Genomic DNA, 56,478 nt, shown 5'->3' with positions numbered 1-56,478 from the left:
ACCGTTCCAGTTTATTCTGCCCTTTAATCCGGCAGACATTAAGCCAGACGCGCGCATTCTGCTGAGCGCAGCCATCACTATGGATGGCAAACTGGCGTTTGTTACGGACACGGTAAAGCCAGTGATCAATCAGGGCGGCACCAAAGCTGAACTGCTGCTGGTGCCGGTTGCCAATCGCGCAATGCCGACGCAGCCGGGTGCCGCTACCACGGTTCCGTCGACGTCGCCTACTCAGGTAACGCCATCGGCTTCAGTACCGGCGCCGACCAGCCTGTAATCTGCAGCATCAGCAGGCCCGTTGCGGGCCTGCTGATTAAATTTCCCAGCGATAGCGTGCCATATCAATCCCGCCTTCCTCACTGACAACGACGCCTTCAGCCTCCAGCGCATCGCGCTGACGCAGCAGATCGTCACCCTGCAGGGAAATCTGTCCGTAACGGTTAACAACGCGATGCCAGGGCAGCGTGCTTTCCGGCGGCAGGCGACGCAGTACACCGCCGACCTGACGCGCAGCGCGCGGTGAACCGGCGAGTAAGGCGATATCACCGTAGGTGGTTACCTGACCGCGCGGTATTGCGGCCACAATGTGCCACACGCGTGCGGCAAAATTCAGAGAATCATTCATTATCGGGAGTAAGAAACAGAGGGAAACCAGAAGCAGGGTAGCTGACAGAGTACGCCTGTTCAAGAAAACAACGGTTGTCTGGCTCACCCTTGCAATTGCACAGGCGTTCGCTGATAATGCCCCCGCTCTCCGAAAAGAGAGCACTCAATGGAGGCCCTGTTGGTTCTCCCGCAACGCTAACTTGTGAACTCGGTCAGGTCCGGAAGGAAGCAGCCGCAGCAGGCGACGCGTGTGCCGGGATGTAGCTGGCAGGGCCTCCACCCATTTCGGGCCAGCAAATAGCCGCGCCTCTCCAGGATTTTACGGCACTCCCTTGCCTTATTCCGCTTCAGTCACTCAACAGCACTGCACGCTTTATCAGCGAACATATTTCCACACAGAGCCTGGCACTTTATCGTAAAGCTTGTTCATGGTCAGTTCAGCAAGGCGATGATCTGCTGCTGAATAGAATACTGCCAGTTCGCTATCCGGTAATTCATACTTATTTTTTTCGATGACCCGTTCAAGGGTATCAATTGAACGACAACGACGCAGACGCATCAAATAGTCGGTCTTGGTCAGGGTTTGATTGCTCATGAAAAAAATCTTCTCACTCTGATGCTAAAAGGAATGGCTCGGTTGCTGAAGATAAGCACACTCTTCGGCGAAAATATTAAATAAGCGTTTAGCGGATCGCTGCCAGCGCTGAAGATCCTTTGCATTGATACTGTAACTGCTAAAAAGCATAAAGGTATCATCAAGATATTCATCGATTTGAGAAATCAGCGACTCGTCTTCGGTATGCTTAATTTTGTAATTCATTGTGAAAGAGGCGATATGCTCAATAAAATCGTTGAGCTGTAAATTAGCTGAGGAGGCAGGGTCGTTAACCCAGTCGCGATGATTTTCACTCAGGGTAGCCATACTCTCGTCATACAGGTTTTCACATAAGAATTTAAGCTGGGCAATATCATGCCGTTTCGGTGAGTATTCGTCCATCTTTTTCCCTCCATAGCGAGCACAGGAGCCGCAACGCGGCGAGATTTAAAAGAGCTACCAGGGAGCGATCACGAATAAAAATAATTCAGCGACCTATTAAATGTAATCCACAATCATTAGTTTTGCTCACCTCAATTACCAAATATTACAATTCATCAGCAGGGGAGAGGCGCGTATTGTCAATCACATCAAACACCAGCGCACCGGGCTTTATGTGGAACATAACTTCTTCATGTCGGGTAAAGGTTTCGTTCAAATCGAGGCAGGGATTAAATAAATCCCAGGAAAATTCATAAAGCATTTTAAAACTATCTGGATTAATGGTTTTAATAGATAGCACCTGAAAACTTTCAGGAACTAATTGAGCACTTTGCGAATACCAGTCTAACTCTCCGGCCAGCGCTTCAGCTATTTTAAGAATATTCCCCTGGATGACGCTGCGAAGTTTGTCACAGTCATGTTCATCTGCCGCAACGTCCACATTAATAATAGCCTGCATAGCGTATTCCGTAAAAAAAGATCGTACCGCTATCATTGAGTCTTGCTGGTTGTAATGCAAGCAGGCGATTAACGCTACCAGCGATTATTGCGATGGGTGATGCCACTGGCGATCTGCCCGGGGCACGGACGATCAATTTTTGAAACACTTCTCTGCACGCGCGTCACCGCTAAATCCAGTAGCATATTGTTATGTTATAACATAATGGTGGGCGCGATGCGCAACAGCGGTCTGTTACTTTCCGTCGGCAGTCGTCTGATGGTTGTCATGATACTTATTACTCTGCTAATGCTCTGCGTCTTCTGGGGCACCACGGCATGATCCACTTTAATCAGCTCCAGGTTGGCTATCGCGGGCAGGCGATAACCGCGATCCCCGACGGAAAACTGGCTGCCGGCAGTATGACCGCGCTGACCGGCGCAAACGGCAGCGGCAAGTCAACCCTGCTGAAAACGCTGGCTGGCGTAATTGCACCGGTCTCCGGCTCCTGCCCGATCGGCGTGCCCGCCAGCGCTATTGGCTGGCTGCCACAGCGTAGCGAACTGGAGATGCGTTTTCCGCTTACGGTGTATGAACTGGTTGCCACCGGCTGCTGGCCGCGCTGCGGCTGGTTTGGCGGCATTAACCGGGCGCTGCGCAGAGAGATCGACGCCGCGCTGGACGCCGTACAGATGCGGGCGTTTGCTGATGCGCAGCCTGCCACGCTCTCTGGCGGCCAGCTGCAGCGGGTCCTTTTTGCCCGGCTTCTGATGCAGCAGAGCCGGGTCTGGCTGCTGGATGAACCTTTCAGCGCTATCGATGCATCCACCACTACTCTGCTGATGGCGCTGCTCCGGCAGCAGCAGCAGCAGGGCACGACGCTGCTGGTGGTCCTGCACGACAGGCCGCTGGTCAGCCGCTACTTCAGCGCAGAATTGTCGCTGGACCACTCGCCAGAGAGAGTGCAGGTGACGTCATGACGCTGCTGCAGCCTTTTATCGAATTTGGCTTTATGCGTCGCGCGCTGGTGGCCTGTGTTGCGCTGGCGCTGAGCGCCACTCCGCTGGGCGTATTTCTGTCACTGCGCCGGATGAGCCTGATAGGCGATGCGCTATCGCATGCGATCTTGCCGGGTGCAGCGGTTGGCTACCTGCTCTCAGGTCTGTCGCTGGTGGCAATGGGCGCAGGCGGACTGCTGGCGGGGCTGGTGGTGGCGCTGCTCTCCGGTGCCGTCAGTCGTTACACCCCGTTAAAAGAGGATGCCAGCTTTTCCGGATTTTATCTTGGCTCGCTGGCGCTGGGGGTCACGCTGGTTTCGCTGCGCGGCTCCAGTGTGGATCTGCTGCACGTGCTGTTTGGTTCACTGCTGGCAGTCGACACTCGTGCGCTGGTTCTGGTTGCCGCTATCGCCGCGTTCACGCTGCTGACGCTGGCGCTGATTTTCCGCCCGCTGGTCATTGACGCCTTCGATCCCGACTTTTTGCGGGTGCAGAACCGCTGGAGCGCACCGCTGGTACAGGGGCTTTTTCTGCTGCTGGTCGTACTGAACCTGGTTGCTGGCTTTCAGATTCTGGGAACGCTGATGTCCGTCGGGCTGATGATGCTGCCCGCTACCAGCGCCCGCTTCTGGAGCCGTCGGCTCACCCCATTGCTGTTTATCGCTATGCTGCTGGCAATCGCTGCTGCGCTAAGCGGGCTGATGCTCTCCTGGTACTACTCACTGCCTGCCGGACCAGCCGTGGTGCTGAGTGCCGCCGGGCTGTTTCTGCTCTCTGTTCTGACAGGGCCATGCGGCGGCGTGCTGCGTCGTCGTTAATATACTGATAAGGGGATACAAATGAAGTTTATTGCACTGAGCCTGATAACCAGCGCGATGCTGGTCAGCCCGTTTACGCAGGCCGGTACTATCAACACGGTAGCCAGTTTTACCGTGCTGGCCGATATCGTAAAACAGGTTGGCGGCGATCATGTGCGTGTCACCTCGCTGGTCGGGCCGGATGGCGATCCGCATACCTTTGAGCCTTCGCCACAGGATAGCCAGGCGCTGGCGCAGGCCAGCGTGGTGTTTGTCAGCGGTCTCGGTCTGGAAGGGTGGATGGATCGGCTGATAACGGCTTCAGGCTATCGCGGCGATGTGGTGGTGGCATCGAGCGGCATCAGCACGCGTACCATGGAAGAGGAGGGCAGTACCGTTACCGATCCGCACGCCTGGAACAATCTGCAGAACGGTGAAATTTATGCGCGTAACGTAATGCAGGCGTTGATAAAAGCCGATCCGCAGGACGCCGCCGACATCCGGCGCAGCGGCGAGCGCTACATTCAGCAGCTGCAGCAGCTCGACAGCTGGGCTAAATCTGCATTTGACGCCGTGCCGCGCAGCGCGCGCAAAGTGCTGACCAGCCACGACGCCTTTGGCTACTTCGGACAGCGTTATGGCGTTACCTTCCTGGCACCGGTCGGCTTTTCCACGGAAGCAGAAGCCAGCGCCAGCGACGTTGCGCAGATTATTAAGCAGCTCAGGCGTGAGCATATTCACCGCTACTTTATTGAAAATCAGACCGACCCGCGCCTGGTTAAACAGATAGCCAGTGAATCGGGGGCGCAGCCCGGCGGCGAACTCTATCCGGAGGCGCTCTCCGCTGCTGGCGGTCCGGCTGCGACCTATACGGCAGCATTTCGGCATAACGCGGAAGCGATGCTGAAAAGCATGCAATAAAAAAGGCCGGGGAGCATCCCGGCCAAACTCTCACAACGCATTAACGCTTTTTCTTTCTTCCCTGAACCGCTTTGAAACGTGGATTGGATTTGCAAATCACATAAATACGGCCTTTACGTCGTACCACTTTGCAATCCCGGTGGCGGGTTTTAGCCGACCGAAGTGAACTCACGACCTGCATCGTACTGCTCCTTTATTTGGTGCGCGTCAGGAAGCTGCCAAAGCGCTTGTTGAAGCGCGCCGCGCTGCCCTCTTTGGCGAACTCTTTTTGTTTGCCGGTATAATAAACGTGCGATTTGGAGGAGACATCCAGCGTCACGTAGGGCAGAACCTCGCCTTCAAACTCGATGGTGCGTTCAGTTTTAATGGTTGATCCCACTTTAAAATACTCATCAGCGGTAGTGTCATGGAACAGAACCGGACGATAGTGCGGGTGGATATCAGGCTTCATATGACGATTCCTATGTAATGTTATAATATAACAATATTATGCGCCCGTTATGGCGCGATTGCAACCGTCATCAGGCACCATAAAAAAAGGCCGCATCTGCGGCCTTTTTCATTAAGGAGTCAATCAGTGTTTCGCGTGTTCAGCCGGATGGCTGCCTTCAAGGTCCGCTTTATGCTTACTGAAGCGGCGACGCACCACGACGAAGAAGACCGGTACAAAGAAGATTGCCAGCGCGGTAGCGGTGACCATTCCACCCATTACGCCGGTACCTACTGCGTTCTGAGCGCCGGAACCGGCACCGCTGCTGATCGCCAGCGGCAGTACACCGAGGATAAACGCCAGTGAGGTCATCAGAATCGGGCGCAGACGCATACGTACCGCTTCCAGCGTCGCTTCCACCAGGCCTTTGCCCTCTTTATCCATCAAATCTTTCGCAAATTCGACGATCAGAATGGCGTTCTTAGCGGAAAGACCAATCGTGGTCAGCAGTCCGACTACAAAGTAGACGTCGTTACTGAGCCCGCGCAGGGTAGTGAAGATCAGCGCGCCAATCACGCCGAGCGGCACGACCAGCATCACCGAGAACGGAATAGACCAGCTCTCATAGAGTGCCGCCAGGCAGAGGAAGACGACAATCAGCGAGATCGCGTAGAGCGCCGGGGCCTGGTTACCTGACAGACGTTCCTGATAGGACATGCCGGTCCAGTCGTAGCCAATACCGGTTGGCAGTTTCGACGCCAGCTCCTCCATCATATCCATCGCGTCACCCGAGCTCTTGCCCGGCGCAGCCTGACCGAGGATCTCCATGGAAGGCAGACCGTTGTAACGCTCCAGTCGTGGTGAGCCATACTGCCATTTCGCCGAGGAGAAGGCAGAGAAGGGCACCATATTGCCGGCGCTGTTACGCACATACCATTTGCCTATGTCATCCGGCAGCATGCGCGCATCCGCTTTACCCATAACGTACACTTTCTTCACGCGACCGCGATCGATAAAGTCGTTGACGTAGGATCCACCCCAAGCGGCGCCCAGAGTAGTGTTGATATCAGAGAGCGATACCCCCAGCGCCTGCGCTTTTTCCTGATCGATAATCAGTTTGTACTGCGGCGTATCTTCCAGGCCGTTCGGACGTACGCCAACCAGCGTATCTGAATGCTGGGCGATCATGCCAAACAGCTGATTTCGCGCTTCGGTCAGCTTTTCATGGCCCAGGTTGCCCTGATCAATCAGCTGGAAGTCAAAACCGGTGGCGTTACCCAGTTCGATAATGGCCGGCAGGTTGAACGGGAAGACCATGGCATCTTTAATCTGACCCAGTGCGCCCATGGCGCGTCCGGCGATAGCCGGTACTTTCAGATCGGCGCTGCCACGCTCATCCCACGGCTTCAGGCTGACAAACGCGATACCGGTGTTCTGACCACGGCCGGCAAAGCCAAAGCCGTTAACGGTGAACACGGAATTGACGCTATCTTTCTCTTTGGTCAGGAAGTAGTCCGTTACCTGATCCAGCACTTTCTGAGTACGCTCCTGGGTTGCACCGGCTGGCAGCTGCGCCTGCGCCAGTAACAGCCCCTGATCTTCTTCCGGCAGGAAGGAGGTCGGCAGCTTCAGGAACAGCCACGCCATGCCAAGAACAATGACCAGATAGATCACCAGATAGCGGCCGGTACTGCGGATAATATGGCTGACGCTGTCGACATAGTGATTGGTGCTTTTGTCGAACATGCGGTTGAACCAGCCAAAGAAGCCGGTGGTTTTACCATGCTCACCTTTTTTAATCGGTTTGAGCATGGTGGCACAGAGGGCAGGGGTGAGGATCAGCGCGACCAGCACCGACAGCGCCATCGCTGAAACGATGGTGATCGAGAACTGACGGTAGATAACCCCGGTCGAACCGCCAAAGAACGCCATGGGAATAAATACCGCAGAGAGCACCAGCGCAATACCGACCAGCGCGCCCTGAATCTGCTCCATGGAGCGTTTGGTCGCCTCTTTCGGCGGCAGTCCTTCTTCTGCCATAACGCGCTCAACGTTCTCGACGACCACGATGGCGTCATCAACCAGCAGGCCGATGGCGAGCACCATACCAAACATCGTAAGCGTGTTAATGGAGTAGCCAAAACCATTGATGATAGCGAAGGTACCCAGCAGCACCACCGGTACGGCGATGGTGGGGATCAGCGTGGCGCGGAAGTTCTGCAGGAACAGATACATAACCAGGAACACCAGCACAATCGCTTCAAACAGGGTTTTAACCACTTCGAAAATGGAGATTTTTACAAACGGGGTCGTGTCATACGGGTAGACGGTCTTCATGCCTGACGGGAAGAACGGCTCCAGTTTACCCAGCTCTGCTTTAACCGCTTCTGCGGTATCCAGTGCGTTAGCCCCGGTCGCCAGCTTGATACCGATACCGGATGCGGGCTTGCCGTTGTAACGGGCAATAACTTCGTAGTTTTCACCACCCAGTTCAATTTTTGCCACGTCGCGCAGACGCACCTGCGAACCATCCTGGTTCACCTTGAGCATGATGTTGCCAAACTCATCGGTTGAGGTCAGGCGGGTCTGAGCAATAATCGAGGCGTTAAGCTGCTGGCCCGGCACCGGCGGTGTACCGCCCAGCTGACCGGCAGCGACCTGGGTATTCTGCGTCTGCAGCGCGCTGATGACGTCAACCGGCGTCAGCTGATAGTTGTTCAGCTTGTGCGGATCGAGCCAGATACGCATCGCATACTGTGCACCAAACACCTGGGTATCACCTACGCCTGTGGTACGGCTGATAGGATCTTTGATATTAGAGGCGACATAGTCCGCAATGTCGTTCTGCGTCATGCTGCCATCGTCACTGACAAAACCGGCTACCATCAGGAAGCTGCTGGAGGATTTTTTAACCTGAATCCCCTGTTGCTGTACTTCCTGCGGCAGCAGCGGCATCGCCAGCTGCAGCTTGTTCTGCACCTGTACCTGCGCGATATCCGCGTCGGTACCGGATTGGAAGGTCAGCGTCAGCGTCAGCGTACCGGATGAGTCACTGCTCGAGGACATATACATCAGCCCGTCGATGCCGTTCATATTCTGTTCAATAACCTGCGTAACAGAATCCTGCAGCGTTTTTGCATCCGCACCCGGATAAGATGCCTGGATCTCAACCGCCGGTGGCGCAACATTGGGATATTGCTCAATCGGCAGGCTGATGATCGACAGCGCACCCGCCATCATAATGATGATGGCAAGCACCCATGCAAAAATGGGGCGATCGATAAAGAACTTAGCCATGTATCAACGGCTCCTGTTATGACGATGATTTAGCAGACTGAGATTCCTGGGCTGCTTTAGCATCATCTGAGACCTCTTTTGGCGTAACCTGCGCACCCGCTTTCGCGCGCTGAATACCGACGGTAATCACGCGGTCGCCCTCTTTCAGACCATCGGTAACCAGCCATTTGTCACCAAACGCCTGATTTGCAGTGATCTTACGTACTTCTACTTTGTTATCTGCGCCAACAACCATCGCGCTGGCATCACCGGTTGGCGTACGGGTCACGCCGGTTTGCGGTACCAGCAGCGCGGTTGGGTTCACGCCTTCATCCAGACGCGCGCGCACAAACATACCCGGCAGCAGACGGTTATCCGGGTTCGGGAAGATAGCGCGCAGCGTAATCGAACCGGTGGTTTCATCGACGGTGACATCGGAAAATTCCAGTGTTCCCGACTGCTTGTAAGGGCTACCATCCTGCATCAGCAGCGTTACGTTAGCTTTACCATCGGTCTGTTTCAGCTGGCCCGCTTCGAGCTCGGCGCGCAGGCGCAGAAAATCGTCACTGGACTGCGTTACATCGACATACATAGGATCCAGCTGCTGCACGGTCGCGAGCGCGTTAGTCTGACCATTGGAGACCAGGGCACCTTCCGTCACAGAGGATTTGCCGATACGGCCGCTGATAGGCGACGTGACTTTGGTGTAGGCGAGGTTGATACGGGCAGTTTCAACGTTAGCCTGGGCAGCCTGTACGGCAGCCGCAGTCTGAGCCGCAGTGGCCGCTGCGTTGTCGTAATCCTGCTGACTGATATATTTGGTGCCGAGCAGTGGCTTATAACGTTTGATGGTGAGCTGCGCTACGCGGGCATTAGCCTGCGCCTGCGCTAAATCCCCTTTAGCACTGTCGTAAGCTGCCTGATAGGTGGCAGGATCGATCTGATAAAGCGACTGGCCCGCTTTAATATCACTGCCTTCAACAAAATTACGCTTCAGAATGATACCCGACACCTGAGGGCGGACTTCTGCTACGCGAAACGCGGAAGTGCGACCAGGCAGTTCAGTCGTGACCTTCAGGGGTTCAGCTTTTAATGTGACCACCCCGACTTCCGGCGGCTGTTGCTGCTGCTGGCCGGCTTGCTGAGATTTATCATCATCACATCCTGTTAACAAAAAGCTGCCTGAAAGCATCACGGCGGCCGCCAGAGGCACTAACCCTCTGTTTTTATTCATAAATAAAACCTCTAGTGTCCGATATCAAATGATCAATGGATCACAAACCGATAAACCCATTGCTGCGTTAAAACACGGGTCATGCTATGGTACATACATTCACAAATGTATGTAAACTTGCCAGTTTGTAAAAACAGCTCCCTATGGCACGAAAAACCAAAGCGCAAGCACTTGAAACGCGTAATCAAATTCTTGATGCCGCATTAGCACACTTTTCTGAACAGGGTGTGGCCGCCACGTCGCTGGCTGATATCGCCGCAGCGGCTGGCGTCACGCGCGGTGCCATTTACTGGCACTTTAAAAATAAAGCCGATCTGTTACAGGAAATCTGGCTGCGCTGCGACGCCGGGCTGGACGATGTGGAACTTGAGTATCAGACAAAATATCCGGACGATCCACTTTCTGTAATGCGTTCGATGCTGATCTATATCCTTGACGCCACGGCAAAGGATGCGCAAAGACGCGCACTTATGGAGATTATCTTCCATAAATGTGAGTTTGTGGGCGAAATGTCAACGCTGGTTGCGATGCAGCAGGGCTTACTGCAGGCGTGTTATGACCGCATTGAAACCGTGCTGCGCAGCTGCATTGAAGCGGGACAGCTGCCCGGTGCGCTGAATACCCGTCAGGCGGCACTGCTGATGCGCGGCTATATCAATGGCATGATGGAGAGCTGGCTGTTTAATCCGCACAGTTTTGACCTGGCCGCGGAAGCGCCGCAGATCGTTGATGCGTTTCTCGATATGCTGCGGCTGAGCCCGACCCTGAGCGGGCGTTAATCTGCATGCGCGGCGGCCAGCTTCTGTTCATAGTCGCGCCGGACGATCGCCAGCGCGGCCAGCACCGTCGCGGGCGGCACCTGGTTCTCCTCCAGCAGCTGAATCAAATCGACCGCCAGCTTAATCTCATCCGGTGCGCTCTCAAGCGACATACTCTCTCCTAAATTCGTAGTTTTATTGCAACCAGCAGCATCAGCACTGCGCCCGCCAAAGCGGCAGCTACGCCGGCGATATGCAGCGTGCCGATTTCGCCATTCATAAAGTAGGTGGCAATATAGCCGCCAATCAGCGCGCCAATTGCGGCCAGTACCAGCCCGGGGATCATCCCGCCGGGCCTGCCGGGCAGCAGCAGGCGCCTGAGCCAGCCAGCGGCCAGGCCCGTTACTATCCAGATAATCAGCGTCACCGGTTCCTCCTTCTGCCTTATGCGTTGAGTATAGAAGTGCAGCGCTACGGCTGCGCGGCGGGCAGATCGAGCTGATAAAGCGCAGCGCGACAGCGGCTTAATCGCGCCTGCAGCTGCTCCACTTCCCGCATCAGCTGCTGCTGCACGCTCAGCGTTTCTGCCCGGGCAAGATGCGCCTCGCGCTGGCGCAGCATGGCGAGTAGCCGCGTCTCATACCCCTGATACTCAACACGCTTCTGCTGGCGGGTATCCCGCCGCGGCTGCTCCCGCCACGGCCGCAGCTGCTGGCTTTCGCATTCGCGCTGAAGTGCCGCCAGCTGATCCAGCACCCGCTGCGCCAGCCACTGCTGCTGCACGGCGCTGTGCTGTTTTTGCTGCAGATGGTGCAGATTTCGCTCCAGCTCCTGCAGATAGTCGCTCAGGCGGGTGCCTTTAGTATGAAACAGTGCGACATCAAAGCGCGGCACTCTGCAGACGCCGTCCGGCTGCTGTGCTATGCGCTGGCGCAGCGTTTCAACGATTTTTTGCAGCCGCTCAGGCGCGGAAAGGAGAGGCATCACTTCGGTTCCATGTTAACGTAAGAGCATATTCAGTATTCAGGCATCTGGCATGCAGCGTTTTCTACTGTTGAGCCTTGGCTGGCTGGCGATAGTGCTGGGCACGCTGGGCATTGTATTACCTTTACTCCCGACAACGCCATTTGTGTTGCTGGCCGCCTGGTGTTTTGCCCGTTCATCGCCGCGCTTTCACCACTGGCTGCTGTGGCGCTCGCCTTTTGGCCGCTATCTGCGTCACTGGCAGCGTCATCGTGCCATGCCGCCAGGCGCTAAGGGGCGGGCAATAGTGCTGATTATCATCACCTTTGCGTTCTCGCTCTGGCTGGTAAAGCTGTTCTGGCTGCGTCTGCTGCTGCTGGTGTTATTAGCGATACTGCTGCTCTTTATGTGGCGTATCCCGGTAGTAGCAGAAGAGACAACGCAACATTAACCGCGTCAGGGTTGCATTTAGGCCGCTGTTTGCTTAGATTTGGGCATCTTCGTGCGTGGCTTCCCTCTGTGAAACGACTTCGCTTAACCCGGTCTCCGGGTATTGGCGCTGTTGAAGCTGCGCGTTTTAGATATTTTTCCAGGCGTAACCTTTATGACCGCAACTGCGCAGCAGCTTGAACTGATCAAAAACAGCATCAAAAGTATTCACGACTATCCGAAGCCGGGCATTCTGTTCCGCGACGTGACCAGCCTTATGGAAGATCCGCAGGCCTATGCGGCGGCGATTTCCATTCTGGTTGAGCGTTATCGCGACAAAGGCATCACCAAAGTGGTGGGTACAGAAGCGCGCGGCTTCCTGTTTGGTGCACCCGTAGCGCTGGGGCTGGGCGTAGGCTTTATACCGGTGCGTAAACCGGGCAAGCTGCCGCGTGAAACCTGGCAGGAGCGCTATGAGCTGGAGTACGGTACGGATGCGCTGGAGCTGCACAAAGACGCGATTAAACCCGGCGATATCGTGCTGGTCATCGACGATCTGCTGGCAACCGGCGGCACCATTGAGGCGACGGTAAAACTGATCCGCCGCGCGGGTGGCGAAGTCAACGATGCCGCTTTTGTCATTAATCTGTTCGATCTTAGCGGCGAAGCGCGCCTGACCGCGCTGGGCGTTAACTGCTACAGCCTCGTCAGCTTCCCCGGCCACTAAGGCCTGCTGCGCTCTGCCGTTTTGCGGAGCGCAGTGCTTATCCCATAGGTTACTCTGCCTGCGCCTGCCCGAGACGGGTATAGGCATATTTCGCTGTGGCTGGTAAACTACTGCCCAAATACACAGGGTTTGCGAAGCTGCATTTTTTCCCTTTTTCTGACGGTGGCTGCCGGCTGATTGCCGCGCTGCTGTGCCAACTCAATACAATCCAGTGACCACATCCACATGAGCTATCAGGTACTTGCGCGAAAATGGCGTCCCCAGGCCTTCGCAGACGTAGTGGGTCAGGAACATGTGCTGACTGCGCTCGCCAACGGGTTATCACTGGGACGTATTCATCATGCCTATCTTTTCTCCGGCACCCGCGGCGTAGGGAAAACTTCTATTGCCCGCCTGCTGGCGAAAGGGTTGAACTGCGAAACCGGTATTACCGCTACGCCCTGTGGCAAGTGCGACAACTGCCGGGAAATTGAGCAGGGCCGCTTTGTTGACTTAATCGAGATCGATGCGGCTTCCCGTACCAAAGTGGAAGATACGCGCGATCTGCTGGATAACGTGCAGTACGCGCCAGCGCGCGGTCGCTTCAAGGTCTATCTGATTGATGAAGTACATATGCTGTCGCGCCACAGCTTTAATGCCCTGCTGAAAACGCTGGAAGAGCCGCCGTCCCACGTTAAGTTTTTGCTGGCCACCACCGATCCGCAGAAGCTGCCGATCACTATCCTGTCGCGCTGCCTGCAGTTCCACCTGAAAGCGCTGGACGTTGAACAGATTCAGCAGCAGCTGAGCTATGTGCTGGAGCAGGAGCAGATTGCCGCGGAGCCACGTGCACTGCATCTGCTGGCGCGTGCTGCCGACGGCAGTATGCGTGATGCGCTGAGCCTGACCGATCAGGCGATCGCCAGCGGGCAGGGCAGCGTCACGCGCGATACCGTCGCGCAGATGCTCGGCACGCTGGATGATGAACAGCCGCTGGCGCTGATTGAAGCGCTGGTGGAGGGCAGCGGCGAACGGGTAATGGCGCGCCTGAACCAGGCCGCTTCGCGCGGAGTAGAGTGGGAAGCGCTGCTGGTTGAGATGCTGCGGCTGCTGCATCGCATCGCAATGGTGCAGCTGCTGCCTGGCTCTCTCAATGATGAAGAGTTTAGTGAAGCGCAGCGCCTGCGTGAGCTGGCGCGTACTCTGCCGCCCGCTGACGTGCAGCTCTACTATCAGACGCTGCTGATGGGACGCAAAGATCTGCCGCTGGCGCCCGATCGGCGCCTGGGTGTGGAAATGACGCTGCTGCGCGCGCTGGCTTTCCATCCACAGGCTACACTTGCTGAACCGGTGGCGCGTCCGTCGCTGGCACCGCAGGCGGCACCGCAGGTACCTGCCGCCGCCCCGGCTGAGCAGCCCGCTGCGGCTACACAACCGCAGATGGCACCGGCTACGCAACCGCAGATGGCGCCGCCCGCTGCGCCGGCTCCGGCAGAACCGCAGGCTCCGCCTGCCGGCAATCTGCCGGACACCACCAGTCAGCTGCTGCAGGCGCGTACGCAACTGCTGCGTCAGGGGGCAGGTAAAGTAAAAAAGAGTGAGCCGGCAGCGCGTCCCGCGCGGCCGGCAAATCAGGCGCTGGAGCGTCTGGCTACGGTGACGGAGCGCGTTCAGCAGCGCGCACCCGAAACCGCAAGCGCGCCGGTAAAACCGGAGGCGTACCGCTGGAAAGCACAGCAGCAGAGTGAGGAGAAAGCGGAGCCGGTCGCAACGCCAAAAGCCTTGCGTTCAGCGCTGGAGCATGAGAAAACGCCGGAGCTGGCTGCGCGGCTGGCCGAGGAAGCACAGCTGCGTGATGCATGGACCGCTGAAATTGCCCGGCTGACGCTGCCAAAGCTGGTGCAGCAGGTGGCGCTCAACGCGTGGAAAGAGCAGCATGAACAGAGCGTGACGCTGCATCTGCGCAGCAGCCAGCGACACCTCAATTCTGCGACAGCCCGGCAGGCCATTCAGGCTGCGCTAAGCCAGGCGGCGGGTCAGGAAGTTGAACTGACCATCGTGGAAGATGATAATCCGGCGGTGCTGACGCCGCTGGAGTGGCGACAGGCCATCTATGAAGAGAAGCTGGCGCAGGCGCGCCAGTCGCTCGCAAGTGATACCCACATTCAGATGCTGCAGCAGTTCTTTGATGCCGATCTGGATGAAGAGAGTATCCGACCCGTATGATCACGCTGTCGCGCAGAGGTTGCGCGCAGCCCCAGCAGAGAGAGAAAACTATGTTTGGTAAAGGCGGATTGGGCAACCTGATGAAACAGGCCCAGCAGATGCAGGATAAAATGGCCAAGGTTCAGGAAGAGATCGCCGCGCTGGAAGTTACGGGCGAATCGGGTGCGGGTCTGGTTAAAGTAACCATCAACGGCGCGCACAACTGCCGTCGCGTGGAAGTCGATCCCAGCCTGCTGGAAGATGACAAAGATATGCTGGAAGATTTGATTGCTGCAGCCTTTAACGATGCGGCGCGTCGCATCGATGAGACGCAGAAAGAGAAGATGGCTTCTGTCTCTTCCGGTATGCAGCTGCCGCCTGGCTTCAAGATGCCGTTCTGATGCAGACCAGTCCACTGCTTGAAACCTTAATGGAGTCACTGCGCTGTCTGCCGGGTGTAGGCCCGAAGTCAGCGCAGCGCATGGCGTTTCACCTGTTGCAACGCGATCGCAGCGGTGGCATGCGTCTGGCTCAGGCGCTGACGCGCGCGATGTCGGAAATCGGCCACTGTGCCGATTGCCGCACCTTCACCGAACAGGAGATCTGCACCATCTGCGCTAACGCCCGTCGGCAGCAGAACGGGCAGATTTGCGTGGTGGAAAGCCCGGCAGATATTCACGCCATTGAGCAGACCGGCCAGTTTGGCGGACGCTACTTTGTGCTGATGGGACATCTGTCGCCGCTGGATGGGATTGGTCCGCAGGATATCGGGCTCGATCGCCTGGAGCAGCGTCTGGAACATGAGACGCTGCAGGAGGTGATCCTGGCGACCAACCCCACGGTAGAGGGTGAAGCGACCGCCAACTATATCGCTGAGCTGTGCGGTCAGTATGGCGTTGACGCCAGCCGTATTGCACACGGTGTGCCGGTAGGTGGTGAGCTGGAGATGGTTGATGGCACCACGCTGTCGCACTCTCTTGCCGGGCGTCATAAGATTAAATTCTAAGCACTCGCCGGTTTCATTCACTGAAACCGGCTTGAAAATTTTCCCGCCATCCCCATCTCTTCCTCAACGTTCGATCAACCCCGATTCTGTTGAGGTAGCAATGACCATGAAAGGACAAGAGACGCGTGGCTTCCAGTCAGAGGTAAAACAACTTCTGCACCTGATGATCCATTCCCTCTATTCAAACAAAGAGATTTTCCTGCGTGAACTGATCTCCAACGCCTCTGATGCCGCTGATAAGCTGCGCTTCCGCGCGCTTTCCACTCCGGATCTCTATGAAGGCGACGGCGAGCTGCGCGTGCGTATCTCGGTCGACAAGGAGAAACGGACGCTGACGCTGAGCGACAACGGTATCGGTATGCGTCGCGATGAGGTAATTGAAAACCTCGGTACTATCGCTAAATCAGGCACCAAAGCGTTCCTGGAGTCTATGGGCTCTGACCAGGCGAAAGACAGCCAGCTGATTGGCCAGTTTGGTGTGGGTTTCTACTCCGCCTTTATCGTTGCTGACAAAGTGACCGTGCGCACCCGCGCTGCCGGCGCACAGGCCAGCGAGGGCGTGTTCTGGGAGTCAGAAGGCGAGGGCGAATATACCCTGGCAGAAATCGAAAAAGCCGATCGCGGCACCGAGATCACGCTGCATTTCCGCGCAGGGGAAGATGATTTCCTTGACGCCTGGCGCGTGCGTAACGTCATCAGCAAATATTCCGATCACATCGCACTGCCGGTAGAGATCGAAACCAAAGATGAAGAGAACGACACCGTAACCTGGGAGAAGGTCAACAAAGCCCAGGCGCTGTGGACGCGTAATAAAGCGGAGATCAGCGACGACGAGTACAACGAGTTCTACAAGCACATTGCACATGACTTCAGCGATCCGGCTATCTGGAGCCATAATCGCGTGGAAGGCAAGCAGGAGTACACCAGCCTGCTCTACATCCCGCAGCGTGCTCCGTTCGATATGTGGAACCGCGACAGCAAGCATGGCCTCAAGCTTTATGTACAGCGCGTGTTTATTATGGATGACGCTGAGCAATTCATGCCGAACTACCTGCGCTTTGTGCGCGGTCTGATTGACTCTAACGATCTGCCGCTTAACGTCTCACGTGAAATTCTGCAGGACAGCCGTGTCACCCAGAGCCTGCGCGCCGCGCTGACTAAGCGCAGCCTGCAGATGCTGGAAAAACTGGCAAAAGATGATGCAGAGAAGTATCAGCAGTTCTGGAAAGAGTTTGGTCTGGTACTGAAAGAGGGACCGGCAGAAGATAGCGCCAATCAGCAGGCGATTGCTAAACTGCTGCGTTTTGCCACCACGCAGAGCGAAGGCAGCGAGCAGAGCGTATCGCTGGATGACTACCTGAGCCGCATGGTTGAAGGTCAGGAGAAGATCTATTACATCACGGCGGACAGCTATGCCGCGGCGAAAAGCAGCCCGCATCTGGAGCTGTTCCGCAAAAAAGGCATTGAGGTACTGCTGCTCTCCGATCGTATCGATGAGTGGATGATGAGTTATCTCACCGAGTTCGAAGGTAAAACGTTCCAGTCAGTAAGCAAAGCTGATGAGTCGCTGAGCAAGCTGGCAGATGAAGAGACCGAAGAGCAGAAAGAAGCGGAAAAAGCGCTGGAGCCGTTTGTTGAGCGCGTGAAAACGCTGCTGGGCGAGCGCGTTAAAGAGGTGCGACTGACGCATCGTCTGACCGATACGCCTGCTATCGTCACCACTGATGCTAACGAAATGACCACCCAGATGGCGAAGCTGTTTGCCGCCGCCGGTCAGGATGTTCCGGAAGTGAAATATATCTTTGAGATCAATCCGGAGCATGGCCTGGTGAAACGCGTAGCGGATACCCAGGATGAGGCGCGCTTTGCCGAATGGGTTGAACTGCTGCTGGATCAGGCGCTGCTGGCTGAGCGCGGTACGCTGGACGATCCTAACCAGTTTATCCGCCGCATGAACCAGCTGCTGACGGCGTAACGCCGCACAGCGCGAAGCGAATAAAACAGCTAAGGGCGCCATTAATGGCGCCCTTTTTTATGGCGTCAGCACTGCGCCTGCTCGCTGAGCCATGCGCGAAACAGACGGATCTCTGCATTCTGCTCGCGCGAGCGTTTGGCCATCATCCAGGTCGCGCGATCGATGCGCACAAAGCCCAGCGGCGCAATCAGCGCGCCCGCTTCCAGCTCCTGCTGCACCAGCAGTCGCGGGGCCATAATGATCCCCAGACCGCTTCTGGCGGCCTGAATAGCCAGCATCAGATTATCAAAGTGTTTGCCACGCCAGAAATCACCGCGTGCGCCGCTGTTTTTTGCCCACTCAGCCCAGGCGTGCAGCCGGGTATCCGCATGCAGCAGCGGCAGCGTTTGCAGATCGCGCGCGCTCTGCAGGCGTTCGGCGTAGTGGGGCGCACAGAGCGGCCCAATCGCGTCATCGCTGATAAGCGTGGCTTCAATATCATCATCGGGCTGCTGCTCATAACTCAGGATCAGCACATCGGTGTGTTCACTGCGCAGCTGATCGATCTCAACCAGTGACTGAAACTGCACGTCGATATCCGGGTAGCGCTGATAGAAACTGCTGATACGCGGGATCAGCCACTGAGAGAGAAAGCTGGGCGCACAGGAAACAGAGAGGTGATGCCGCATACCGGTACGTATGCTTTCGCAGCTGGTGGCGAGTTCGCTGAACGCTTTCTGACAGCTGACCAGCAGGCGTTCGCCATGCGAGGTGAGTTTGACGCGTCCGTTAGTGCGTACAAACAGCGGTTTGCCCATCCAGCTCTCCAGCTGGCGCACCTGATGGCTGACGGCGCTGTGGGTGACATGCAGGGTTTCCGCTGCCGTACTGAAACTGCTGTGCAGCGCTGCCTGATGAAAATAGCGCAGCGCCCGTAGTGACGGAAGCGCGGTCATACTCGTCCCTTGTGTAAAAACCTAACAGGGATTGTCAGTTTATATCATTTTAATGTCCAGCCGCATTGCCCTAACCTCTGCTCCAGATTCTGGCAGGTTGACGGGACGGGCTGGCTATGTATCAGCCACGCGTTTTATCTGCCGGAAAGCACCACTTCGCAGCTAATACAGGGAAACGTTACGCGATGGCCTCACAAAACGCCTCTGCCAGGGCGGCGATATGCGATCGGCTGCGCAGCCAGCTATCCCGCTACTACCGGCTGGAAAATTACGATCTCTTCTTTGCGCCCACGCTGCATATTGCGCGGGTGGTGCTCTCTCAGCTTTTTTTACGCCAGGAGCAGGCGCGTAATCAGACACGCTACGCCTCGCACCATCCGGTCAGCGAGCTGAGCGTACTGCCCGCCGTCCCGATGATGGCGGGAAATATCGCCCTGATAGAGCATGTGGATCTGGCGGAAGGGCGGGTGCGCTCGCTCGACGCCTGCCAGAGTCAGGGCGTGACCGACGCTTCCGGGTCGTTTGCCAGCGCGCTGCACAAAACGCTGATTGCCGGCTCCCATCTGTTTGTCGCACACCTGAACCACCATGCAGCGCTGAGCGACGATCTGGTACTGATTGCGCTGCGCACGACAAAATTCAGCACGCTGGTGCGCAGCGAACTGCGGCTGATAGAGCAGGGGCTGGCGCTGGGAAGCGCGCCGCAGCAGGCGCTGACGATGATGGAGAGCGCTGAGTGGAAGCCGTTTAATATCGCCATGGTTGACCGGTTTGCGCTCGAAACGCCGCTACCGCTCGCCTCACTGCAGCAGCCCGGTTTGCCATTTGCCCTGATTGATCTGCCGCCGGCGCTGCATAATGTTACCCTGCCGCCGGAGATCCGGCGGCTGCCCGGACGTTTGCTGATCCCGGCCAGCCTGCGCGGCAGCGGCAGCAAACATACAAACGTCACCGCGACGCTGAAAAAGCAGCTGAAAGCGTTGTTGCTGCGTAGCCTGAATTCCTAAAATCAATCCCTCAGCTGGCGCTTCATCCCAAAGCAGGTCACAGTAGGCGGGCCAGTGATAGCGTGCCCGTTGCCTTGTGGCTGGCGGGTCATAATGGTATGTTCTTGGCCTTCATAGATTGATCAATGCGATTCGCAAGGGGAATTACGCAATGCGTATTATTCTGCTCGGGGCACCGGGCGCAGGTAAAGGCACTCAGGCTCAGTATATTATGGAGAACTACGGTATTCCGCAGATCTCTACCGGTGACATGCTGCGCGCCGCAGTAAAAGCAGGCACCGAACTGGGCCAGCAGGCGAAAGCCATCATGGATGCCGGTAAACTGGTGACTGATGAACTGGTGATTGCGCTGGTTAAAGAGCGTATCGCGCAGGAAGACTGCAAAAACGGCTTCCTGCTCGATGGCTTCCCACGCACCATCCCGCAGGCTGACGCCATGAAAGAAGCGGGCATCAAAGTCGATTACGTGCTGGAATTTGCCGTGCCGGACGAGCTGATCGTCGATCGCATTGTGGGCCGTCGCGTGCACGCGCCTTCTGGCCGCGTGTACCACATCAAAAACAAGCCACCAAAAGTGGAAGGTAAAGATGATGTGACCGGTGAAGAGCTGACCACGCGTAAAGACGATCAGGAAGAGACCGTGCGTAAGCGCCTGGTTGAGTATCATGAGCTGACAGCGCCCCTGATCGCTTACTACAGCAAAGAAGCGGAAGCGGGTAATACCGCCTATCACAAAATTGACGGCACCCGCCCGGTGGCTGACGTCAGTGAAGAACTGCGCCGTATCCTCGGCTAAGTACCAAAAGGGCCGGATGCCTGGCCCTTTTACAGCAATTGCTTTTCCCGCCCGTGATTTCCGCTACAATTTCCCCCGATTCACCACTCTTCGTTGCGATATCAAGGAAACAGAATGAGGCAAGATAAGCCCGGTGTTCTGCTGGTTAACTTAGGCACACCTGAAGCACCTACCACCCCGGCGGTGAAACGCTATCTGAAGCAGTTCCTCGGCGATCCGCGCGTGGTTGATACGCCGCGCTGGCTATGGTGGCCCATCCTTAATTTTATTATTCTGCCGTTTCGTTCGCCGCGCGTGTCGAAACTCTACGCCTCCGTCTGGATGGAAGAGGGATCGCCGCTGATGGTATTCAGCAAGCGGCAGCGTGCCGCGCTGGCGCAGCGCGTGGACATGCCGGTCGAGCTGGGCATGAGCTATGGTCAGCCGAGCCTGGACGGAGCGGTACATCGCCTGCTGGATCAGGGCGTCACGCACCTGATTGTGCTGCCGCTCTATCCGCAGTTCTCCTGCTCTACCGTTGCCGCCGTGTGGGATGGCCTGGCCAGCAGCTTTAAACCGCTGCGCTCGCTGCCGCAGGTCTCCTTTATTCGCGACTATGCTGAGCATCCGGCTTACATTGCCGCGCTGAAAGCCTCCGTTGAGCGCTCATTTGCCCGCCACGGCGAGCCGGATCTGCTGGTGCTCTCTTACCACGGCATTCCGCAGCGTTTCGCCAATGAAGGCGATGATTATCCGCAGCGCTGTAAAGATACCACCGCCGCACTGGCGGCGGCGCTGAACATTGCTCCTGAAAAAATCATGATGACCTTCCAGTCGCGCTTTGGGCGTGAACCGTGGCTGATGCCCTACACCGATGAGACCATGAAAAGTCTGCCGGCCAAAGGCATTAAGCATGTGCAGGTCATGAGCCCCGGCTTTGCGGCGGACTGTCTGGAAACGCTGGAGGAGATCAGCGGTGAAAACTGCGAAATTTTCCTGCATGCAGGCGGCGAAAAATTTGAATATATTCCCGCGCTTAACGCCGATGACGAGCACATTGAGATGATGGTACAGCTGGTCAACGCGCGCCGCTAAGCGCATCAGGCAGAGAGTATGATATGCTTCTCTGCCTGATTTTCCCTGATGACTGCTTTTCATGAAATTTCCCGGCAAACGTAAATCCAAACACTATTTTCCCGTCAACGCGCGCGATCCGCTGCTGCAGGCTATTCAGCAGGAGCAGGAGGAGGGCAGCTGGGTGGTGGGTATCGACCAGACGCTGGTGGATATCGAAGCCAAAGTTGATGACGCGTTCCTGCAGCGCTACGGCCTGAGTGCCGGGCATTCGCTGGTGATTGACGACGCGACGGCGGAAGCGCTCTATAACGAGCTGATGCGCGAGCAGCTGATCAGCCACCAGTTTGCCGGCGGCACCATTGGCAACACGTTGCACAACTACTCGGTGCTGGCTGACGATCGTTCCGTGCTGCTGGGCGTCATGTGCAATAACATCCAGATTGGCGGCTACGCCTATCGCTATCTCTGCAACACCTCCAGCCGTATGGATCTGAACTTCCTGCAGGGCGTGGACGGCGCGATTGGCCGCTGCTTTACCCTGATTGGCGAGCACGGTGAACGGACCTTCGCGATCAGTCCGGGGCTGATGAACCGGCTGCAGGCGGAGAGTATCCCGGAAGAGGTGATTGCCGGGGCGTCAGCGCTGGTGCTGACCTCCTATCTGGTACGCTGCCAGCCTGGTGAACCGATGCCGGACGCCACGCTGCGCGCCATTGCGTATGCGAAAAAGCATAATGTGCCGGTGGTGTTAACGCTGGGTACAAAATATGTCATTCAGGATAACCCGCAGTTCTGGCGTGATTTCCTGCGCGATCACGTCTCTATTGTCGCGATGAACGAAGAAGAAGCGTTTGCGCTGACCGGTGAACAGGATCCGCTGCTGGCAGCTGATATGGCGCTGGAGTGGGTCGATCTGGTGCTCTGCACCGCCGGTCCGACCGGGCTCTACATGGCGGGCTTCACTGAAGATGAATTTAAGCGCAAAACGAATCACCCGCTGCTGCCGGGCGCGATTGCGGAATTCAACCAGTATGAGTTCAGCCGGGCGATGCGCCAGCAGGATTGTCAGCAGCCGCTGCGCATCTTCTCGCATATCGCGCCTTACATGGGCGGACCGGAAAAGATCATGAATACCAACGGGGCAGGGGACGGGGCGCTGGCAGCGCTGCTGCACGATATCACGGCGAACAACTTCCATCGCCTCAAAGTCCCCAACTCCAGCAAACATGCGCGTGAATATCTGACCTACTCCTCGCTGGCGCAGGTGTGCAAATATGCTAACCGCGTGAGTTATCAGGTGCTGAACCAGCATTCACCGCGCCTGACGCGCGGCCTGCCGGAGCGGGAAGATAGCCTGGAAGAGTCTTACTGGGACAGATAAGCGCGCAGTAAAAAGGGGCGCATCAGTGCGCCCCTGCAGTCAGCGATCCCCGATCAAATCGGGCATTCGCGGGAGATCGGCTCAACGGCGATCTCCTTTTTCAGCACATTGAGCATGCTGCTGGCAATTTCACGCTCGCCCATCACGACCTGATTAGCGCCGCGATCCATAATATAGGCGACTTCGTCGTCATAGTGCGCACGGGCGATAATCTCAATATCCTTGCGCTTCTCACGTGCGGCCACCACCACTTCACCCGCTTCATAGCCATTCGGAATGGTCAGCAGCAGCCAGCGGGCGCAGTCAAGCCGTGCCAGCTCCATGGTCTCTGCGCGTGCTGCATTGCCCAGCACCGCTCTGATACCCTGTTCACGCAGCGCTTCAACGCGCGGGCGGGAGTTTTCCACCACCACCAGCGGGATATCTGCTTCCAGCAGCTGCTGCCCCAGCAGGCTGCCGACGCGTCCATAACCCACAATCACCGCGTGATTACAGATATCTACCGGGATCTGTTTCTCTTCCGCCATCGCCTCTTCCAGCGTCTGCTCCTCAGCGGTTTCAGTTTTATCCAGATAGCGCTCCAGCAGCGAGAAGAGGATAGGATTCAGCATAATGGAGAGAATAGCCGCCGCCAGCACCAGGTTGCGCCCCTCTTCGCTGAGCAGATCGAGTGAAATGCCGAGGCCGGCGAGAATAAAGGCAAACTCACCAATCTGCGCCAGACTGACCGAAATGGTCAGGGCGGTACGGCGTGAGTGCCCCAGCAGAGTGACCAGCGCCCAGGCGGCGATTGATTTACCCAGCACCACGATGGCGAGCGCGCCCAGTACCGCCAGCGGCTGTTCAATCAGGATCATCGGGTTAAACAGCATGCCGACCGATACAAAGAACAGTACGGCAAAGGCGTCGCGCAGTGGGAGCGTGTCGCGCGCCGCGCGGTGGCTCAGCTCAGATTCGTTCAGCACCATGCCGGCGAAGAAGGCGCCAAGGGCAAAGGAGACATCAAAGAACTCTACGGCACCAAAGGCGATACCGAGCGCCAGCGCCAGCACCGATAGAGTAAAGAGTTCACGCGAGCCGGTAGCCGCGCTTTTTGCCAGGATCCACGGGATAACGCGGCGGCCTACCACCATCATCAGCACCATAAAGGCGGCCACTTTACCGATGGTCAGCAGCAGATCCCATGCCAGCAGGGTCGGACTGGCGTTACCCTGTTCCAGCATGCCGGCGATGGCAGGCAGCAGCACCAGCGTCAGCACCATCACCAGGTCTTCCACAATCAGCCAGCCGATCGCAATCTGGCCGCGCTGGCTGTCAATCAGCTGTCGCTCCTCCAGCGCCCGCAGCAGCACTACGGTACTGGCCGTAGAGAGGCACAGGCCAAACACCAGGCCAGTCATCCATGACCAGCCCATGGTCCAGGAGAGCCCCATTCCCAGCAGCGTCGCCACCGCGATTTGCGCCACGGCGCCGGGAATGGCGATCGACTTTACCGCCATCAGATCTTTCAGTGAGAAGTGCAGTCCGACGCCAAACATCAGCAGAATGACGCCCAGCTCTGCCAGTTCAGGTGCCAGATTCGTATCCGCAACAAAGCCTGGCGTAAAAGGGCCCGCAACCACGCCGGCAACCAGATAGCCCACCAGCGGAGAGATGCGCAGGCGATTGGCCAGCATGCCAAGGAGAAACGCGAGGACCAGGCCCCCGACAATAGTGGTGATCAACGGTGTGGTGTGATGCATGCCTGTCTCCTTGTGTGCAAATGTGTCCGCTTGTAACAATCAAGTGTAATGCAAATCCTGCTGCAGCGTTTAGACATTTGCGGGATGAAAGCTGAATAAACTGAAAAAATGCGATAAAAAACGTGCCGAAGCGCTATTTTCAGCAGTTATCCTGGCGTGCAGGTAGTGATAATGCATTACAGCAGCGTTAAAAAGCGCAGCATCCCCCGACGGGCCCAGCCGGCGAGAGCAGATGAAAATAGCAGCGGGTACTGCCTTTCAGCTTGAGTTAAGCAGGGAACTGTGCGACACAGAGGGCAGAAATCTGTCAGGTCCACGATGCAGTGGAAAAAAACGAACAAGGAGAGCGTTGTGTTGTTACTTACCCCGAAAAAGCGCTGGCTGGCGCTGCTGGTTTTGCTGGTGCCGATGCTGGCGCAGGCGTGGCAAACCGATCGCAGCTATCGCTTCAGCATCCTGCATACCAACGATCATCATGGCCATTTCTGGAGTAACGCGCAGGGTGAGTATGGGCTGGCAGCACAAAAGAGCCTGATGGACCAGCAGCGTTATGATGTCCAGGCGCGCGGAGGGGGTGCGCTCATCCTCTCCGCCGGGGATATCAATACCGGCGTGCCGGAGTCAGATGTGCTGAACGCAGAGCCTGACATTCGCGGCATGAATCTGGTGGGTTATGACGCTATGGCGCTGGGAAACCACGAATTTGACAAGCCTCTGAGCGTGCTGGAACAGCAGAAAAAGTGGGCGCGTTTTCCCTTTCTCGCGGCGAATATCTATCAAAAAGGCAGCGATCGGCGGCTGTTTTCGCCCTGGGCCATATTTAACCGTATGGGCCTGAAAATAGCGGTTATCGGGCTGACCACTACGGATACGCTGCGTATTACCAACCCGGAAAATGTCGCAGAGCTTGAGATCCGCGATCCGGTCAAAGAGACGCTGAAAGCGGTAGCGGAGCTGCGCGCCACGGAAAAGCCTGATGTGATCATCGCGCTGACGCATATGGGACATTATGACGACGGTCAGCACGGCAGTAACGCACCGGGCGACGTTGAGCTGGCGCGCAGCCTGCCGCCCGGCACCCTGAGTGTTATCGTGGGCGGTCACTCGCACGATGCCGTCTGTATGGCGCAGGCTAACCGCAGCGTGCCGGATTATCAGCCAGGCCAGCCCTGCCAGCCCGATCGGCAGAATGGCGTCTGGATCATGCAGGCTAAAGAGTGGGGCAAATATGTGGGTCGCGGCGATTTTACCTTTCGCAATGGTGAGCTGACGCTGGAAAATTATCAGCTCATCCCGGTTAACCTGAAGCATAAAGTCACCAACCAGGATGGCAGCGAAACCTGGCTGCCTTATCAGGAGCCGATTGTACCCAATACCGCGATGATGAAGCTGCTGACCCCTTTCCAGCTGCGCGCCGGTAAACAGCTGGATGTCGCCGTTGGCCGCAGTGACGGGCTGTTTGTCGGCGAGCGCAATAAAGTCCGCTTTGAGCAGACCAATCTGGCGCAGCTGATCCTGCGAGCGCAGATGGCCGCGACCAAAGCGGATGTGGCGGTGATCAGCGGCGGCGGCATCCGCACATCGCTTTCGGCAGGCGAGCTGCGCCTGCGCGATCTGCTGCAGGTGCAGCCGTTTGGCAATCAGGTGGTGTCGGTCACGCTGAGCGGTGAGGAACTGCAGGACTATCTTGCCCGCGTGGCGAATATCAAAACTAACTCCGGCGGCTTTGCTCAGTTAGCCGGCGTCAGCCTGGTGGCCGATGGTAAATCAGTCAGTGATGTCAAAATCAACGGGAAGCCGCTGGAGAAGAAGAAGACCTATCGCCTCGCCACTAACAGCTTTAACGCCAGCGGCGGCGACGGCTATCCGCCGCTGACGGCGCGCGCGGGCTACCGCAACAGCGGTCTGCGCGATGCTGACGTGCTGCGCGACTATATTACTCAGCATTCACCGCTAAAAATCGCTGATTTTGTGCCGCCAGCCGTCGTGCATCTGACCGACGAGCAGGTACGCGAGCGTGACAAGGCGCTGGAAAAGCAGCGCAAGCGCAGCTATCCGCGTATGTTCCTGGCATGGATCTGGCCGCGCGCGGCGCAGGATTAAGCGTAACCGGCGCGCTGCTTCTGGCCGGAGGCAGCGCGCGCCCGGCATCAGGCGCGGCAGGATGGCTGCGCAAACCAGCGCAGGCGCAGCTTATCCCAGACCCAGTTGTAAACCATGGTGTAGGGCAGGAAAAACAGAAAGAATCCCACCTCCACTAAAAAGGCGTTAAGCAGCGAAATATGCAACATGCCGGCGGCGATCGGCAGGCCAATCAGGATAAATCCCCCTTCAAAACAGAGCGCATGCAGGGCACGCAGCCCCAGCCCGCGCTTCTGATGCGGCGGCCAGATGCGATCGAACAGGGTGTTATAGATCATGTTCCACAGCATCGCGACGGTAGAAAGGGCAATCGCCAGCGTGCCCATCTGGAACAGCGGCTTGTCCATAATCCATGCTGCCAGCGGCGCGATAGTCACAATAGCCAGGCCCTCAAAGCCCACGGCGTGCAGAATGCGTTCTTTCAGCGAACGGGTACGCATAAATACCTCCGGTTACGTAATAACGCGCATTTTCGCACTGCATGCATCTGAGATAAAATGAGTGTCTATCGAAAAAAACGATGGTAAACCATGAAATACTCTCCGGAATCCCTTGAGGCATTTGTCCAGACTGTTGCGAGCGGCTCTTTCTCTGCTGCTGCCCGCGCGCTGGCAAAAAGCCAGTCCACCATCAGTGCTGCCATCGCTAACCTTGAAATCGATCTAGGCTTTGCGCTGTTTGACCGTCGCGGCCGCCAGCCGGTGCTGACACCGCAGGGTGAACGCGCGCTGGCTCAGGTGCAGCAGATCCTGGCCGCCAGTCAGCGGCTGGATGAACTGGCGCTGCGCCTGTCGCAGGGTGTGGAGCCGCGCCTGAGTCTGGCCATTTCCGATTTCTGGCAGGCCGATCATCATGAACATCTGCTGACGCGGTTTGATGCCCGCTACCCCGATATCGACTTTGAATGCATGATTGCAGAGGATGAGGATGTACTGGATCTGCTGCAGGCGGGGCGGGTGCACCTGGGCGTGGTCCGCACTCAGCCTGCGCTGCCGCCCGATCTGGCGGTCGCCCGGCTGCAGGTGGAGGCGCAGATGGCGATCTTTCTGCATCAGGATCACGCGCTGTCGCAGCTGGCTCAGGTGAGTGAGGCGCAGCTCAGCGAGCTGCGGCAGCTGCGGCTGAACACCTGGGTACAGACGCGCGGACCACTGCCAGCCGCCGGACGAACCTGGTCAGCGCCGACGTATCTGCTGCTGCTGGAGATGGCGGAGCAGGGGTTTGGCTGGAGCGTACTGCCGCGCTGGCTGGTGGATCAGTTTGGTCATCAGGTCCTGAAAGAGCTATGCGTTCCCGGCTGGCCGCAGCATATTGCGGTAGATGTGGTCTGGTCGCGACGTAATCCGCCCGGCCCGGCCGGGCGCTGGATGATCGATCAGCTTTGCGCGCAGCAGCCCGATTAATCGCAGCGTGCCACGTCGGCCAGTGTGGCATTCAGCAGCCGCGCCAGATCCTCTGCAGCCAGTTCAATGTCGAGGCCGCGTTTACCGCCAGAGATAAATATGGTGGCAAACTCTGCGGCCTGCCGATCGATCACCGTTGGCAGGCGCTTTTTCTGACCCAGCGGACTGATGCCGCCCAGCAGGTAGCCGGTAACGCGCTGCGCCAGCTGCGGATCGGCCATTTCTGCTCGCCTGGCGCCCAGCGCTTTCGCCACTTTTTTCAGGTCGAGCTGGGATGCAACCGGCGTAACCGCCACCGCCAGCGCTTTCGCATCGCCGTTCAGCGCGACCAGCAGCGTTTTAAAGACCTGGCGCGCATCAAGGTTGAGCTTGCGCACCGCTTCATCGCCAAAATGCGTTTCATGGCTGTCATGCTCATAGGGGTGCAGCGTAAACGCCACGCCGTTTTTTTCCAGAAGTTTGACTGCAGGGGTCATCATTAATCCTTACGACAAAAATTCTTCTCAAAGATTGCGCTAATAACAGTGGCGAAAATCTGAACTTTGCGCGAGAATTGTCCCGCGCCACTCACCCTGGCGATAACCAAAATCATAAACAAATTCCTCTTTGACAGGTCGATAGTGATATCGGCCTTCTTTTTTTGTCTTATCCTTCGGCCACTCCTGAGCAGCGCAGGTGTCGCGTTACGGCTGCTTCTGTTTCAGCAGGCCGGGCAGATTATCATCGCCATAGAGATGCAGCGCGCCGACGGCCACCAGATAGCGACCCGATGGCAGCGCCAGCAGCTGTTCGCGCCATTGCTGATTGCGGTTACGCATCAGCGTGTCGCTCAGCTCACTGCCAAAGGTCGCGGGCAGCGCTACCGGCTGCTGCGCGGGCGGCGCTTCAAGCCACCAGCTGATCATCGTCTGCAGCAGCCGCGCATTGGTATGCCAGTGCTCAAGCGTATCCACCAGCAGCGCCCGACCCTCCTGCGGCAGGGATTTCAGCAGCGCGATCTGCGTCTCCGGCCCTTCCAGCTCAATGATCGGCTTGCCCGCTGCCTTTGCGGCCTGCAGCAGCTGATAATCGATACCATACTCCGGACGCAGTCCGAGCCGCTGCGCCTGGTGCGCCTGCAGCATCAGCGCTATCTGCCAGCAGGGCAGGGTATCAAAGAGGTCACTCTCCAGCCCCAGATCCTTACAGAGCGCCTGCAGCCGCGTCAGCGTGGCGCTCTCCAGCCGGGTGTGCAGCGGCGGCAAATCTGCGGTATCCGCAAAAGGAGAGCCGCCGCGCGTGATGTCCGCTTCAACAATCAGCGCATCCGCTTTCTGCAGCTGACGCAGCAGGCCGGCTGGCAGAGGCTGCATGTTGCGTGTGCCCATATGGATACTACCGGTCAGATGCAGCAGCCGGTCGCCCAGACGCATATCCATTGCCGGCCAGCGGTAGGCAGACGGAAAAAGCGCGGCGATCCGCTGCCAGAGACGTTGCCAGATAGGGCTGTTCATGTCCGCTCCTGTTACGGTTAAACCGTCATGCTAACGATTTATTTCGGCTAAAAACAGCGCGCTGGCTGCTATTACCGGTCGGGCGGAGTGAAACGCAGCAGGCGGTTTGCATTGCTGACGACGGTGATGGAAGAGAGGGCCATTGCTGCCCCCGCGACAATCGGGCTCAGCAGCAGGCCGGTAAAGGGATAGAGCACGCCCGCCGCAATCGGAATACCCAGGCTGTTATACACAAATGCGCCCAGCAGATTCTGGCGCATATTGCGCAGCGTGGCCTGCGAAATCGCCAGGGCATCCGCTACCCCATGCAGGTCGTTACGCATCAGCGTAAGCGGCGCCGTTTCGACCGCGACATCGCTGCCGCTGCCCATCGCAATACCGGTATCCGCCTGCGCTAACGCTGGCGCATCGTTAATGCCATCTCCTATCATCATCACCCGGCGCCCCTGCTGCTGCAGGCGGCTTATGGCTTCTGCTTTACCCTCTGGCAGCACGCCGGCGATCACTTCATCAATTCCCGCTTCAGCAGCGATAGCGCGGGCTGTGGCCTGATGATCGCCCGTCAGCATCACCAGCCGGTAGCCAGCCTGATGCAGCCGCTGCAGTGCCGCTTTACTCTCCGGCCGCAGATTATCGCGCAGCGCAATCAGGCCCAGCAGCTGGTGCGCGTCGGCCAGCAGCACTGGCGTAGCACCGCTTGCCGCGATGCGTTCGATATCTGCCCGGGCGGCGTCATAGTTAATCTGCTGCTCATCAAGCAGGGCCGTGTTGCCCAGCAGCAGGGTCTGACCTGCCACCTGCGCGCTCACGCCCCTGCCGCGCAGCGTCCGGAAGCGGGTGATCTCTGCTGCCGGCGGCTGCGGCGCGGCAGCGAGGATCGCGCTGGCAAGCGGATGCGTGGATCCCTGCTCCAGCTCCGCTGCGGCCTGCAGGATCTGCTGTTGATCCCGGTCAGCATAGCAGCAGATCTCGCCGATCTGCGGCGATCCCTGCGTCAGCGTACCGGTTTTATCAAACACCAGCGTGTCAGTTTCGCTGGCGTGCTGCAGCGCGTCGGCATCGCGCACCAGGATACCCAGCTCTGCCGCACGGCCGGTGCCGGCGATGATCGACATCGGCGTGGCCAGCCCCAGCGCACAGGGACAGGCGATGATCAGGACGGTAGTGATGATCACCAGCGCATAGGCGAGCTGCGGCTGTGGCCCAATCAGATACCAGGTGAGGCCGCTCAGCAGCGCAATCGCTACCACAACCGGTACGAAAACGGCAGAGATGCGATCGGCGAGGCGGCCAATCTCCGGCTTGCTGCTTTGCGCCTGACGCACCAGATTAATAATACGTGCCAGCGTGGTGTGGCTGCCGGTGGCGCTGGCGATAAAGCGCAGCGTGCCATCCTGCACCACCGTGCCGGCATAGACTTTGCTGCCAGGCGCTTTTTCCTGCGGCACGGCTTCGCCGGTCAGCATCGCTTCATCGCACCACGCCTCTCCCTGCGTGACGTCGCCATCCACCGGTACCCGATCGCCGGTGACCAGCTTCAGAGTCATACCGGCGGTGACGGCGCTCAGCGGCAGCTGCTGCTCACCCTGTTCGGTGACCACGCACGCCTGCGCCGGCGTCAGATCCAGCAGCCGCTCCAGCGCGCGCGAGGCGCGCTGACGGGCACGCTGTTCCAGCGCGTGCCCGAGGTTAATCAGGCCGATGATCATGACGCTGGCTTCAAAGTAGAGGTGGCGTGCCTGCAGCGGAAAAAATTCCGGCCACAGCGCCACGCTTATCGAATAGAGCCAGGCAGCGCCGGTGCCGAGCGCCACCAGCGTATCCATGGTGGCGGTGGCTAATCGCAGGCTGCGCCAGGCGCTGCGGTAAAAGTGGCCGCCGGCAATGATCATGACCAGCAGCGTGGCAACGCCCAGCGTACGCCACAGCGTCTGATTCTCCGGCGTCAGCATCATATGATCGCCCGCCATGCCCCAGAACATCATCGGCACGCCAAACCCCAGCGCCAGCGCCGACTGCCAGCTGAAGCGGCGCATCGCCTGCCGCGCGTTCGCCTGCTGACGCTCGCGCCGGCGCTGTTCATCCTCAATCACTTCAGCGCTGTAGCCTGCCTTGTCTACGGCGGCAATCAGCGCCGGTGCGTTAACCTCACCCAACACCAGCGCGCTGCGTTCACCGAGGTTAACGCGTGCTTCCGTGACGCCGGATACCGCGCGCAGCGCGTTCTCTACCCGGCTGACGCAGCTGGCGCAGCTCATGCCATCAATCAGCAGATGCTGTACCGGCAGCGCCGCTTCTGCCGGCTGAGAGGCCGTTGTCAGCGCCTCCGGCGGCGGCTCCTGAGCTGTCAACGGATCAGACTTTGGGGATGTTGCCTCAGGCTGCAGCATGGCGTGGTAGCCAGCCTGCTCTACGGTTGCGATCAGCTCGCTGGCGCTGGCCGTCCCGGTCACGCGTGCCTCCTGCTGCGTGACCTCCGCCTGCTCGACGTCGCTGCGCTGTTCCAGCGCCTCTTTAACCCGTTTGACACAGTGGCCGCAGGAAAGCCCCTCCAGCGCCAGCGTTTGTCTGTCTGACATGATAGTCTCCTTAGTGAACAGAGTTGACCGGCTGCACCGGTTACAGTAGTTATAAGCGTAAACCTTCCATTCGGGGGAAGGTCAAGGAGCCGGCATGAATATCAGCGACGTTGCCAGAAAAACCGGGCTGACCAGTAAAGCGATCCGCTTTTATGAAGAGAAAGGGATCGTGACGCCGCCGCTGCGTAGCGGAAATGGCTACCGGCACTATGACGAACGCCATCTGGAAGAGCTGCATCTGCTGCGCCAGGCGCGCCAGGTTGGCTTTACGCTGGATGAGTGCCGCGAGCTGGTGGCGCTGTTCAACGATCCTGCGCGGCACAGCGCAGATGTCAAAGCGCGCACGCTGCAGAAGGCTGAAGAAATTGCAGCGCATATTGAGGAGCTGCACGCCATGCGGGCGCGCCTGCTGTCACTGGCAGAGGCGTGTCCCGGCGACGAGGGCGCCGAGTGCCCGATAATGAATCAGCTGGCGGGCTGCTGCGGTCACTCCGGCGGTAAACGCGGCTGAATCAGCAGCGTGATCCCTTCAACCGCCGTGACCGTCACCCGCGTGCCCGCGGGCAGATCGTCTGTTGCCTGTACGCGCCAGCTGCTGTCACCAATCTGTACATGTCCGATACCACTTTTAAGCGGCGTCTCCAGCGTCAGCTGCCGGCCAATCAGCTCTTTACCGCGCTGGTTCAGCGTGTTGGGTTGCTGCGTTGCAGCCTGATGGCGCATCCAGCCATACCAGCCCAGCGCGCTCAGCAGCGTCAGCGCGGCAAACAGCAGCCCCTGATCGGCCCATGAGAAAGGCCACAGCCACTCGGCCACGCCAACCAGTAGTGCCGCCATACCGCACCAGAGCAGATAACCACTGGTGCCCAGCATTTCGGCTGCCAGCAGCAGCCCGCCCAGCGTCAGCCAGAACCAGTGCGGATGGGCAATCAGCTCCATCAGCATTACGGCCTCCGCTCCGCATGACGCTCTTTCAGCAGTTCACTGATGCCCGCTACCGAGCCGATCAGGCTGCTGGCATCGAGCGGCATCATCACCACTTTACTGTTGCCGGCTTCGCCAATTTTCTGCAGCGCATCAGTATATTTCTGCGCAACAAAGTAGTTAATGGCCTGGATATCACCGGCGGCGATCGCGTCAGACACCATGCGCGTGGCGTTCGCTTCCGCCTCTGCCTGCCGCTCACGCGCTTCGGCCTGTAAAAAAGCGGAGGTGCGCTCGCCTTCCGCTTTCAGAATCTGTGACTGCTTGTCGCCTTCAGCGCGCAGTATGGCGGCCTGACGCACGCCTTCAGCAGCCAGAATATCGGCGCGTTTGGTACGCTCAGCTTTCATCTGCGCATTCATGGCAGCGATCAGCTCCTGCGGTGGCCGCACATCGCGGATCTCAATGCGGGTAATTTTGACGCCCCAGGGGTTTGTCGCTTCATCAACGATATGCAGCAGGCGGGTGTTGATGTTGTCACGCTGCGACAGCATCTCATCCAGCTCCATGCCGCCGAGGACCGTGCGAATGTTCGTCATCGTGAGGTTGATTATCGCCAGCTCCAGATTGCTGACCTCATAGGCGGCACGCGCCGGGTCAACGACCTGGATAAAGCAGACGGCATCAATGGTGACGTTGGCGTTGTCTTTGGAGATGATCTCCTGTGAGGGGATATCGAGCACCTGCTCCATCATATTGATGCGGCGACCCACGCGATCCATAAACGGCACCACCAGGTTAAGCCCCGGCGAGAGCGTACGGGTGTAGCGTCCGAAGCGCTCTACCGTCCATTGATAGCCCTGCGGAACAATCTTGATACCGGCCCATACAATCACCAGCACCAGTACGATGAGAACAGGAATAGCGGTCAGCATATAACCTCCTGGCTGTCAGATTACCGGGCCGAGTCGCTTCGGCCCGTCTGCGTACCCGTCAGTAGAGCAGCGAATAGAGCTGGCGGCGATAGCGCGAGGCGAGGGCGTCGCCGGTGCCAAGCGCGGCCAGGATCTCCTGGAACATTTTGCGCACTTCACCGTCACCGGCGGCGAGATCGCTTTTCAGAAAGCCCAGCAGCAGCTCCAGCGCCTCTTCATTACGCCCAACCTGGTGCAGCTGTAACGCAAGTTTAGCAGCCAGGGTCGCGTTCTGCGGCTCGGCGTTCAGCTGCTCCTGCAGCAGCTGGATTTCAGGCGTATCCGCCGCCTGCTTCAGCAGGTCGATCTGTGAGACCAGGCTCTGATAGCGTGTATCCTGATCCTGCAGCGGCACCACATCCAGCACCGCTTCCGCTTCATCACTGCGGTTCAGGGCGATCAGCACTTCTGCCAGCAGAAAGCCAATCTCACTGTTTTTATTGCTCAGCTGCCAGGCATCTTTCAGCAGCGGCAGCGCCTCAAGGGGCTTGTTCTGCTGCATCAGCTCCATAGCCTGCTGCGCTTTCAGCTCCTCTTCGCGCGGCAGAACTTTTTCCAGCAGCGCGCGGATCGCCTCTTCCGGCTGCGGGCCCTGAAAACCATCTACCGGCTGCCCGTTCTGGAACAGATAGACCGTGGGCAGCGAGCGCAGACCGAACTGTGATGCCACCACTGGCTCGTTGTCGCAGTCGAGTTTTGCCAGCAGGAACTGGCCGGCATACTCCTGTGCCAGACGCTCCAGCACCGGGGTAAGCTGCAGGCAGTGCTGGCTGCGTTCAGACCAGAAATAGAACAGAACCGGCAGCTGCATGGATTGCTCCAGCGTCTGCTGCAAATTGGACTCATTGATGTCGGTGATCAAAGCGTGTGACATGAAAAACGCTCCTGGCAGAAAGTGTAAAGAGAATATGGGGATAAAGTGTCCCGCTTCAAGCGCTGGCTGATGTTACCGCTCAGTTGCTGCGCAAAATGCGATCCAGCATCCAGCCCGGCAGCAGTCGTTTCAGAAAACTCATGCCCCAGGCCACCAGCGTAACCGGATAGCGCAGCCGCGGGTGACGGCTCTCCAGCGCATGGCGCAGTTTGGGCAGAATCGCCTCCGGCGGCAGGGTAAAGCGTGCCGCGATACCGGGATTCTGCACCGGCTTCTCCTGTTCACCCTGCTGCACGTTATCAGTGAAACGCGTGGCAATCGGTCCCGGCTCTATCAGGCTGACGCGCACGCCGCTGGCGCGCACTTCCATACGCAACGCATCGCTCCACGCCTCCAGCGCCCATTTGCTGGCGGCATAGGCGCCACGCCCCGGGGTGGAGATTAGTCCCAGCACCGAGCTGGTATTGATAATGCGGCCGTCGCCGCTCTTCTGCAGCGCCGGCAGCAGCCGCATCGTCAGCTGATGAGTGCCAAAGAGGTTGGTGGAGAACTGCTTTTCAAGCTGCTGGCGGCTGATGCTGCTCAGCGGCCCATACTGACCAAATCCGCCGTTATTAAATAGCCCGTGCAGGCAATGTCCGGTAAGCGCCAGCACCCGATCGGCGGCGGCATCCACACTCGCGGCATCGTCAAGATCGAGCGGGATGCCGGTATATCCCAGTGCGGTCATCCGCGCGACATCCTCGGCGCGGCGGCAGGCGGCAAGTACGTGATAGCCGCGCGCCTGCAAATCGCTGGCGGCTGCCAGCCCGATACCGCTGGAGCAGCCGGTGATCAAAACCGATTTTTGCATTTCTTTACCTGTGAAATAGCACGACTCAGCGCGAGTCATGCTTAACTAGCGGAGCCAGCGCGTCAGCCATGATGCCGGCAATAAACGGCTGCGCATCCGGATTGGGGTGAATACCATCCTGCTGCATCCACTCTGGCTTCAGATAGACCTGCTCCATAAAAAAGGGTACCAGCGGCAGGCTGTACTCTTCCGCCAGGCGCGGATAGATGGCGCTGAACGCTTCCGTGTATCGTCGTCCATAATTAGCGGGCAGCCGGATCTGCATCAGCAGCGGCTGCGCGTCAGCGGCTTTCACCGCACGGATAATCGCACGCAGATCCTGCTCGATAGCCTGTGGCGGAAAACCGCGTAAACCATCATTACCGCCCAGTTCGATTAACACCCAGCGCGGCTGATGCTGTTTTAATAGTGCAGGCAGCCGTGCCAGACCCTGTCCGGCGGTATCACCGCTGATGCTGGCGTTGACGACGTTGGGCTGCTGCTGCCAGCGCGTGCTGAGCAGGGCAGGCCAGGCGGCGCTGGCAGACATCCGGTAGCCGGCGCTCAGGCTGTCACCTAATACCATCAGCGTATCGGCTGCAGCGATGCGCGATACCAGCAGCAGCACCACACACAGGAAAGGATAATGCCAGCGGAAAACATTGTTGCGGTTCATCATCTTACTAAGTCCGTCGGTCAGGGTGAGCATCAGCTCTCAATCCTTACCGGAGTTGAGCTGGTTGTCAAACCAGCCGAAACGCTCGCGCTGATTGGCGAATCGGGATCGGGGAAGTCGACGCTGCTGGGGATCCTCGCCGGGCTGGATGATGGCAGCAGCGGCGAGGTTCATCTGCTGGGTCAGCCGCTGCACCGCATGAACGAAGAGCAGCGCGCGGCGCTGCGCGCACGCGAAGTCGGTTTTGTGTTTCAGTCATTTATGCTGGTGCCCACGCTAAATGCGCTGGAGAACGTGCAGCTGCCGGCGCTGCTGCGCGGCGAGAGCGATCGCGACAGCCGGGCACAGGCCAGCGAGCTGCTGGCGCAGCTTGGCCTGAAAGCGCGCCTGCATCATCTTCCTGCACAGCTTTCAGGAGGCGAACAGCAGCGGGTGGCACTGGCGCGCGCATTTAGCGGGCGTCCCGGCCTGCTGTTTGCGGATGAGCCCACCGGTAATCTCGATCGTCAGACCGGGGAGCGCATTGCCGATCTGCTGTTCTCGCTCAACCGTGATTACGCCACAACGCTGATCCTGGTGACCCATGATGAGCAGCTGGCCGCGCGCTGCGATCGGCGGCTGCGGCTGCGTGACGGCAAGCTGTGGGAGGAGGCATGATCTGGCGCTGGTTCTGGCGCGAATGGCGCTCGCCTTCGCTGCTGATTGTCTGGCTGGCGCTGACGCTGGCGGTGGCCTGCGTGCTGGCTTTGGGTTCCATCAGCGATCGCATGGAGAAAGGACTCAGCCAGCAGAGCCGCGACTTTATGGCGGGCGATCGTACGCTGCGCAGCAGCCGGCCGGTGCCGGAAGCCTGGCTGACGCAGGCGCGTGAGGAGGGATTAGCGATCAGCCGTCAACTCAGCTTCACCACTATGACCTTTGCGCGGGAGACGCCGCAGCTGGCAGATGTTAAAGCGGTGGATGACGCCTATCCGATGTTTGGTACATTGCAGACCGAGCCACCGGGCCTGCGTCCGGCGGCAGGCAGCGTGCTGGTCGCCGCGCGTCTGCTGGCGCTGCTGGATCTGCGCGTCGGCGATCCGATAGAGGTCGGCGACGCCACGCTGCGCATTGCCGGTACGGTGATCCAGGAGCCGGACAGCGGATTCAATCCCTTCCAGACGGCGCCTCGTCTGTTAATGAACCTGGCGGACGTTGAAAAAACCGGCGCCGTTCAGCCCGGCAGCCGCCTGAGCTGGCGCTATAAGTTTTCCGGCGACGCCGCACCGCTGGCGCGCTACGATCGCTGGATCGAGCCGCGCCTTAAAGGGGGCGAACGCTGGATAAGCACCGAAAACTCAGAGGATGCGCTGGGCCGTTCCATGCAGCGCGCGCAGCAGTTTCTGCTGCTGTCGGCATTACTGACGCTGCTGCTGGCCATCGCGGCCGTGGCGGTAGCGATGAGCCACTACTGCCGCAGCCGTTACGATCTGGTGGCGGTGCTGAAAACGCTGGGGGCCACGCGACGTGCGCTGCAGCGGCTGATTATCGGCCAGTGGCTGGCGGTGCTGCTGTTAGCGGGCGTGACCGGCAGCGCGCTGGGGCAGGGGATCGAACTGCTGCTGCTTACCCTGCTGAAGCCGGTGCTGCCCGCATCGCTGCCTGCCGCCAGCCTCTGGCCATGGCTCTGGGCGCTGGGCACCCTGTTTGTTATCTCCCTGCTGGTGGGGCTGCGTCCTTATCGTCTGCTGATGGCGACCCAGCCGCTGCGCGTACTGCGGCGCGATGCGGTGGCGCGCGTCTGGCCGCTGCGCGTCTATCTGCCGGCGATGGCGCTGGTGGTGGTGCTGCTGCTGGCGCTGCTGCTGGGGGGCAGCAAAATGCTCTGGGCGCTGCTCACCGGCGTCGTACTGCTGGCGCTGCTGCTCGCCGTGCTGGGCTGGGGTACGCTGCTGCTGCTGCGCCGGCTGGTCGTGCGTAACCTGGCGCTGCGGCTGGCCATTAACCGTCTGCTGCGACAGCCGGCAATGACGCTGAGCCAGCTGGCCGCGTTCTCGCTCTCTTTTATGCTGCTGGCGCTGCTGCTGGTTATGCGCGGCGATCTGCTCGATCGCTGGCAGCAGCAGCTGCCGCCGGATGCACCAAACTATTTTCTGCTGAATATTACGCAGGCGCAGGTGCCACAGGTGCGTGACTTTTTGCAGCAGCATCAGATCAAACCGGAAACCTTTTATCCCGTCGTGCGCGCGCGTCTGGTTGAGCTGAACGGCAAAGCGGCCGATCCGCGTCAGGATAATGCGCTGAACCGCGAGCTCAATCTGACCTGGCAGGCGCAGAGGCCGGATCACAACCCGCTGCTTGCCGGCAGCTGGCCCCCGCGGCCAGGGGAGGTTTCGATTGAAGCCGAACTGGCGCAGCGGCTGGGCGTTAAGCCAGGGGATGAGCTGACCTTTAGCGGCGATACGCAGACGTTCAGCGCGCGCATCAGCAGTCTGCGTAAGGTGGACTGGGAGAGCCTGCGGCCTAACTTCTTTTTTATCTTCCCGCCCGGCGCGCTGGAGCAGCAGCCGCAGACATGGCTGACCAGCTTCCGCATGGCGAATAATCCGGCGCTGCTGGCGCAGCTGAACCGGACGTTCCCGACGCTGAGCCTGCTCGATATTGGCAGCATCATGAAACAGATTGGCCAGGTGCTGGCGCAGGTGAGTCAGGCGCTGGAAATCATGGTGGTGCTGGTGACGCTGTGCGGTGTCCTGCTGCTGCTGGCGCAGATCCAGATCGGCATGCGCCAGCGTCGTCAGGAGCTGGTGGTGTATCGCACGCTGGGCGCGAGCAAACGTCTGCTGCGCGGCACGCTGTGGTGTGAGTTTGCTCTGCTCGGCGTGGTTTCCGGAATAGCGGCTGCGCTGGGTGCAGAGGCCGCGCTGTGGGCACTGCAGCGTAAAATTTTCGATTTTCCCTGGCAGCCCGACTGGACGCTGTGGTTTGCGCTACCGCTGTGCGGAGCGCTTCTGCTGTCGCTGTGCGGCGGCTGGCTGGGCGTGCGACTGCTGAAGGGCAAAGCGCTGTTCCGGCGCTTTGAAGCGGCGTAATCAGGATCCCTCTGTCTGAGGGATCCCGTCAGCAACTCAGAGCTTCGCCTGCGCCCAGGCGAGGCCCGAGGCGTATTCCGGCGGCAGCAGCGGCTGCAGCGCGTGCAGGGCAGTGGCAAGACGTGATGGCTCACTGTCAGTGAGATTCAGGTGTCCCACCTTGCGGCCAGGCCGGACCTCTTTGCCATACCAGTGCAGATGCACCAGCGGCTGCGCCAGCCAGGCGTGGTTTACGTCGCTGCCGATCAGGTTCACCATCACCGAGGGTGCGAACACCGCCGGCTGCGGCAGCGGCAGGCCAAGGATGGCGCGCAGATGCAGCTCAAACTGGCTGATGGACGCGCCGTTCTGCGTCCAGTGACCGCTGTTGTGCACGCGCGGTGCCAGCTCATTAATCAGCAGCCCCTGCGGCGTGATAAAGCACTCCATCGCCATGACGCCCACGTAATCCAGCGCCTGCATAATGGCGCGCAGCATGGTTTCCGCCTGCTGCTGCTGTGCACTATCCGCCTGCGGGAACGCCACGCTGGTGCGCAGAATGCCCTCTTCGTGCAGGTTGTGTGTCAGCGGGTAGAACACCATGCTGCCATCCTGACCGCGCGCGCCTACCAGCGAAACCTCACCGCTGAAATTGATGCCCTGTTCAACAATGCACTCGCCATAGCACTCAGCGGGTAACGTCTCTGTTTCATCCGCCCGCAGCCGCCACTGGCCGCGACCGTCATAACCGCCGGTGCGGCGTTTGACAATCGCCAGTTCGCCCAGCTTCTCAAACACCGCCGGCCACTCATCAGGTGCGGCCAGCAGCTGCCACGGTGCGGTAGCCAGACCAAGCTCATCCAGCAGCTGCTTCTGCGTCAAACGGTCGGCAAGGCGCGGGAAGATATCGCGGTTCACAAAGGCGGGGTGGCGGGCGAGCTCGCGCGTCAGGGCGGTTTCCGGCCAGCGTTCAATCTCGGCGGTGATCACGCTCTCTGCAATGGGCAGCGAGGCGGGCTCCGCATCCAGTCCCACCGGATAGACCGCAATGCCCAGCGGCTCAGCCGCCTGGCGCAGCATACGGCCCAGCTGACCGTTACCCAGTACGCATACCGGCTTCATGCCTCACCCCGCGGATCCGGATTCTCCAGCACCTCATCGGTCTGCGCCTGACGCCACGCGGTGAGACGCGATGCCAGTGCCGCATCGTGGGTGGCCAGGATCTGCGCGGCCAGCAGCGCCGCGTTGGCTGCGCCCGCTTTGCCAATGGCCAGCGTACCCACCGGAATGCCGCGCGGCATCTGTACAATCGAGTAGAGGCTGTCAACACCGCTCAGCGCGGCGCTCTGCACCGGTACGCCCAGCACCGGCACCAGCGTTTTTGCTGCGATCATGCCGGGCAGATGCGCAGCACCGCCGGCGCCCGCAATAATCACCTGGTAGCCATGCGCAGCAGCACCTTCAGCAAAACTGAACAGCTTGTCCGGGGTGCGGTGGGCAGAAACCACCTCCACGTGAAAGGGAACGTCCAGGCTGTTGAGAATTTCCTCGGCGAACTGCATGGTAGCCCAGTCACTTCTGGAACCCATGACGATAGCGATACGGGCCGGGGCGGCAGTGGATGACATGCGGTCAACTCCTGTGAATAGACAAACGAACCTGGCCGGTGAGGCAGGTAAGAAGGGCACAGAGGATAGCATGAGATAGCAGCAAGGAAAACGGTTGCGCGGCCAGAAAACGGGCAATTGCACCCGCGAAATCAGAAGGGGAAGGCGATCAGTTTTACGCCGCTGGCGTCCAGCTGAATCATCGAGCCTGCATCGTGCCATGCCCCAAGAACGGCGCGCTGCGCGGGAAGACCATTCAGAGGGAGCGTGTGGATTTCCGGCCGGTGCGTATGGCCGTGGATCAGCAGCGGGGCCTGCTGGCGCTGCATGGCTGCCGCCACCGCCTGCGGATTCACATCCATAATGGCCAGCGATTTATGCTGGTTTGCCTGCTGGCTGCCGGCGCGCATTCTGACCGCAATGCGCAACCGCAGACGCAGTGGCAGCGCCAGAAACAGCCGCTGCAGCCAGCGCTGGTGTACCTTTGCGCGAAAGCGCTGATAGCCAGCATCGTCCGTGCAGAGCGTGTCGCCGTGCATAATCAGCACGCGCTGACCATACAGCTCCAGCACCTGCTCCTCGGGCAATAGCGTCATGCCGCTGGCGCGGGCAAAGCGTTTGCCCAGCAGAAAATCGCGATTGCCGTGAATAAAATACACCGGCACCGGCAGGGCGCGCAGGGCGGTGGCGATCTGCTGATGCAGCGGATTGGGATCGTCATCGCCAATCCAGGCTTCAAACAGATCGCCCAGGATGTAAAGCGCCTCGCACTGCTGCGCTTCACCCTGCAAAAAATGCAGAAAACCGGCAGTAATTGCCGGTTCTTCCTGACACAGATGGAGATCTGCGATAAACAGCGTGCGCGACATTACTCGCTGACGGTCACTTTCTGGATGACAACGTCTTCGGTTGGCACGTCCTGATGCATACCGCTGCGGCCGGTTTTCACCGCTTTGATTTTTTCGACAACATCCATCCCTTCAACCACTTCAGCAAACACGCAGTAACCCCAGCCCTGCAGGCTTTCGTCGCGGAAGTTCAGGAAGTCATTGTCAGCAACGTTGATGAAGAACTGTGCGGTTGCCGAGTGCGGAGCCTGAGTGCGCGCCATCGCCAGCGTGCCTTTGGTGTTTTTCAGGCCGTTGTTCGCTTCGTTGCGGATTTCAGCTTTGGTGGCTTTCTGCTTCATGCCCGGTTCAAAACCGCCGCCCTGAACCATAAAGCCATTGATGACACGGTGGAAAATAGTGTTGTCATAAAAACCTTCACGGCAGTAGTCCAGGAAGTTCTGTACGGTGGCCGGCGCTTTATCATCAAAGGTTTTGATTACGATATCGCCATGGTTCGTCTGGAAAGTGACCATTATATTCGTCCTGTGGAGGTTGTATTCAATATCAGTTGCCGCGTTCGCGTGCGGACGGGCATTTTGTCGACGCCTCTTATAACATAATTTCCCGGAACGCGTCAGCAGGGCGACAGCATCTGGTATCTCAGCGATGCACAAGTCAGAAAAATACGGCACAATATCAGGCTACCAAAGAAGGCGTCTCCCGCACACGATAAAAACGGAATCGTTCAATGCTAAAGATCTATAACACCCTGAGTCGACAGAAAGAGGAATTTAAACCTATTCATGCTGGTGAAATCGGCATGTATGTGTGTGGTATTACGGTTTACGACCTCTGTCATATCGGCCACGGGCGTACGTTTGTGGCATTTGACGTAGTGGCGCGCTACCTGCGCTATAGTGGCTATCAGCTGAAGTATGTGCGTAATATCACTGATATCGATGACAAAATTATTCGCCGCGCTAACGAAAATGGCGAAACCATTGAGACGCTGACCAACCGCATGATTGCGGAGATGCACCAGGATTTTGCCGCACTGGGCATCCTGCCGCCGGACCTGGAACCACGTGCCACGCGCCATATCGCGGAAATTATTGAGCTGGTGGAGCGGCTGATTGAACGCGGTCACGCCTACGTGGCGGAGAACGGCGATGTAATGTTTGATGTGCTGAGCGATACCGGTTATGGCGCGCTGTCGCGTCAGGATCTGGAGCAGCTGCAGGCGGGCGCCCGCGTGGAAGTGGCAGAGGTAAAACGTAACCCGATGGATTTCGTGCTGTGGAAGATGTCCAAAGCCGATGAGCCGTCATGGGAATCGCCGTGGGGCAACGGTCGTCCGGGCTGGCACATCGAGTGCTCCGCCATGAACTGCAAGCAGCTTGGCAGCCACTTTGATATTCACGGCGGCGGCTCTGACCTGATGTTTCCGCATCACGAAAATGAAGTGGCGCAGTCCACCTGCGCGCACGACGGTCCCTATGTCAATTACTGGATGCACTCCGGGATGGTGATGGTTGACCGTGAGAAGATGTCAAAATCCCTCGGTAACTTCTTCACCGTGCGCGATGTGCTGCAGCACTATGATGCCGAAACCGTACGCTATTTCCTGATGTCGGGGCACTATCGCAGCCAGCTTAACTACGGTGAAGATAACCTCAATCAGGCGCGTGCGGCGCTGGAGCGTCTGTATACCGCGTTACGGCATACCGATACCGGCGCAGAGCCTGCCGGTGGTGAGGCCTTTGAAGCGCGTTTCCGCGCGGCGATGGATGACGACTTCAACACGCCTGAAGCCTACTCGGTGCTGTTTGATATGGCGCGCGACGTGAACCGTCTGAAGAGTGAAGATAAAGCGGCGGCTGACGGGCTGGCGGCCAGATTGCGCGAGCTGGCGAACGTACTGGGGATCCTGCAGCAGGATCCGGAGCTGTTTCTGCAGAGCGGCGCGCAGACGAATAATGACGAAGTAGCAGAGATTGAGCAGCTGATCAAAATGCGCAACGACGCGCGTCAGGCGAAAGACTGGGCGCAGGCGGATGTGGCACGTGACCGGCTCAACGTACTCGGCATTGTGCTGGAAGATGGTCCGCAGGGCACCACCTGGCGACGTAAATAAGAAAAAAGGGCGAACCCGGGTTCGCCCTTTTTGCTATGCGACCACCGTTATGCGCTGGCCGGCAAACTCTACCGTCTGTCCGGCGACGATTTTACAGCGCTTGCGCGTTTCAATCGCCCCGTTCACGCGCACTTCACCTTCATCAATCACCGCTTTGGCCTGCGCGCCGCTCTCTACCCAGCCTTCCAGCTTCAGCAGATCGCACAGATCAACGTGCTGATGTTTACCCAGTGAGAAACTCGCCATTATGCTTCCTCCACGTCGTGATACGCTTCGCACGCCAGCAGCGTGTTTTCAATTAAAGTGGCTACCGTCATCGGCCCGACCCCGCCCGGGACTGGCGTAATGTAAGAGGCGCGCTCAGCGGCAGCGGCAAAATCAACGTCGCCCACCACTTTACCGCTCTCCAGCCGGTTGATGCCGACGTCAATCACCACCGCGCCTGGTTTGATCCAGTCACCCGGAATAAAACCGGGCTTGCCCACGGCCACGACCAGCAGATCGGCGTGCTCCACGTGATGGCGCAGATCGCGGGTGAAGCGGTGAGTAACCGTCGTGGTACAGCCTGCCAGCAGCAGCTCCATGCTCATCGGGCGGCCAACGATGTTAGACGCGCCGACCACTACGGCGTTCAGGCCATAGGTATCGATGTTATAACGCTCCAGCAGCGTGATAATACCGCGCGGCGTGCAGGGACGCAGTTTCGGCGCACGCTGGCAGAGGCGACCCACGTTATAGGGATGGAAACCATCCACATCTTTATCCGGCGTGATGCGCTCCAGCACCTTGACGTTGTCGATACCGGCCGGCAGCGGCAGCTGCACCAGAATGCCGTCAATCGCCGGGTCACTGTTCAGCTCATCAATCAGCGTCAGCAGCTCGCTTTCGCCGGTGGAGTCGGGCAGGTTATAAGCACGGGAGACAAAGCCCACCTCTTCGCAGGCGCGACGTTTATGCGTGACGTAGATCTGCGAAGCGGGATTTTCGCCCACCAGGATCACGGCCAGACCCGGCGCACGTTTGCCCGCCGCCAGGCGCTGCTGCACTTTTTCCGCAACTTCGCTACGCACCTGCTGCGCAATCGTTTTACCGTCAATAATTTTTGCTGCCATCAGAGAGGAAATCCATCTGTAGAGAGTTAAATCGGGGATGGTGCCTATTCTGGCAGAAGCGCGGGCAGCTGTCAGTCACAGTTTCAGCAGCCTGCGCGCTTTCAGGCTTTTTTCGTGGTGACGCGTGCCAGCCTGCATGGGTATGATATCTGCAGGACACTCTGGGAACGATGTAATGATCTGGATAATGCTTGCCACTCTGGCAGTGGTGTTTGTGGCTGGATTTCAGCTGATCACCGCCGCCTCACGTCACGCTGCCCAGCGGCTCAGCAAGCGGCTGCAGCTGCCGCCGGTACAGGTGGAGTCAATGCTCTCGATGATGGGGAAAGAGGCGGCGAAAGAGTTTACCGACTACCTCAGCCGCGATAACGAAACGCATCTGCACAATGGCGCAGCGGTACTGCTGATCTGGCAGGTACTGATTGTTGACGGCAGCGAGGAGAACAGCCAGCGCTGGCATGCGATCCTCAGCCGCGCCGGTTTCCCGGCACTCATCAGCCGCCAGCAGCTGCTGCTCGCGCTGGGCTTTCTGCGCCAGCTGGAGCCGGACAGCCAGGAGCTGCACGCGCGGCGTGAGCAATATAATGCGCGCTTTACGCCACAAGGGATTGAGCTGGAAGGGGAATCCACCGGCACCAGTAATCTCGTGTCGCTCAGCGAATGGCGCAAACGCCATTGATGCAAATTGGTTATTCCCGCAGCACTCCGCTGCACAGAAACGGCAAAAACGTTGACGTACCCGCTTCCCGACGTATAATCCGACCCAACTCCTCAGCGCCCTTAGCTCAGCTGGATAGAGCACCGGCCTTCTAAGCCGTAGGTCACAGGTTCGAATCCTGTAGGGCGCGCCAAGTCAAATCAAGCAGTTACGCCAGCTTCAAACTAACCTGATTTCTCCTTGTGTCATATTTGTGTCGCTGACTCCTAAAAGTAAGTCAATTTTGCGCATGTGCCCGGTAAGGTAATCAGGCGCCAGGTGAGCATTTCGCTGCACCCTTTCTATGCGCTCCCGTCTGCATGCATCACTCCTGAGCTTAAAAACCAGCCACGCCGCCCGGCCATTCTCATATCCGATATCAGCTGCCTTTTTGCAACAGGCAAACCGGGCCTGATAGCCGCTATCCGGCATTTTTCGCCCCTATCCTGAGTCAGCAGACGGATGCGCTTTTGCCAGCAGTCCGGCCTTTCAGTAAATAATGGCCCTTTTTTTCGCCTCTCTCTTCTCTCGCTGCTGCATAACATACATCCCGGAAAAATTAGCAGAATGATTAATCAGTCTGAATTATCTGGCTTAAAAAAAAACCATGCTGACGTTGTTATCAGGTCATTTTCGTGAATAATATGCGGCAATTTTTATATTAATTAATAAGATTTGCGTTTAGTTTACGTGACAAGGATTGTCTGATGGTTTCATCTGATACATCAATTACGCTCTGTTTCTCTTTTCTGGTTGCTGCTTTTATAACCAGCGAGGCCACTGCGGAGCCCTTGCCTGATGCAGGTGAACAGGTCCGGCAGCAGCAACAGCGCCAGCGGGCGCTGGAGCAGCAGATAGAGCCGAAAGCGCCTGATGTGCGACTTTCACCGCCCGCTTCTGGTTTTGGCCGCCTCTCTTTTCCTGCAGAAAAACCCTGCTTTCCTCTCACGCGTATCGTGCTTGAAGGGCAGCAGGCGCTGCCGCACTGGCTGCCGCTTAACGCTATTGCCAGCCAGGCGCAGGGAAAGTGCCTGGGCGGGCGCGGCATTAATCTGCTGATGAGTACGCTGCAAAACCGGCTGGTTGATCATGGCTATGTTACTACGCGGGTGCTGGCACCTTCGCAGGACCTTAACAGCGGCACGCTACGGCTGGTGATCCTGCCCGGTTACGTGCGGGAGGCCAGACTGACGCCGGGTAGCGATCGTTATCTGTGGCTCTACAGCGCATTTCCTGCCCGCGACGGTAATCTGCTGGATTTGCGTGATATCGAACAGGGGCTGGAAAACCTGCAACGGCTGCCGACCGTGGTAGCCGATATGTCGGTCGTGCCCGGTGAACAGCCGGGCGAGAGCGATATAGAGGTACGCTGGCAGCAGAAAAAGATGTGGCGCCTCGGTCTCTCGCTGGATGATTCCGGTACGCGCAGCACCGGACGCTATCTGGGTGGCGTCACGCTGTCGCTCGATAACCCTTTTGCGCTGAGCGATCTTTTTTATCTGTCGGCCACGCACGATCTGCAGGGCAAAGGCGGTAAAGGCAGCAAAAACGTCATCGGCCACTACTCGGTGCCGTTTGGATACTGGATGTTCTCCGCAACGGCCAGCGACTATGACTATCACCAGACGGTCGCCGGAACCCATCAGGACTACCGCTATAGCGGAAAAAGTCAGAGCCTCGATTTACAGCTTAGCCGGGTACTGCATCGCAGCGGCTCGCAAAAAACCTCGCTGACCTATGACGTCCTGACGCGCGAAACCCGCAACTATATCAACGACACCGAAGTTCAGGTGCAGCATCGCCAGACGGCGGCGTGGCGTATCGGTCTGCAACACCGCCACTATATCCGCCAGGCGACGCTGGATGCGGGCATCAGCTATCAGCGCGGCACGCGCTGGTTCGGTGCCCAGCCCGCACCCGAGGAGTATTTCGGCGAGGCGACGGCGCTGAGCAAAATCGTTCAGCTCAATGCGCAGTTCAGCCTGCCGTTCAGCATCGGCAGCCAGCATTTTCGCTACGGTGCGCAATACCTGCGTCAGATGAGTAATACGCCGCTCACGCCGCAGGAGCAGTTTTCGATAGGTAACCGCTGGACTGTGCGCGGTTTCGACGGCGAACGCACGCTGAACGCGAGCCGCGGCTGGTTCGTCCGCAATGACATCGCCTGGAGTACGCCGCTGCCTGCACAGGAGTTCTACCTGGGCGCGGACTATGGCGAGGTGGGCGGCGCGGGCAGTGAGCTGCTGACCGGCCAGCATCTGGCGGGCGGGGTGGCGGGGCTGCGCGGTCAGGCCTGGAATACCGGTTATGACCTGTTTATCGGGACGCCGCTGTCGAAGCCTGACGGTTTACGCACCAGCAGCGTCACGCTCGGCTTCAACCTCAACTGGAGCTACTGAGAATGCGCGCAGGCAAGTATGAGGTTAAATCACCTCTGATTCTGGGCGGTGAAGAGAGTGAAGCGGAAATACTGGGATCGGCGGTGTGGCTCTGGATGCACTCGCCGCTGCATCGTGATGCGCCGCTGCACGCCCTGCCGACGCTGCTGCTGCCGATCATCAAACAGCGACAATATGTGCTGGTGGCTGAAGCCGGTACGCCGGTTTTTTTCTTCAGCTGGGCCTGGCTGAACGAAGAAGCCGAAGCGCTTTATCTTACACGGCCCGCTATCCATTTTCCGCCTGACGCGTGGAACAGTGGCACACGCATGTGGTGCTGCGACTGGATCGCGCCATTTGGCCATACCGTAGCGATGAGTCGCCTGATCCGGCGCGATCTCTTTCCTCATGCCTGCTGGCGGGCATTAGATCACCGCGGTGAGCAGCGCGGCAGGCGCGTATTCAACTTTCATGGCAGCCGCGTGACCCATAAAGCGGCAAAAACGTGGCGCCAGCAGCATCCGCTCGCCGCCGCGTTACCGCAAATCTGATAAGGATATTAGATGAACAAAAATCGCTACCGCGTGATTTTTAACACAGTCCGCGGCATGCTGATGGTGGTGCCGGATATTGCTAAATCAGGCCGGGCCGGCAGCGCACGCGCGTCAGGTCTCAGCCACATGCTTAGCAGCCTCACTGGCCGAGTCGGCGCATTATGTTTTAGTCTCTGGCTGGCGATGGGCGTGATACAGCCTGCCAGCGCCGCCATTGTGGCAGATGCACAGGCGCCTGGCGGCCAGCGGCCCACGATAATAAACAGCGCCAGCGGTACGCCGCAGATCAATATCCAGACGCCCTCCGCAGGCGGTGTTTCCCGCAATACGTATAGTCAGTTTGATGTCGGAAAGCGGGGAGCGATCCTCAACAACTCCCACAAAAACGTTCAGACCGAACTCGGCGGTATGGTAAGCGGCAATCCCTGGCTGGCCCGGGGCGAAGCCAAAGTGATCCTGAATGAGGTTAACTCACGCAATCCCAGCCGCCTCAACGGCTTTGTTGAAGTCGCGGGTCAGAAAGCCCAGGTCGTTATCGCCAACCCGTCCGGGATCACCTGCAACGGCTGCGGATTTATCAATGCCAGTCGCGGCACCCTGACCACCGGACAGGCGCAGCTCAACAATGGCAACCTGACGGGCTTTAACGTTGAACGCGGTGAAGTGGTGGTCGAAGGGGCGGGGATGGACAGCTCACGCCAGGACTATACCGACATTATTGCCCGATCGGTGAAGGTCAATGCCAGCGTCTGGGCCAGGGATCTTCGCGTCACCACCGGACGAAACAAGGTGGATGCCGCACACCAGCAGGTCACGAAGCAGAGCGACGAGCCCGCTACAGAACCCCGGATGGCGCTTGATGTCTCCAGCCTGGGCGGCATGTATGCCGGAAAAATCCGTCTGGTCGGCACGGAGAGGGGCGTCGGCGTTCGCAATGCGGGCAATATTGGCGCGCAGGCGGGTTCGGTGGTTATCACCGCTGATGGCCGCATTGAGAACAGCGGCGCTATTCAGAGCCGTAGCGATCTGCAGCTCGCCGCGCGGCAAGGGGTCAGCAACAGCGGTACGATCTTTTCTGGCGGAAAAGCGTCGGTAACCAGTGCGGCAGATGTGCAGAACCGCGGCTCTGTTGTGGCACGCAATGACGTTACGCTGCAGGCTGGCAGCCTCAACAGCACGGCTTCAGGCGTTCTCGCGGCAGGTGTGCAGGATGACGGCAGGCCTGGTGAATCGGGCAATCTGACCCTGACGACAACGGGCCAGCTTCGCGCGCAGGGGAAAAACCTGGCCGGCGGCAGCCTGAGCGCACGCGGACAGACTATTGACCTCAGCGGCAGCCGTACCGAGGGGAAAAACCTGACGCTCGACGCCCGCGAGGGCGATATCGTGACGCGCAGCGGCACCCTGACCGCGCAGCAGCAGCTCACCGCGCGCACCGGAAAAATGCTGAACAACGATGGCGCCACGCTGACAGCCAGCAAGCTCAACCTGCAGGCGCGCGATCTCTCCAGCCAGCAGGGTCAGATCCTGCAAACCGGCCGTGACGATCTCACGCTTAGTTTCGCGGGCAGCCTGAATAATCAGGGCGGCCGTATCGCGACTAACAGCGACAACCTGACGCTCAATGCGGCTGCGATCGCTAACCAGTCGGGTGACATCACCCATACAGGCCGTGGCACACTGTCGATCACCACCGGTAATCTGCGCGGCAGTAAGGGATCGCTGCGCTCAAATGGTCAGCTCACCCTGCGCGGTGGCGATGTCGATCTTGATAGCGGCACCACCTCGGCCCGGCAGATTGATATCAACGCGGACAGCCTGGCGAACCGGCAGGGCTTTATCGCGAGTGAAGGCGATCTCAGTCTGCGAGGCGCACAGCTGGCTAATCAGCAGGGCGTTGTGAGGGCGGGTAAGACGCTGCGCGTCACGGCGGATGCGCTGCAGAACGGTCAGGGCAGGATAGTCAGTAGCGACACCGGGCATGTGGAAGCCCGCTTACTGGATAACCGTGACGGTCAGCTGGTGGCGCAGCAGGCGCTGACGCTGCGCGGCGATACGCTCGATAATCGTGACGGCGGCCTTATCCAGAGCGGTGCGCAGCTTGATATCGGCGCAGAGACGCTGCTTAATCAGAACAGCGGCGAAAAAGGCGGCGTGATCAGCCAGGGCGACATGCTTATCCGCGCCGGACAGATAAACAATACGCAGGGTCTGACGCTGAGCGGAAAAGCGTTGCAACTGGCGGCTGGCAGCCTGAATAATGCCGCTGGCACGCTGGTGGCACAGGAGCAGCTCAGCCTCGACACGCACTCTGCGTTCAACAACCGGGCAGGTCTGCTGCAGGGCGGTAGCGTGCTTATCGACAGCCACGGCCAGGCGATCGATAACCAGAGCGGCACCCTCTACAGCCCTAGCGATCTTCATCTGCACAGCGGCGCGATCGACAATCAGGCCGGAACCGTGGGCGCGAAAGGCGATCTTACGCTGCAGAGTGGCGAAGTGTATAACCGCAGCGGCGGGCGCATCGTCAGCGAGCTGGCGGCTTCGCTGGAAATGGCGCGTCTGGATAACCGTGGCGGAGAGATCCAGAGCATTGGCGATCTGCTGGTGAGTGCGCAGAGCATAATAGACAATGCGGGCGGCCTGATTCGCAGCGGCGCGAACGCCGTGCTGAACGCATTGCAGCTGAACAATCAGGATACTCAGGGTGATCAGCAGGGGATTGAAGCGGCCAGCCTGCGGATTAACAGCGACGATGTGTTCAATCAGCGCGGCATGTTACTGGCCGATCGGCAACTGACCATCAGCAGCCGTGGCTCGGTCGATAACCGGCAGGGTGCGATTTCGGCCGGAGAAGATCTGCTGCTGCAGAGCAATGACCTGACGCCGGAGAGTCGCCTGCGCAGCTTCAGAGTGGCGCAGCCTCAGAGCAATAGTCTGACGCTGGAAAATCGGGAGGGCGTCCTTAAAGCGGGCCGATCGCTAACGATCCGTGCCGATCGCCTGGCGGGTGACGGACAGATCCTCTCCCTGGGTGACATCACGCTGGTCAGCCAGCAGAGCCTGAACAACCGTGGCGAGATGATTGCCAACGGCAATTTCAACTTCACAACCGCAGGCGATGTTGACAACAGCGGTAAACTGCTGGCGGGCGGCAAGCTCGATCTGCGCGCCCCCCACCTGCTGAACGCTGCCACCGGCGAAATCAATGCCGGACAGAACTGGCTGACGCTTAGCGGACAGCTGACCAACTATGGGCTGATCGACGGCAAACAGACGCTGCTGAAGGCGTCGGTGCTGACCAATATCGGCAGTGGCCGGATCTATGGCGACAGCGTTGGCGTACAGGCTAATATTTTCAACAACCTGGCGGAAAACGACACTGCCGCCACGCTGGCGGGACGTGAGCGGGTGGATATCGGCGTGCAGACGCTGAACAATCGTGACCACGGCCTGATCTACAGTGCCGGCGATATGGCGCTGGGCGGTGAGCTGAATGCTGACGGCCTGGCAACCGGCAGAGCGGGCACCCTCAGTAATCACAGCTCCACCATCGAGTCAGCGGGCAACATGCAGATGGCTGCCGGTGAAATCAATAACGTCAACGATCGTTTCAGCACCGGGCTGGTAACCGTGTCTTCGGAGGCGATTACCGGGTATCAGCACTCGGGCGATACCGTCCGCTGGAAAGCCGGCGAGCCGGGCGTCTTTGTTGACCGCAACTCGGCCGACTCACTGCTTAATCTCAACACGCCAGGCAACACCGGCAGCAATAACGATAACTTCTACCAGTATGACTACACGCGTACGGTGCAGGAGACGCAGATCGCCGAAAGCGATCCGGCGAAGATTATCGCGGGCGGTGATTTGACGATAAACGCTGACCGGTTGCTGAATGATAAGAGTCAGATCATCGCGGGCAATACGCTGACGATAAACGCGCAAGACCTCAATAATGTCGAGGTGGCGGGCCAGCGAATCACGACTGACGTCGGTAAGGTGACTCACTACAAGCGCATCCGTCATAAAGGTGGCGACGAGCAGGGCGACAGCACATCGGATTACACGCCGCCGGACGTGATTGAGACCATTGCCCTGAAGCCAGGAGAGCTGGTCGATCACGGTGAACTGAACGGCAACCCCCTTTCGCTCGTCCCACAGAGCACAGAGGGAACCGACGCCACGACGGGGCGTGCGGGCGGCGTGAATGCCCATATCACAGGCAGCATGCCTGACATTGCCGCGCTGCTCAAACCCGGCCAGCATTTTGATGTGCCCGGCAGCCAGGGGGAGAACGCAAGCGTGATCCGCATCGTCGGGCCCGATACGCGCCTGCCGGACAACAGCCTGTTCAGAACCAATCCCTCTCCCGGCGGTAAATATCTGGTAGAGACCGATCCGCGCTTTACTCAGGAGAAGCAGTGGCTGAGCAGCGACTATATGCAGGACGCCCTGACGCAGAACAGCGATAACGTACTGAAGCGCCTGGGTGACGGCTATTACGAGCAGCGGCTGATCCGGGAACAGGTCATGAATCTGACAGGGCAGCGCTACCTGGGCGGCTTTACCAACGACGAAGATCAGTACAAGGCGCTGATGAACAACGCTATCGCCTTTAGTCAGCGCTATCACCTGACGCCAGGCGTGGCGCTGACGCCTGAGCAGATGGGACTGCTGACAAAAGATATTGTCTGGCTGGTTAATGCGCAGGTCAGACTGCCGAATGGCTCCAGCCAGACGGTGCTGGTACCGCAGGTGTATGCGCGCATTCAGCCAGGCGATGTCGATGGCAGCGGTGCGCTGATTGCGGGCCGCAACCTCAACCTGAACCTGGGCGGTGGCCTGTTTAACAGCGGTACGCTGGCCGGGCGCGAAGTGGTGAAGCTGAGCGCCGGTAATATCACCAACATGGCGGGGACGATCAAAGGCGCCAGTGTCGATTTTCTCGCCCGCGCAGATATCAATAACATCGGCGGCGTGATCGGGGCAACCGACTCGCTGCTCGCCCGCGCCGGACGGGATATCAATACCGTCAGCACAACCCGCAGCGTGAGCAGCCGGAACGGTGAAAACCAGTTCGACCGGACCACGGTGGATAGCGTGGCAGGCATGTACGTGCAGGGCGACGACGGCCGGCTGATACTGCAGGCCGGACGTGATATCACTCTCACGGCGGCGCAGGTGGTTAACAGCGGCGAAAATAGCCAGACGGTGATTAAGGCCGGACGCGATCTGACGCTCAATACTGTCAGTACGGCGAATCGGGACGCGCTTGTCTGGGATAGCGATAACAGCCTGAAGCAGGGCAATACGCAGGAGATCGGCAGCGAAGTCGTCAGCAAGGGCGACCTCTCGCTGCTGGCAGGCAACGATTTTCATGCCCGCGCGGCCACCCTGTCGGCAGATGTTGCGCTGGCGCTGACCGCCGGACATGACGTCACACTGACAAACGGCGAGAACACGCGGGATCTGGACGAGCGGCAAAAGACGACGGGCAGCAGCGGCTGGCTGTCGAAGAGCACGACAACCACACGCGACCAGATTTCGCGTCAGACGGCGCAGGGGAGTTCGCTGAATGGCGACACTATTTCCGTGGCGGCGGGCAACGATCTGCGCGTACAGGGCAGCCAGATAGCGAGTACCGGCGATCTCTCTCTGCAGGCGGGCCACGATCTCAGCGTTACCGGAGCGACTGAACGCAACAGTGAACAGCATCTGGCGCAGGAGAAAAAGAGCGGGTTTTCCGGCACCGGCGGTATCGGCTTCAGTTACGGCAAACAGAGCCTGAAAACCACCGACACCGCGCAGGAGACGACCAGCCAGGGCAGCACCGTGGGCAGCGTGAACGGCAGCGTGTCGCTGACAGCGGGCAACCGGCTGGATATCAACGGCTCCGATCTTATCGCGGGCAAAAACCTGACGCTGGACGGCCGCGAGGTGAGCATCACCGCAGCGGAAAACCAGAGCAGCCAGACGCACCGGGTGGAGCAGAAAACCTCGGGCCTGACGCTGGCGCTTTCCGGCACGGCAGGCAGCGCGCTGAACACGGCGGCGCAGACGGTGCAGGAGGCGAAGTCTGCCGACAGCGGACGGCTGGCGGCGCTGCAGGGTACTAAAGCGGCGCTCAGCGGCGTGCAGGCGGTGCAGGCCGGCCGGCTGGCAGAGGCGCAGGGCGACAGCCCGGAGAACAACAACGCCATCGGCGTCAGCCTCTCTTACGGTAGCCAGTCTTCCACTTCCACACAGCGCAGCGAGCAGCGCACCGCACAGGGCAGCAGCCTGACGGCGGGCGATAATCTGAGCGTGGTGGCGCGCGGCAGCGGCGTGAAAGGGCACGGTGGTGACCTGACGGTGCAGGGCAGCCAGCTGCAGGCGGGCAGAGACCTGCTGCTGTCGGCGAACCGGGACCTCAACCTGCTGTCGGCCGCGAACACCTCGTCGCTGGAGGGTAAAAACGAGAGCCACGGCGGCACGGCGGGCATCGGCATCGGCGCGGGTCAGGGCGGCTGGGGCATCAGCGTCTCCGCCAGCGCAAATAAGGCAAAAGGCAGCGAGCAGGGCAGCGGCGTCACCCACACGGAAACGCAGGTGAGCGCGGGCCGTGAGGTGACGCTGGTAAGCGGGCGCGACACCACGCTTCAGGGCGCGCAGGTGAGCGGCGAAAAAATCAGGGCGGACGTGGCGCGCAACCTGACGCTGACGAGCGAGCAGGACAGCGACCGCTACGACTCGAAGCAGCAGAGCGCCAGCGCCGGGGGCAGCTTCACCTTCGGGTCGATGACCGGCTCGGCGAACGTGAACCTGAGCCGGGATAAGATGCACAGCACCTGGCAGAGCGTGGAGGAGCAGACCGGCCTGTTCGCGGGGAAAGGCGGCTTTGACGTGACGGCTGGAGGGCACACGCAGCTGAACGGCGCGGTTATCGGCTCGACGGCGACGGCGGATAAAAACCGTCTGGAGACGGGCACGCTGGGCTGGCGCGACATCGAAAACCGGGCGGACTATAAGGTGGAGCATCAGAGCGCGGGCGTGAGCACCGGGGGCAGCATCGGCGGCCAGTTTGCGGGGAACATGGCGAACGGGCTGCTGACGGGGGCGAACCACAGCGGCAGCGGCAGCTCGCTGACGAATGCGGCGGTGAGCGGGGGCGCGCTGGTTATCCGCGACGGAGATAAGCAGTCGCAGGACGTGAGCGGGCTGAGCCGCGACGCCGCGCACGCGAACCAGACGCTGTCGCCGATATTCGATAAAGAGAGGGAGCAGAACCGGCTGCAGGCGGCGCAGCTCATAGGTGAAATCGGCAACCAGGCGGCGGACATCACGCGCACGGAGGGGCAGATAGCGGGCGAGAGGGCGAAGAGGGACCCGGCCGCGCTTCAGGCCGCGAAGGCAGCGCTGGCCGGCAAGGGCAACCTGACCCCCGCAGCCGGGGAGATAGCGGAGCAGGCTTATAAAACCGCCGCGGCGCCTTTCGGCACGGGCAGCGCCCTTCAGCAGGGTATACAGGCGGCGACGGCTGCGGT

General features: G+C 59.0%; 53 protein-coding genes, 1 tRNA gene, 1 other RNA gene and 1 other annotated feature (1 of these 56 only partly in view). Of the genes, 27 read left to right on the top strand and 28 right to left on the bottom strand.

What is annotated here, in order from left to right; genetic code table 11:
* Positions 1-277: the 3' end of a YbaY family lipoprotein gene (locus B4M48_RS14975; RefSeq protein WP_039383000.1), read on the top strand. 281 nt of this gene lie to the left of the window's left edge; the window shows 277 of its 558 coding nt (coding positions 282-558); the start codon falls outside the window, past its left edge; the stop codon is at positions 275-277.
* Between the two features lie 36 nt (positions 278-313).
* On the opposite strand, the gene B4M48_RS14970 is transcribed toward B4M48_RS14975, so the two are convergent.
* Positions 314-625 carry an MGMT family protein gene (locus tag B4M48_RS14970; protein WP_039383001.1) on the bottom strand — a complete coding sequence of 104 codons (312 nt, stop codon included), beginning with the start codon at positions 623-625 and terminating at the stop codon, positions 314-316.
* Positions 626-782: 157 nt separating this feature from the next.
* Here B4M48_RS14970 and ffs point away from each other — a divergent pair.
* An RNA gene (gene ffs / locus B4M48_RS14965) (signal recognition particle sRNA small type) lies at positions 783-879 on the top strand.
* 103 nt (positions 880-982) lie between these two features.
* On the opposite strand, the gene B4M48_RS14960 is transcribed toward ffs, so the two are convergent.
* The 3 genes from B4M48_RS14960 to B4M48_RS14950 form a co-directional block, all read right to left on the bottom strand.
* Positions 983-1,201 carry an HHA domain-containing protein gene (locus B4M48_RS14960; protein WP_039383002.1) on the bottom strand — a complete coding sequence of 73 codons (219 nt, stop codon included), beginning with the start codon at positions 1,199-1,201 and terminating at the stop codon, positions 983-985.
* 24 nt (positions 1,202-1,225) lie between these two features.
* A complete protein-coding gene (gene tomB / locus B4M48_RS14955; protein WP_039383003.1) occupies positions 1,226-1,603 on the bottom strand; it encodes an Hha toxicity modulator TomB in 378 nt (125 codons plus the stop codon).
* Between the two features lie 145 nt (positions 1,604-1,748).
* Positions 1,749-2,102 carry a hypothetical protein gene (locus tag B4M48_RS14950; protein ID WP_039385744.1) on the bottom strand — a complete coding sequence of 118 codons (354 nt, stop codon included), beginning with the start codon at positions 2,100-2,102 and terminating at the stop codon, positions 1,749-1,751.
* 317 nt (positions 2,103-2,419) lie between these two features.
* Between B4M48_RS14950 and B4M48_RS14945 the strand changes: the two genes are divergently transcribed.
* Genes B4M48_RS14945 through B4M48_RS14935 form a run of 3 tightly spaced genes read left to right on the top strand, consistent with a single transcriptional unit; the run spans position 2,420 to position 4,797 of the window.
* Entirely contained in the window at positions 2,420-3,061 is a 642-nt protein-coding gene (locus B4M48_RS14945; RefSeq protein WP_288657114.1) for a metal ABC transporter ATP-binding protein, read from the top strand.
* Positions 3,058-3,897, top strand: coding sequence for a metal ABC transporter permease (locus B4M48_RS14940; RefSeq protein WP_039383006.1), 840 nt, complete (start codon positions 3,058-3,060; stop codon positions 3,895-3,897). Before B4M48_RS14945 ends, B4M48_RS14940 begins: the two co-directional genes overlap by 4 nt.
* A gap of 21 nt (positions 3,898-3,918) precedes the next feature.
* On the top strand, positions 3,919-4,797 hold the full coding sequence (locus B4M48_RS14935) for a metal ABC transporter substrate-binding protein (RefSeq protein ID WP_094111508.1): 879 nt from the start codon (positions 3,919-3,921) through the stop codon (positions 4,795-4,797).
* Positions 4,798-4,837: 40 nt separating this feature from the next.
* On the opposite strand, the gene ykgO is transcribed toward B4M48_RS14935, so the two are convergent.
* From ykgO to B4M48_RS14915, 4 genes are all read right to left on the bottom strand, one after another.
* On the bottom strand, positions 4,838-4,978 hold the full coding sequence (gene ykgO / locus B4M48_RS14930) for a type B 50S ribosomal protein L36 (RefSeq protein ID WP_071668939.1): 141 nt from the start codon (positions 4,976-4,978) through the stop codon (positions 4,838-4,840).
* 12 nt (positions 4,979-4,990) lie between these two features.
* Entirely contained in the window at positions 4,991-5,248 is a 258-nt protein-coding gene (locus tag B4M48_RS14925; RefSeq protein ID WP_039383008.1) for a type B 50S ribosomal protein L31, read from the bottom strand.
* Between the two features lie 123 nt (positions 5,249-5,371).
* On the bottom strand, positions 5,372-8,524 hold the full coding sequence (locus B4M48_RS14920) for a multidrug efflux RND transporter permease subunit AcrB (RefSeq protein WP_039383009.1): 3,153 nt from the start codon (positions 8,522-8,524) through the stop codon (positions 5,372-5,374).
* A 16-nt stretch (positions 8,525-8,540) separates the two neighbouring features.
* A complete protein-coding gene (locus tag B4M48_RS14915; RefSeq protein ID WP_039383010.1) occupies positions 8,541-9,737 on the bottom strand; it encodes an efflux RND transporter periplasmic adaptor subunit in 1,197 nt (398 codons plus the stop codon).
* A gap of 143 nt (positions 9,738-9,880) precedes the next feature.
* Between B4M48_RS14915 and acrR the strand changes: the two genes are divergently transcribed.
* Positions 9,881-10,516, top strand: a complete 636-nt coding sequence (gene acrR / locus B4M48_RS14910; RefSeq protein WP_039383011.1) for a multidrug efflux transporter transcriptional repressor AcrR — start codon at positions 9,881-9,883, stop codon at positions 10,514-10,516.
* On the opposite strand, the gene rsmS is transcribed toward acrR, so the two are convergent.
* Genes rsmS through priC form a run of 3 tightly spaced genes read right to left on the bottom strand, consistent with a single transcriptional unit; the run spans position 10,513 to position 11,479 of the window.
* Positions 10,513-10,668 carry a pleiotropic regulatory protein RsmS gene (rsmS, locus tag B4M48_RS14905; protein ID WP_071668940.1) on the bottom strand — a complete coding sequence of 52 codons (156 nt, stop codon included), beginning with the start codon at positions 10,666-10,668 and terminating at the stop codon, positions 10,513-10,515. The two genes, acrR and rsmS, sit on opposite strands and share 4 nt — an antisense overlap.
* 8 nt (positions 10,669-10,676) lie before the next feature.
* Entirely contained in the window at positions 10,677-10,922 is a 246-nt protein-coding gene (locus B4M48_RS14900) for a GlsB/YeaQ/YmgE family stress response membrane protein (protein ID WP_039383012.1), read from the bottom strand.
* Between the two features lie 44 nt (positions 10,923-10,966).
* Positions 10,967-11,479, bottom strand: a complete 513-nt coding sequence (priC, locus tag B4M48_RS14895) for a primosomal replication protein PriC (protein WP_071668941.1) — start codon at positions 11,477-11,479, stop codon at positions 10,967-10,969.
* A 52-nt stretch (positions 11,480-11,531) separates the two neighbouring features.
* Here priC and B4M48_RS14890 point away from each other — a divergent pair, with 52 nt between their 5' ends.
* The 6 genes from B4M48_RS14890 (at position 11,532) to htpG (ending at position 17,779) form a co-directional block, all read left to right on the top strand.
* On the top strand, positions 11,532-11,909 hold the full coding sequence (locus B4M48_RS14890) for a DUF454 family protein (RefSeq protein WP_039383014.1): 378 nt from the start codon (positions 11,532-11,534) through the stop codon (positions 11,907-11,909).
* A 153-nt stretch (positions 11,910-12,062) separates the two neighbouring features.
* Positions 12,063-12,614 (top strand): adenine phosphoribosyltransferase, encoded by a 552-nt coding sequence (gene apt / locus B4M48_RS14885; protein WP_039383017.1) that lies wholly within the window; start codon positions 12,063-12,065, stop codon positions 12,612-12,614.
* Positions 12,615-12,839: 225 nt separating this feature from the next.
* Positions 12,840-14,819: a DNA polymerase III subunit gamma/tau gene (dnaX, locus tag B4M48_RS14880; protein WP_203025511.1), complete on the top strand. Its 1,980-nt coding sequence runs from the start codon at positions 12,840-12,842 to the stop codon at positions 14,817-14,819.
* Positions 14,164-14,225 (top strand) — a sequence feature (DnaX frameshifting element). (Overlaps the previous gene by 62 nt.)
* 50 nt (positions 14,820-14,869) lie before the next feature.
* Positions 14,870-15,199, top strand: a complete 330-nt coding sequence (locus B4M48_RS14875; protein ID WP_031377860.1) for a YbaB/EbfC family nucleoid-associated protein — start codon at positions 14,870-14,872, stop codon at positions 15,197-15,199.
* Positions 15,199-15,804 (top strand): recombination mediator RecR, encoded by a 606-nt coding sequence (recR, locus tag B4M48_RS14870; RefSeq protein ID WP_039383019.1) that lies wholly within the window; start codon positions 15,199-15,201, stop codon positions 15,802-15,804. Before B4M48_RS14875 ends, recR begins: the two co-directional genes overlap by 1 nt.
* A gap of 100 nt (positions 15,805-15,904) precedes the next feature.
* Entirely contained in the window at positions 15,905-17,779 is a 1,875-nt protein-coding gene (htpG, locus tag B4M48_RS14865) for a molecular chaperone HtpG (RefSeq protein ID WP_071668943.1), read from the top strand.
* Between the two features lie 65 nt (positions 17,780-17,844).
* On the opposite strand, the gene B4M48_RS14860 is transcribed toward htpG, so the two are convergent.
* On the bottom strand, positions 17,845-18,714 hold the full coding sequence (locus tag B4M48_RS14860) for a LysR substrate-binding domain-containing protein (RefSeq protein WP_071668944.1): 870 nt from the start codon (positions 18,712-18,714) through the stop codon (positions 17,845-17,847).
* 185 nt (positions 18,715-18,899) lie between these two features.
* On the opposite strand from B4M48_RS14860, the gene B4M48_RS14855 reads away from it, so the two are divergent.
* From B4M48_RS14855 to B4M48_RS14840, 4 genes are all read left to right on the top strand, one after another.
* The gene (locus B4M48_RS14855; protein WP_071668945.1) at positions 18,900-19,721 is read left to right on the top strand and encodes a DUF6024 family protein; all 822 of its coding nucleotides are present in this window, start codon (positions 18,900-18,902) and stop codon (positions 19,719-19,721) included.
* Between the two features lie 151 nt (positions 19,722-19,872).
* The gene (adk, locus tag B4M48_RS14850) at positions 19,873-20,517 is read left to right on the top strand and encodes an adenylate kinase (protein WP_039383025.1); all 645 of its coding nucleotides are present in this window, start codon (positions 19,873-19,875) and stop codon (positions 20,515-20,517) included.
* Positions 20,518-20,631: 114 nt separating this feature from the next.
* Positions 20,632-21,591 (top strand): ferrochelatase, encoded by a 960-nt coding sequence (gene hemH, locus B4M48_RS14845; protein WP_039383026.1) that lies wholly within the window; start codon positions 20,632-20,634, stop codon positions 21,589-21,591.
* Positions 21,592-21,652: 61 nt separating this feature from the next.
* Entirely contained in the window at positions 21,653-22,954 is a 1,302-nt protein-coding gene (locus tag B4M48_RS14840; RefSeq protein ID WP_039383027.1) for an inosine/guanosine kinase, read from the top strand.
* A gap of 53 nt (positions 22,955-23,007) precedes the next feature.
* On the opposite strand, the gene ybaL is transcribed toward B4M48_RS14840, so the two are convergent.
* Entirely contained in the window at positions 23,008-24,696 is a 1,689-nt protein-coding gene (ybaL, locus tag B4M48_RS14835) for a YbaL family putative K(+) efflux transporter (protein WP_039383029.1), read from the bottom strand.
* A 354-nt stretch (positions 24,697-25,050) separates the two neighbouring features.
* On the opposite strand from ybaL, the gene ushA reads away from it, so the two are divergent.
* A complete protein-coding gene (ushA, locus tag B4M48_RS14830) occupies positions 25,051-26,799 on the top strand; it encodes a bifunctional UDP-sugar hydrolase/5'-nucleotidase UshA (protein ID WP_394661995.1) in 1,749 nt (582 codons plus the stop codon).
* A gap of 47 nt (positions 26,800-26,846) precedes the next feature.
* On the opposite strand, the gene B4M48_RS14825 is transcribed toward ushA, so the two are convergent.
* On the bottom strand, positions 26,847-27,278 hold the full coding sequence (locus B4M48_RS14825) for a multidrug/biocide efflux PACE transporter (protein WP_039383032.1): 432 nt from the start codon (positions 27,276-27,278) through the stop codon (positions 26,847-26,849).
* Positions 27,279-27,368: 90 nt separating this feature from the next.
* Between B4M48_RS14825 and B4M48_RS14820 the strand changes: the two genes are divergently transcribed.
* On the top strand, positions 27,369-28,241 hold the full coding sequence (locus B4M48_RS14820; protein ID WP_039383034.1) for a LysR family transcriptional regulator: 873 nt from the start codon (positions 27,369-27,371) through the stop codon (positions 28,239-28,241).
* On the opposite strand, the gene ybaK is transcribed toward B4M48_RS14820, so the two are convergent.
* The 3 genes from ybaK to copA all read right to left on the bottom strand — a co-directional run bounded on the left by ybaK (position 28,238) and on the right by copA (position 32,313).
* Positions 28,238-28,717 (bottom strand): Cys-tRNA(Pro)/Cys-tRNA(Cys) deacylase YbaK, encoded by a 480-nt coding sequence (gene ybaK, locus B4M48_RS14815; RefSeq protein WP_039383036.1) that lies wholly within the window; start codon positions 28,715-28,717, stop codon positions 28,238-28,240. The genes B4M48_RS14820 and ybaK overlap by 4 nt on opposite strands.
* Before the next feature lie 207 nt (positions 28,718-28,924).
* Positions 28,925-29,734 (bottom strand): TraB/GumN family protein, encoded by an 810-nt coding sequence (locus tag B4M48_RS14810; protein WP_039383039.1) that lies wholly within the window; start codon positions 29,732-29,734, stop codon positions 28,925-28,927.
* A gap of 71 nt (positions 29,735-29,805) precedes the next feature.
* Complete coding sequence (gene copA / locus B4M48_RS14805; RefSeq protein WP_104084636.1) at positions 29,806-32,313, bottom strand: copper-exporting P-type ATPase CopA; 2,508 nt, start codon at positions 32,311-32,313, stop codon at positions 29,806-29,808.
* A 94-nt stretch (positions 32,314-32,407) separates the two neighbouring features.
* On the opposite strand from copA, the gene cueR reads away from it, so the two are divergent.
* A complete protein-coding gene (cueR, locus tag B4M48_RS14800) occupies positions 32,408-32,824 on the top strand; it encodes a Cu(I)-responsive transcriptional regulator (protein WP_071668947.1) in 417 nt (138 codons plus the stop codon).
* Here cueR and B4M48_RS14795 read toward each other — a convergent pair.
* From B4M48_RS14795 to tesA, 5 genes are all read right to left on the bottom strand, one after another.
* A complete protein-coding gene (locus B4M48_RS14795; protein ID WP_286876994.1) occupies positions 32,800-33,258 on the bottom strand; it encodes an NfeD family protein in 459 nt (152 codons plus the stop codon). The two genes, cueR and B4M48_RS14795, sit on opposite strands and share 25 nt — an antisense overlap.
* Positions 33,258-34,172, bottom strand: coding sequence for an SPFH domain-containing protein (locus B4M48_RS14790; protein ID WP_094111784.1), 915 nt, complete (start codon positions 34,170-34,172; stop codon positions 33,258-33,260). The genes B4M48_RS14795 and B4M48_RS14790 overlap by 1 nt, the downstream gene beginning before the upstream one ends.
* A 58-nt stretch (positions 34,173-34,230) precedes the next feature.
* Positions 34,231-35,085 carry a co-chaperone YbbN gene (locus tag B4M48_RS14785; RefSeq protein ID WP_071668949.1) on the bottom strand — a complete coding sequence of 285 codons (855 nt, stop codon included), beginning with the start codon at positions 35,083-35,085 and terminating at the stop codon, positions 34,231-34,233.
* 79 nt (positions 35,086-35,164) lie between these two features.
* On the bottom strand, positions 35,165-35,938 hold the full coding sequence (locus tag B4M48_RS14780; RefSeq protein WP_286876992.1) for an SDR family oxidoreductase: 774 nt from the start codon (positions 35,936-35,938) through the stop codon (positions 35,165-35,167).
* Between the two features lie 25 nt (positions 35,939-35,963).
* Positions 35,964-36,596: a multifunctional acyl-CoA thioesterase I/protease I/lysophospholipase L1 gene (gene tesA / locus B4M48_RS14775; RefSeq protein WP_139239680.1), complete on the bottom strand. Its 633-nt coding sequence runs from the start codon at positions 36,594-36,596 to the stop codon at positions 35,964-35,966.
* On the opposite strand from tesA, the gene ybbA reads away from it, so the two are divergent.
* On the top strand, positions 36,564-37,250 hold the full coding sequence (gene ybbA, locus B4M48_RS14770; protein ID WP_039383054.1) for a putative ABC transporter ATP-binding protein YbbA: 687 nt from the start codon (positions 36,564-36,566) through the stop codon (positions 37,248-37,250). The genes tesA and ybbA overlap by 33 nt on opposite strands.
* On the top strand, positions 37,247-39,664 hold the full coding sequence (gene ybbP, locus B4M48_RS14765; RefSeq protein ID WP_039383056.1) for a putative ABC transporter permease subunit YbbP: 2,418 nt from the start codon (positions 37,247-37,249) through the stop codon (positions 39,662-39,664). The genes ybbA and ybbP overlap by 4 nt, the downstream gene beginning before the upstream one ends.
* A gap of 36 nt (positions 39,665-39,700) precedes the next feature.
* Here the strand turns inward: ybbP and purK are convergent, their stop codons facing one another.
* From purK to ppiB, 4 genes are all read right to left on the bottom strand, one after another.
* Positions 39,701-40,765 (bottom strand): 5-(carboxyamino)imidazole ribonucleotide synthase, encoded by a 1,065-nt coding sequence (purK, locus tag B4M48_RS14760; protein ID WP_039383059.1) that lies wholly within the window; start codon positions 40,763-40,765, stop codon positions 39,701-39,703.
* Positions 40,762-41,271, bottom strand: a complete 510-nt coding sequence (purE, locus tag B4M48_RS14755) for a 5-(carboxyamino)imidazole ribonucleotide mutase (RefSeq protein ID WP_039383061.1) — start codon at positions 41,269-41,271, stop codon at positions 40,762-40,764. The genes purK and purE overlap by 4 nt, the downstream gene beginning before the upstream one ends.
* A 131-nt stretch (positions 41,272-41,402) precedes the next feature.
* On the bottom strand, positions 41,403-42,119 hold the full coding sequence (locus B4M48_RS14750) for a UDP-2,3-diacylglucosamine diphosphatase (RefSeq protein WP_288657105.1): 717 nt from the start codon (positions 42,117-42,119) through the stop codon (positions 41,403-41,405).
* A complete protein-coding gene (ppiB, locus tag B4M48_RS14745; protein ID WP_039383066.1) occupies positions 42,119-42,613 on the bottom strand; it encodes a peptidylprolyl isomerase B in 495 nt (164 codons plus the stop codon). Before ppiB ends, B4M48_RS14750 begins: the two co-directional genes overlap by 1 nt.
* 215 nt (positions 42,614-42,828) lie before the next feature.
* Here ppiB and cysS point away from each other — a divergent pair, with 215 nt between their 5' ends.
* A complete protein-coding gene (cysS, locus tag B4M48_RS14740) occupies positions 42,829-44,214 on the top strand; it encodes a cysteine--tRNA ligase (RefSeq protein WP_071668953.1) in 1,386 nt (461 codons plus the stop codon).
* A gap of 33 nt (positions 44,215-44,247) precedes the next feature.
* Here cysS and ybcJ read toward each other — a convergent pair whose 3' ends face one another.
* Positions 44,248-44,460, bottom strand: a complete 213-nt coding sequence (ybcJ, locus tag B4M48_RS14735; protein ID WP_039383070.1) for a ribosome-associated protein YbcJ — start codon at positions 44,458-44,460, stop codon at positions 44,248-44,250.
* Positions 44,460-45,326, bottom strand: coding sequence for a bifunctional methylenetetrahydrofolate dehydrogenase/methenyltetrahydrofolate cyclohydrolase FolD (gene folD / locus B4M48_RS14730; protein ID WP_039383072.1), 867 nt, complete (start codon positions 45,324-45,326; stop codon positions 44,460-44,462). The genes ybcJ and folD overlap by 1 nt, the downstream gene beginning before the upstream one ends.
* A 175-nt stretch (positions 45,327-45,501) precedes the next feature.
* Here folD and B4M48_RS14725 point away from each other — a divergent pair, with 175 nt between their 5' ends.
* The 5 genes from B4M48_RS14725 to B4M48_RS14700 all read left to right on the top strand — a co-directional run.
* Positions 45,502-46,005, top strand: a complete 504-nt coding sequence (locus tag B4M48_RS14725) for a DUF1198 family protein (RefSeq protein ID WP_039383074.1) — start codon at positions 45,502-45,504, stop codon at positions 46,003-46,005.
* A gap of 95 nt (positions 46,006-46,100) precedes the next feature.
* Positions 46,101-46,177 (top strand) — tRNA-Arg (locus B4M48_RS14720).
* Positions 46,178-46,730: 553 nt separating this feature from the next.
* Positions 46,731-48,422, top strand: coding sequence for a ShlB/FhaC/HecB family hemolysin secretion/activation protein (locus tag B4M48_RS14710; protein WP_083429512.1), 1,692 nt, complete (start codon positions 46,731-46,733; stop codon positions 48,420-48,422).
* 2 nt (positions 48,423-48,424) lie between these two features.
* Positions 48,425-48,952 (top strand): toxin-activating lysine-acyltransferase, encoded by a 528-nt coding sequence (locus B4M48_RS14705; RefSeq protein WP_071668960.1) that lies wholly within the window; start codon positions 48,425-48,427, stop codon positions 48,950-48,952.
* A gap of 12 nt (positions 48,953-48,964) precedes the next feature.
* The coding region (locus B4M48_RS14700; protein ID WP_288657101.1) for a hemagglutinin repeat-containing protein at positions 48,965-56,478 on the top strand (7,514 nt) is incomplete at its 3' end.

The organism is Pantoea sp. UBA6567, from assembly GCF_002434165.1.
GTDB lineage: Bacteria > Pseudomonadota > Gammaproteobacteria > Enterobacterales > Enterobacteriaceae > Pantoea > Pantoea eucrina.
Note: the sequence above shows the minus strand (reverse complement) of the source record. Positions and strands in the feature narration are given on the sequence as shown.

Coding starts and splice junctions, on each gene's coding strand:
- B4M48_RS14785 (WP_071668949.1), bottom strand. CDS start 35,085: ATGTCACACGCTTTGATCACCGACATCAATGAGTCCAATTTGCAGCAG.
- B4M48_RS14925 (WP_039383008.1), bottom strand. CDS start 5,248: ATGAAGCCTGATATCCACCCGCACTATCGTCCGGTTCTGTTCCATGAC.
- B4M48_RS14915 (WP_039383010.1), bottom strand. CDS start 9,737: ATGAATAAAAACAGAGGGTTAGTGCCTCTGGCGGCCGCCGTGATGCTT.
- B4M48_RS14935 (WP_094111508.1), top strand. CDS start 3,919: ATGAAGTTTATTGCACTGAGCCTGATAACCAGCGCGATGCTGGTCAGC.
- ybcJ (WP_039383070.1), bottom strand. CDS start 44,460: ATGGCGAGTTTCTCACTGGGTAAACATCAGCACGTTGATCTGTGCGAT.
- B4M48_RS14790 (WP_094111784.1), bottom strand. CDS start 34,172: ATGCTGACCGCTATTCCTGTTCTCATCGTACTGGTGCTGGTGATTGTA.
- B4M48_RS14820 (WP_039383034.1), top strand. CDS start 27,369: ATGAAATACTCTCCGGAATCCCTTGAGGCATTTGTCCAGACTGTTGCG.
- tomB (WP_039383003.1), bottom strand. CDS start 1,603: ATGGACGAATACTCACCGAAACGGCATGATATTGCCCAGCTTAAATTC.
- B4M48_RS14780 (WP_286876992.1), bottom strand. CDS start 35,938: ATGCAAAAATCGGTTTTGATCACCGGCTGCTCCAGCGGTATCGGGCTG.
- recR (WP_039383019.1), top strand. CDS start 15,199: ATGCAGACCAGTCCACTGCTTGAAACCTTAATGGAGTCACTGCGCTGT.
- priC (WP_071668941.1), bottom strand. CDS start 11,479: ATGCCTCTCCTTTCCGCGCCTGAGCGGCTGCAAAAAATCGTTGAAACG.
- B4M48_RS14945 (WP_288657114.1), top strand. CDS start 2,420: ATGATCCACTTTAATCAGCTCCAGGTTGGCTATCGCGGGCAGGCGATA.
- acrR (WP_039383011.1), top strand. CDS start 9,881: ATGGCACGAAAAACCAAAGCGCAAGCACTTGAAACGCGTAATCAAATT.
- ykgO (WP_071668939.1), bottom strand. CDS start 4,978: ATGCAGGTCGTGAGTTCACTTCGGTCGGCTAAAACCCGCCACCGGGAT.
- ppiB (WP_039383066.1), bottom strand. CDS start 42,613: ATGGTCACTTTCCAGACGAACCATGGCGATATCGTAATCAAAACCTTT.
- adk (WP_039383025.1), top strand. CDS start 19,873: ATGCGTATTATTCTGCTCGGGGCACCGGGCGCAGGTAAAGGCACTCAG.
- B4M48_RS14750 (WP_288657105.1), bottom strand. CDS start 42,119: ATGTCGCGCACGCTGTTTATCGCAGATCTCCATCTGTGTCAGGAAGAA.
- ybaL (WP_039383029.1), bottom strand. CDS start 24,696: ATGCATCACACCACACCGTTGATCACCACTATTGTCGGGGGCCTGGTC.
- B4M48_RS14810 (WP_039383039.1), bottom strand. CDS start 29,734: ATGAACAGCCCTATCTGGCAACGTCTCTGGCAGCGGATCGCCGCGCTT.
- ybaK (WP_039383036.1), bottom strand. CDS start 28,717: ATGACCCCTGCAGTCAAACTTCTGGAAAAAAACGGCGTGGCGTTTACG.
- hemH (WP_039383026.1), top strand. CDS start 20,632: ATGAGGCAAGATAAGCCCGGTGTTCTGCTGGTTAACTTAGGCACACCT.
- B4M48_RS14710 (WP_083429512.1), top strand. CDS start 46,731: ATGGTTTCATCTGATACATCAATTACGCTCTGTTTCTCTTTTCTGGTT.
- cueR (WP_071668947.1), top strand. CDS start 32,408: ATGAATATCAGCGACGTTGCCAGAAAAACCGGGCTGACCAGTAAAGCG.
- dnaX (WP_203025511.1), top strand. CDS start 12,840: ATGAGCTATCAGGTACTTGCGCGAAAATGGCGTCCCCAGGCCTTCGCA.
- B4M48_RS14725 (WP_039383074.1), top strand. CDS start 45,502: ATGATCTGGATAATGCTTGCCACTCTGGCAGTGGTGTTTGTGGCTGGA.
- B4M48_RS14950 (WP_039385744.1), bottom strand. CDS start 2,102: ATGCAGGCTATTATTAATGTGGACGTTGCGGCAGATGAACATGACTGT.
- B4M48_RS14795 (WP_286876994.1), bottom strand. CDS start 33,258: ATGCTGATGGAGCTGATTGCCCATCCGCACTGGTTCTGGCTGACGCTG.
- rsmS (WP_071668940.1), bottom strand. CDS start 10,668: ATGTCGCTTGAGAGCGCACCGGATGAGATTAAGCTGGCGGTCGATTTG.
- B4M48_RS14960 (WP_039383002.1), bottom strand. CDS start 1,201: ATGAGCAATCAAACCCTGACCAAGACCGACTATTTGATGCGTCTGCGT.
- folD (WP_039383072.1), bottom strand. CDS start 45,326: ATGGCAGCAAAAATTATTGACGGTAAAACGATTGCGCAGCAGGTGCGT.
- B4M48_RS14860 (WP_071668944.1), bottom strand. CDS start 18,714: ATGACCGCGCTTCCGTCACTACGGGCGCTGCGCTATTTTCATCAGGCA.
- apt (WP_039383017.1), top strand. CDS start 12,063: ATGACCGCAACTGCGCAGCAGCTTGAACTGATCAAAAACAGCATCAAA.
- ybbP (WP_039383056.1), top strand. CDS start 37,247: ATGATCTGGCGCTGGTTCTGGCGCGAATGGCGCTCGCCTTCGCTGCTG.
- B4M48_RS14875 (WP_031377860.1), top strand. CDS start 14,870: ATGTTTGGTAAAGGCGGATTGGGCAACCTGATGAAACAGGCCCAGCAG.
- purK (WP_039383059.1), bottom strand. CDS start 40,765: ATGAAGCCGGTATGCGTACTGGGTAACGGTCAGCTGGGCCGTATGCTG.
- cysS (WP_071668953.1), top strand. CDS start 42,829: ATGCTAAAGATCTATAACACCCTGAGTCGACAGAAAGAGGAATTTAAA.
- B4M48_RS14920 (WP_039383009.1), bottom strand. CDS start 8,524: ATGGCTAAGTTCTTTATCGATCGCCCCATTTTTGCATGGGTGCTTGCC.
- htpG (WP_071668943.1), top strand. CDS start 15,905: ATGACCATGAAAGGACAAGAGACGCGTGGCTTCCAGTCAGAGGTAAAA.
- copA (WP_104084636.1), bottom strand. CDS start 32,313: ATGTCAGACAGACAAACGCTGGCGCTGGAGGGGCTTTCCTGCGGCCAC.
- B4M48_RS14855 (WP_071668945.1), top strand. CDS start 18,900: ATGGCCTCACAAAACGCCTCTGCCAGGGCGGCGATATGCGATCGGCTG.
- ybbA (WP_039383054.1), top strand. CDS start 36,564: ATGCCAGCGGAAAACATTGTTGCGGTTCATCATCTTACTAAGTCCGTC.
- B4M48_RS14940 (WP_039383006.1), top strand. CDS start 3,058: ATGACGCTGCTGCAGCCTTTTATCGAATTTGGCTTTATGCGTCGCGCG.
- B4M48_RS14890 (WP_039383014.1), top strand. CDS start 11,532: ATGCAGCGTTTTCTACTGTTGAGCCTTGGCTGGCTGGCGATAGTGCTG.
- B4M48_RS14840 (WP_039383027.1), top strand. CDS start 21,653: ATGAAATTTCCCGGCAAACGTAAATCCAAACACTATTTTCCCGTCAAC.
- B4M48_RS14825 (WP_039383032.1), bottom strand. CDS start 27,278: ATGCGTACCCGTTCGCTGAAAGAACGCATTCTGCACGCCGTGGGCTTT.
- purE (WP_039383061.1), bottom strand. CDS start 41,271: ATGTCATCCACTGCCGCCCCGGCCCGTATCGCTATCGTCATGGGTTCC.
- B4M48_RS14970 (WP_039383001.1), bottom strand. CDS start 625: ATGAATGATTCTCTGAATTTTGCCGCACGCGTGTGGCACATTGTGGCC.
- B4M48_RS14705 (WP_071668960.1), top strand. CDS start 48,425: ATGCGCGCAGGCAAGTATGAGGTTAAATCACCTCTGATTCTGGGCGGT.
- tesA (WP_139239680.1), bottom strand. CDS start 36,596: ATGATGAACCGCAACAATGTTTTCCGCTGGCATTATCCTTTCCTGTGT.